Source organism: Paenibacillus sp. 1SOY10, assembly GCF_056836745.1.
The window spans coordinates 57,672-113,883 of the sequence record NZ_JBXENK010000008.1 but is presented as its reverse complement, the minus strand read 5'-3'; the positions used below and the strand labels follow the sequence as shown (position 1 = coordinate 113,883).

62 protein-coding genes and 2 tRNA genes (2 of these 64 only partly in view) are annotated in these 56,212 nt (G+C 46.8%); 19 read left to right on the top strand and 45 right to left on the bottom strand.

Annotated elements, in window-relative coordinates; translation table 11 throughout:
* The 4 genes in view from AC1VOR_RS17670 to AC1VOR_RS17655 are tightly spaced (at most 17 nt apart) and all read left to right on the top strand, a layout consistent with a single transcriptional unit that may run on beyond the window.
* Positions 1–773 carry the 3' portion of a tyrosine-type recombinase/integrase gene (locus AC1VOR_RS17670; protein WP_482619699.1) on the top strand. The gene continues 148 nt to the left of window position 1, outside the view, so 773 of the gene's 921 nt are visible here — the last part of the coding sequence; its start codon lies off the left edge, out of view; its stop codon occupies positions 771–773.
* Between the two features lie 14 nt (positions 774–787).
* The gene (locus tag AC1VOR_RS17665; protein ID WP_482619697.1) at positions 788–1,012 is read left to right on the top strand and encodes a hypothetical protein; all 225 of its coding nucleotides are present in this window, start codon (positions 788–790) and stop codon (positions 1,010–1,012) included.
* Positions 1,013–1,028: 16 nt separating this feature from the next.
* Complete coding sequence (locus AC1VOR_RS17660) at positions 1,029–1,265, top strand: hypothetical protein (protein ID WP_482619695.1); 237 nt, start codon at positions 1,029–1,031, stop codon at positions 1,263–1,265.
* Between the two features lie 17 nt (positions 1,266–1,282).
* A complete protein-coding gene (locus AC1VOR_RS17655; protein WP_482619693.1) occupies positions 1,283–1,507 on the top strand; it encodes a hypothetical protein in 225 nt (74 codons plus the stop codon).
* Positions 1,508–1,664: 157 nt separating this feature from the next.
* Here AC1VOR_RS17655 and AC1VOR_RS17650 read toward each other — a convergent pair whose 3' ends face one another.
* The 6 genes from AC1VOR_RS17650 to AC1VOR_RS17625 all read right to left on the bottom strand — a co-directional run bounded on the left by AC1VOR_RS17650 (position 1,665) and on the right by AC1VOR_RS17625 (position 6,443).
* Positions 1,665–2,804 carry an Ig-like domain-containing protein gene (locus AC1VOR_RS17650; protein ID WP_482619691.1) on the bottom strand — a complete coding sequence of 380 codons (1,140 nt, stop codon included), beginning with the start codon at positions 2,802–2,804 and terminating at the stop codon, positions 1,665–1,667.
* Positions 2,805–2,936: 132 nt separating this feature from the next.
* Positions 2,937–3,281, bottom strand: coding sequence for a hypothetical protein (locus AC1VOR_RS17645; protein WP_482619689.1), 345 nt, complete (start codon positions 3,279–3,281; stop codon positions 2,937–2,939).
* Positions 3,282–3,336: 55 nt separating this feature from the next.
* On the bottom strand, positions 3,337–3,639 hold the full coding sequence (locus AC1VOR_RS17640; RefSeq protein ID WP_482619688.1) for a hypothetical protein: 303 nt from the start codon (positions 3,637–3,639) through the stop codon (positions 3,337–3,339).
* 616 nt (positions 3,640–4,255) lie between these two features.
* Positions 4,256–5,551, bottom strand: a complete 1,296-nt coding sequence (locus AC1VOR_RS17635) for a phage portal protein (RefSeq protein ID WP_482619686.1) — start codon at positions 5,549–5,551, stop codon at positions 4,256–4,258.
* Positions 5,552–5,689: 138 nt separating this feature from the next.
* Positions 5,690–5,863 carry a hypothetical protein gene (locus AC1VOR_RS17630; protein ID WP_482619684.1) on the bottom strand — a complete coding sequence of 58 codons (174 nt, stop codon included), beginning with the start codon at positions 5,861–5,863 and terminating at the stop codon, positions 5,690–5,692.
* Complete coding sequence (locus tag AC1VOR_RS17625) at positions 5,853–6,443, bottom strand: recombinase family protein (protein WP_482619682.1); 591 nt, start codon at positions 6,441–6,443, stop codon at positions 5,853–5,855. The genes AC1VOR_RS17630 and AC1VOR_RS17625 overlap by 11 nt, the downstream gene beginning before the upstream one ends.
* A gap of 241 nt (positions 6,444–6,684) precedes the next feature.
* Between AC1VOR_RS17625 and AC1VOR_RS17620 the strand changes: the two genes are divergently transcribed.
* Positions 6,685–6,795 carry a putative holin-like toxin gene (locus AC1VOR_RS17620; RefSeq protein ID WP_197070091.1) on the top strand — a complete coding sequence of 37 codons (111 nt, stop codon included), beginning with the start codon at positions 6,685–6,687 and terminating at the stop codon, positions 6,793–6,795.
* 203 nt (positions 6,796–6,998) lie between these two features.
* Here the strand turns inward: AC1VOR_RS17620 and AC1VOR_RS17615 are convergent, their stop codons facing one another.
* The 8 genes from AC1VOR_RS17615 to AC1VOR_RS17580 form a co-directional block, all read right to left on the bottom strand.
* Positions 6,999–8,633 carry a terminase large subunit gene (locus AC1VOR_RS17615; RefSeq protein ID WP_482619680.1) on the bottom strand — a complete coding sequence of 545 codons (1,635 nt, stop codon included), beginning with the start codon at positions 8,631–8,633 and terminating at the stop codon, positions 6,999–7,001.
* A 54-nt stretch (positions 8,634–8,687) separates the two neighbouring features.
* Positions 8,688–9,059, bottom strand: a complete 372-nt coding sequence (locus AC1VOR_RS17610) for a hypothetical protein (RefSeq protein WP_482619678.1) — start codon at positions 9,057–9,059, stop codon at positions 8,688–8,690.
* A 168-nt stretch (positions 9,060–9,227) separates the two neighbouring features.
* Positions 9,228–10,694 carry a TOTE conflict system archaeo-eukaryotic primase domain-containing protein gene (locus tag AC1VOR_RS17605; protein ID WP_482619676.1) on the bottom strand — a complete coding sequence of 489 codons (1,467 nt, stop codon included), beginning with the start codon at positions 10,692–10,694 and terminating at the stop codon, positions 9,228–9,230.
* Positions 10,695–10,709: 15 nt separating this feature from the next.
* Complete coding sequence (locus AC1VOR_RS17600; RefSeq protein WP_482619674.1) at positions 10,710–10,883, bottom strand: hypothetical protein; 174 nt, start codon at positions 10,881–10,883, stop codon at positions 10,710–10,712.
* An 89-nt stretch (positions 10,884–10,972) separates the two neighbouring features.
* Positions 10,973–12,304, bottom strand: a complete 1,332-nt coding sequence (locus tag AC1VOR_RS17595) for a hypothetical protein (protein WP_482619672.1) — start codon at positions 12,302–12,304, stop codon at positions 10,973–10,975.
* Positions 12,305–12,493 carry a hypothetical protein gene (locus AC1VOR_RS17590; RefSeq protein WP_482619670.1) on the bottom strand — a complete coding sequence of 63 codons (189 nt, stop codon included), beginning with the start codon at positions 12,491–12,493 and terminating at the stop codon, positions 12,305–12,307.
* Between the two features lie 297 nt (positions 12,494–12,790).
* Entirely contained in the window at positions 12,791–13,675 is an 885-nt protein-coding gene (locus AC1VOR_RS17585) for an SU10 major capsid protein (RefSeq protein ID WP_482619668.1), read from the bottom strand.
* A 38-nt stretch (positions 13,676–13,713) separates the two neighbouring features.
* Positions 13,714–14,142: a hypothetical protein gene (locus tag AC1VOR_RS17580; protein ID WP_482619666.1), complete on the bottom strand. Its 429-nt coding sequence runs from the start codon at positions 14,140–14,142 to the stop codon at positions 13,714–13,716.
* A gap of 1,088 nt (positions 14,143–15,230) precedes the next feature.
* Between AC1VOR_RS17580 and AC1VOR_RS17575 the strand changes: the two genes are divergently transcribed.
* From AC1VOR_RS17575 to AC1VOR_RS17560, 4 genes are all read left to right on the top strand, one after another.
* Positions 15,231–15,300: transfer RNA gene (locus AC1VOR_RS17575), tRNA-Gly, on the top strand.
* 277 nt (positions 15,301–15,577) lie between these two features.
* Entirely contained in the window at positions 15,578–15,688 is a 111-nt protein-coding gene (locus tag AC1VOR_RS17570) for a putative holin-like toxin (protein ID WP_187377740.1), read from the top strand.
* 337 nt (positions 15,689–16,025) lie between these two features.
* Positions 16,026–17,378: a hypothetical protein gene (locus AC1VOR_RS17565; protein ID WP_482619664.1), complete on the top strand. Its 1,353-nt coding sequence runs from the start codon at positions 16,026–16,028 to the stop codon at positions 17,376–17,378.
* Positions 17,379–17,527: 149 nt separating this feature from the next.
* Entirely contained in the window at positions 17,528–17,797 is a 270-nt protein-coding gene (locus AC1VOR_RS17560; RefSeq protein ID WP_482619662.1) for an SDR family NAD(P)-dependent oxidoreductase, read from the top strand.
* Positions 17,798–17,849: 52 nt separating this feature from the next.
* Here AC1VOR_RS17560 and AC1VOR_RS17555 read toward each other — a convergent pair whose 3' ends face one another.
* From AC1VOR_RS17555 to AC1VOR_RS17535, 5 genes are all read right to left on the bottom strand, one after another.
* A complete protein-coding gene (locus AC1VOR_RS17555) occupies positions 17,850–18,638 on the bottom strand; it encodes an SDR family NAD(P)-dependent oxidoreductase (protein WP_482619660.1) in 789 nt (262 codons plus the stop codon).
* 92 nt (positions 18,639–18,730) lie between these two features.
* Positions 18,731–19,093, bottom strand: coding sequence for an ArsR/SmtB family transcription factor (locus AC1VOR_RS17550; RefSeq protein WP_232436763.1), 363 nt, complete (start codon positions 19,091–19,093; stop codon positions 18,731–18,733).
* Positions 19,094–19,244: 151 nt separating this feature from the next.
* Positions 19,245–19,318: transfer RNA gene (locus AC1VOR_RS17545), tRNA-Arg, on the bottom strand.
* Positions 19,319–19,425: 107 nt separating this feature from the next.
* Complete coding sequence (locus AC1VOR_RS17540) at positions 19,426–19,776, bottom strand: hypothetical protein (RefSeq protein WP_482619658.1); 351 nt, start codon at positions 19,774–19,776, stop codon at positions 19,426–19,428.
* Positions 19,763–20,125: a hypothetical protein gene (locus AC1VOR_RS17535; protein ID WP_482619656.1), complete on the bottom strand. Its 363-nt coding sequence runs from the start codon at positions 20,123–20,125 to the stop codon at positions 19,763–19,765. Before AC1VOR_RS17535 ends, AC1VOR_RS17540 begins: the two co-directional genes overlap by 14 nt.
* Positions 20,126–20,273: 148 nt before the next feature.
* Here AC1VOR_RS17535 and asnB point away from each other — a divergent pair, with 148 nt between their 5' ends.
* Both asnB and AC1VOR_RS17525 read left to right on the top strand, forming a co-directional pair.
* A complete protein-coding gene (gene asnB, locus AC1VOR_RS17530) occupies positions 20,274–22,118 on the top strand; it encodes an asparagine synthase (glutamine-hydrolyzing) (protein WP_482619654.1) in 1,845 nt (614 codons plus the stop codon).
* A 138-nt stretch (positions 22,119–22,256) separates the two neighbouring features.
* Positions 22,257–23,162, top strand: coding sequence for a serine hydrolase domain-containing protein (locus AC1VOR_RS17525; protein WP_482619652.1), 906 nt, complete (start codon positions 22,257–22,259; stop codon positions 23,160–23,162).
* Positions 23,163–23,261: 99 nt separating this feature from the next.
* Here the strand turns inward: AC1VOR_RS17525 and AC1VOR_RS17520 are convergent, their stop codons facing one another.
* The 3 genes from AC1VOR_RS17520 to AC1VOR_RS17510 form a co-directional block, all read right to left on the bottom strand.
* Entirely contained in the window at positions 23,262–23,882 is a 621-nt protein-coding gene (locus tag AC1VOR_RS17520; protein WP_482619650.1) for an XTP/dITP diphosphatase, read from the bottom strand.
* A 1-nt stretch (position 23,883) separates the two neighbouring features.
* Positions 23,884–24,642, bottom strand: coding sequence for a ribonuclease PH (rph, locus tag AC1VOR_RS17515; RefSeq protein WP_482619648.1), 759 nt, complete (start codon positions 24,640–24,642; stop codon positions 23,884–23,886).
* 234 nt (positions 24,643–24,876) lie between these two features.
* Positions 24,877–25,941, bottom strand: a complete 1,065-nt coding sequence (locus tag AC1VOR_RS17510) for a GerMN domain-containing protein (RefSeq protein ID WP_482619646.1) — start codon at positions 25,939–25,941, stop codon at positions 24,877–24,879.
* Between the two features lie 156 nt (positions 25,942–26,097).
* Here AC1VOR_RS17510 and AC1VOR_RS17505 point away from each other — a divergent pair, with 156 nt between their 5' ends.
* Positions 26,098–26,664 carry a phosphatidylglycerophosphatase A family protein gene (locus AC1VOR_RS17505; protein ID WP_482619644.1) on the top strand — a complete coding sequence of 189 codons (567 nt, stop codon included), beginning with the start codon at positions 26,098–26,100 and terminating at the stop codon, positions 26,662–26,664.
* An 88-nt stretch (positions 26,665–26,752) separates the two neighbouring features.
* Here the strand turns inward: AC1VOR_RS17505 and AC1VOR_RS17500 are convergent, their stop codons facing one another.
* The 3 genes from AC1VOR_RS17500 to AC1VOR_RS17490 form a co-directional block, all read right to left on the bottom strand.
* Positions 26,753–27,754 (bottom strand): MBL fold metallo-hydrolase, encoded by a 1,002-nt coding sequence (locus tag AC1VOR_RS17500; protein WP_482619642.1) that lies wholly within the window; start codon positions 27,752–27,754, stop codon positions 26,753–26,755.
* The gene (locus AC1VOR_RS17495; protein WP_482619640.1) at positions 27,751–28,509 is read right to left on the bottom strand and encodes a class I SAM-dependent methyltransferase; all 759 of its coding nucleotides are present in this window, start codon (positions 28,507–28,509) and stop codon (positions 27,751–27,753) included. The genes AC1VOR_RS17500 and AC1VOR_RS17495 overlap by 4 nt, the downstream gene beginning before the upstream one ends.
* 186 nt (positions 28,510–28,695) lie before the next feature.
* Positions 28,696–29,940: a peptidylprolyl isomerase gene (locus tag AC1VOR_RS17490; RefSeq protein ID WP_482619638.1), complete on the bottom strand. Its 1,245-nt coding sequence runs from the start codon at positions 29,938–29,940 to the stop codon at positions 28,696–28,698.
* Between the two features lie 263 nt (positions 29,941–30,203).
* Between AC1VOR_RS17490 and AC1VOR_RS17485 the strand changes: the two genes are divergently transcribed.
* Positions 30,204–31,559 (top strand): dipeptidase, encoded by a 1,356-nt coding sequence (locus tag AC1VOR_RS17485; protein WP_482619637.1) that lies wholly within the window; start codon positions 30,204–30,206, stop codon positions 31,557–31,559.
* 119 nt (positions 31,560–31,678) lie between these two features.
* Here the strand turns inward: AC1VOR_RS17485 and ribD are convergent, their stop codons facing one another.
* The 3 genes from ribD to AC1VOR_RS17470 are packed head-to-tail and all read right to left on the bottom strand — an operon-like array spanning position 31,679 to position 34,660.
* Positions 31,679–32,770: a bifunctional diaminohydroxyphosphoribosylaminopyrimidine deaminase/5-amino-6-(5-phosphoribosylamino)uracil reductase RibD gene (gene ribD / locus AC1VOR_RS17480; protein ID WP_482619813.1), complete on the bottom strand. Its 1,092-nt coding sequence runs from the start codon at positions 32,768–32,770 to the stop codon at positions 31,679–31,681.
* Positions 32,763–33,542 carry a GTP cyclohydrolase II gene (locus tag AC1VOR_RS17475; protein ID WP_482619635.1) on the bottom strand — a complete coding sequence of 260 codons (780 nt, stop codon included), beginning with the start codon at positions 33,540–33,542 and terminating at the stop codon, positions 32,763–32,765. Before AC1VOR_RS17475 ends, ribD begins: the two co-directional genes overlap by 8 nt.
* A 23-nt stretch (positions 33,543–33,565) precedes the next feature.
* A complete protein-coding gene (locus tag AC1VOR_RS17470; RefSeq protein WP_482619634.1) occupies positions 33,566–34,660 on the bottom strand; it encodes an FAD-dependent monooxygenase in 1,095 nt (364 codons plus the stop codon).
* Positions 34,661–34,871: 211 nt separating this feature from the next.
* On the opposite strand from AC1VOR_RS17470, the gene AC1VOR_RS17465 reads away from it, so the two are divergent.
* Positions 34,872–35,204 (top strand): winged helix-turn-helix transcriptional regulator, encoded by a 333-nt coding sequence (locus AC1VOR_RS17465; RefSeq protein ID WP_482619633.1) that lies wholly within the window; start codon positions 34,872–34,874, stop codon positions 35,202–35,204.
* Positions 35,205–35,319: 115 nt separating this feature from the next.
* Positions 35,320–35,544 carry a helix-turn-helix domain-containing protein gene (locus AC1VOR_RS17460; RefSeq protein ID WP_009225122.1) on the top strand — a complete coding sequence of 75 codons (225 nt, stop codon included), beginning with the start codon at positions 35,320–35,322 and terminating at the stop codon, positions 35,542–35,544.
* Positions 35,545–35,735: 191 nt separating this feature from the next.
* Here the strand turns inward: AC1VOR_RS17460 and AC1VOR_RS17455 are convergent, their stop codons facing one another.
* The 3 genes from AC1VOR_RS17455 to AC1VOR_RS17445 all read right to left on the bottom strand — a co-directional run bounded on the left by AC1VOR_RS17455 (position 35,736) and on the right by AC1VOR_RS17445 (position 38,296).
* A complete protein-coding gene (locus AC1VOR_RS17455) occupies positions 35,736–36,128 on the bottom strand; it encodes a hypothetical protein (RefSeq protein ID WP_482619631.1) in 393 nt (130 codons plus the stop codon).
* Between the two features lie 106 nt (positions 36,129–36,234).
* Positions 36,235–37,725 carry a glycerol kinase GlpK gene (gene glpK / locus AC1VOR_RS17450; RefSeq protein WP_482619811.1) on the bottom strand — a complete coding sequence of 497 codons (1,491 nt, stop codon included), beginning with the start codon at positions 37,723–37,725 and terminating at the stop codon, positions 36,235–36,237.
* Between the two features lie 136 nt (positions 37,726–37,861).
* Positions 37,862–38,296: a MarR family transcriptional regulator gene (locus AC1VOR_RS17445; RefSeq protein ID WP_059049584.1), complete on the bottom strand. Its 435-nt coding sequence runs from the start codon at positions 38,294–38,296 to the stop codon at positions 37,862–37,864.
* Positions 38,297–38,549: 253 nt separating this feature from the next.
* On the opposite strand from AC1VOR_RS17445, the gene AC1VOR_RS17440 reads away from it, so the two are divergent.
* The 3 genes from AC1VOR_RS17440 to nagA are packed head-to-tail and all read left to right on the top strand — an operon-like array spanning position 38,550 to position 41,342.
* Complete coding sequence (locus tag AC1VOR_RS17440) at positions 38,550–39,452, top strand: MurR/RpiR family transcriptional regulator (protein ID WP_482619630.1); 903 nt, start codon at positions 38,550–38,552, stop codon at positions 39,450–39,452.
* Positions 39,424–40,152, top strand: a complete 729-nt coding sequence (gene nagB / locus AC1VOR_RS17435) for a glucosamine-6-phosphate deaminase (protein ID WP_482619628.1) — start codon at positions 39,424–39,426, stop codon at positions 40,150–40,152. The genes AC1VOR_RS17440 and nagB overlap by 29 nt, the downstream gene beginning before the upstream one ends.
* On the top strand, positions 40,152–41,342 hold the full coding sequence (nagA, locus tag AC1VOR_RS17430) for an N-acetylglucosamine-6-phosphate deacetylase (RefSeq protein WP_482619626.1): 1,191 nt from the start codon (positions 40,152–40,154) through the stop codon (positions 41,340–41,342). Before nagB ends, nagA begins: the two co-directional genes overlap by 1 nt.
* A 79-nt stretch (positions 41,343–41,421) precedes the next feature.
* Here the strand turns inward: nagA and AC1VOR_RS17425 are convergent, their stop codons facing one another.
* Positions 41,422–42,264, bottom strand: a complete 843-nt coding sequence (locus AC1VOR_RS17425) for a YhcN/YlaJ family sporulation lipoprotein (RefSeq protein ID WP_482619624.1) — start codon at positions 42,262–42,264, stop codon at positions 41,422–41,424.
* A gap of 163 nt (positions 42,265–42,427) precedes the next feature.
* Between AC1VOR_RS17425 and AC1VOR_RS17420 the strand changes: the two genes are divergently transcribed.
* Positions 42,428–43,498 carry a glycosyltransferase family 4 protein gene (locus tag AC1VOR_RS17420; RefSeq protein ID WP_482619622.1) on the top strand — a complete coding sequence of 357 codons (1,071 nt, stop codon included), beginning with the start codon at positions 42,428–42,430 and terminating at the stop codon, positions 43,496–43,498.
* Positions 43,499–43,630: 132 nt separating this feature from the next.
* Here the strand turns inward: AC1VOR_RS17420 and AC1VOR_RS17415 are convergent, their stop codons facing one another.
* The 13 genes from AC1VOR_RS17415 to AC1VOR_RS17355 form a co-directional block, all read right to left on the bottom strand.
* A complete protein-coding gene (locus tag AC1VOR_RS17415) occupies positions 43,631–44,704 on the bottom strand; it encodes a glycosyltransferase family 2 protein (protein ID WP_482619620.1) in 1,074 nt (357 codons plus the stop codon).
* Between the two features lie 17 nt (positions 44,705–44,721).
* Complete coding sequence (locus AC1VOR_RS17410) at positions 44,722–45,708, bottom strand: polysaccharide biosynthesis protein (protein WP_482619618.1); 987 nt, start codon at positions 45,706–45,708, stop codon at positions 44,722–44,724.
* A 37-nt stretch (positions 45,709–45,745) separates the two neighbouring features.
* Positions 45,746–47,047: a nucleotide sugar dehydrogenase gene (locus AC1VOR_RS17405; protein ID WP_482619616.1), complete on the bottom strand. Its 1,302-nt coding sequence runs from the start codon at positions 47,045–47,047 to the stop codon at positions 45,746–45,748.
* 50 nt (positions 47,048–47,097) lie between these two features.
* Positions 47,098–48,042 carry a glycosyltransferase family protein gene (locus tag AC1VOR_RS17400; RefSeq protein WP_482619614.1) on the bottom strand — a complete coding sequence of 315 codons (945 nt, stop codon included), beginning with the start codon at positions 48,040–48,042 and terminating at the stop codon, positions 47,098–47,100.
* A gap of 181 nt (positions 48,043–48,223) precedes the next feature.
* Positions 48,224–48,631, bottom strand: a complete 408-nt coding sequence (locus AC1VOR_RS17395; protein ID WP_059049574.1) for a hypothetical protein — start codon at positions 48,629–48,631, stop codon at positions 48,224–48,226.
* 129 nt (positions 48,632–48,760) lie between these two features.
* On the bottom strand, positions 48,761–49,471 hold the full coding sequence (locus AC1VOR_RS17390; protein ID WP_482619612.1) for a glycosyltransferase: 711 nt from the start codon (positions 49,469–49,471) through the stop codon (positions 48,761–48,763).
* Entirely contained in the window at positions 49,468–50,406 is a 939-nt protein-coding gene (locus AC1VOR_RS17385; RefSeq protein WP_482619610.1) for an NAD-dependent epimerase/dehydratase family protein, read from the bottom strand. Before AC1VOR_RS17385 ends, AC1VOR_RS17390 begins: the two co-directional genes overlap by 4 nt.
* Positions 50,399–51,229, bottom strand: coding sequence for a dTDP-4-dehydrorhamnose reductase family protein (locus AC1VOR_RS17380; RefSeq protein WP_482619608.1), 831 nt, complete (start codon positions 51,227–51,229; stop codon positions 50,399–50,401). The genes AC1VOR_RS17385 and AC1VOR_RS17380 overlap by 8 nt, the downstream gene beginning before the upstream one ends.
* A complete protein-coding gene (locus AC1VOR_RS17375; RefSeq protein WP_482619606.1) occupies positions 51,226–52,212 on the bottom strand; it encodes a polysaccharide biosynthesis protein in 987 nt (328 codons plus the stop codon). The genes AC1VOR_RS17380 and AC1VOR_RS17375 overlap by 4 nt, the downstream gene beginning before the upstream one ends.
* Positions 52,205–53,296: a non-hydrolyzing UDP-N-acetylglucosamine 2-epimerase gene (gene wecB / locus AC1VOR_RS17370; protein ID WP_482619605.1), complete on the bottom strand. Its 1,092-nt coding sequence runs from the start codon at positions 53,294–53,296 to the stop codon at positions 52,205–52,207. Before wecB ends, AC1VOR_RS17375 begins: the two co-directional genes overlap by 8 nt.
* A gap of 4 nt (positions 53,297–53,300) precedes the next feature.
* Positions 53,301–54,800 (bottom strand): glycosyltransferase family 4 protein, encoded by a 1,500-nt coding sequence (locus AC1VOR_RS17365; protein WP_482619603.1) that lies wholly within the window; start codon positions 54,798–54,800, stop codon positions 53,301–53,303.
* A gap of 91 nt (positions 54,801–54,891) precedes the next feature.
* Positions 54,892–56,013: a CgeB family protein gene (locus AC1VOR_RS17360; RefSeq protein WP_482619602.1), complete on the bottom strand. Its 1,122-nt coding sequence runs from the start codon at positions 56,011–56,013 to the stop codon at positions 54,892–54,894.
* Between the two features lie 29 nt (positions 56,014–56,042).
* A protein-coding gene (locus AC1VOR_RS17355; protein ID WP_482619601.1) for a CgeB family protein crosses the window boundary here: on the bottom strand, positions 56,043–56,212 show its 3' end. The gene runs 913 nt beyond the window's last position; only the last 170 of its 1,083 coding nucleotides appear in the window; the start codon falls outside the window, past its right edge; it ends in the stop codon at positions 56,043–56,045.

The following is a 56,212-nucleotide window of genomic DNA, read 5'->3' as shown; positions in this document are numbered from 1 at the left end:
AGCCAATGACAATCAAACATTTTCTTGTTTACTTGCAGACAGACCACAACAACAATGCAACCAGCAGGAACAATAAACTGAGGATTGTTAAAAACTTTATGTCGTGGTGTCAAGAAAATGAGTTAATTGAAGACAAGCAAAACGTTGCCAAGAAGGTGAATTATGCGCATGAAGAAATCATTCTAAAACCGTTCTCGGATGCGCAAATAAATCAGATGCTTTCATATTTGCGAAGCAATAAGCAACGTGACAGGACATTCTTGTCTTATCGTAATTACATCATTATTGTTTTTCTGCTTGGCACAGGCGTTAGACTTGGCGAACTTATCTCTATAAAATGGGATGATTTGGATTTTAAAAATGGAACTGCTTCAATTCTGGGTAAAAAGCGCGAATTATCTTCTGTCCCATTAACCGATAAACTAGTCCGAGAAATGGCAGAGTATAAAGTTTACTGTGAGCAGCATTTTACAGATTTATGTTCTTATGTATTTTGTACTGACAAAGGAACGAAATTACAAGAAGAGTCGGTAAAAACAATGTTCAAAAAGCTAAAACAGATTATGAATTTTAAAGATGTAAGATTATCCTGCCACACCTTTAGAATTACATTTGCTGTCAAGTGTATTCAGAATGGGATTGATGCATTTACGTTAATGCGTTTACTCCGTCACAGTGATATAGCAATGACTAACAGGTATGTGCGAATGTTTGGTACAGCGCTCAAATCACAGAATGATAAATTCAATCCGTTGAATGACATCAATCTATAAGGTGGTGAATCGCTATGGCAACCGAACTGTTGGACAAGGATATCAGTACAAAGCACCTAATCTGGCTTATGGATGATGAGACATATGCAGAATTGTATGCTCTGACAGTCCAGCATATAAAATTGGCAAAGGAGTATAATAACCAAAAATTGGATGTTTATAAAAAAAGAGAAATAAGGAATAATATAGTATTAATAAGAGAGAAAAGAGATTTTATCGTTAGTAACTATAAAATGTAACAGGGAGAGATTTACAATGACGAAAGAAAACACAGATTACTTATACAATTGGGGAGATAGTGTAGACAACTTCTTTTATTGGGTTGCCAATGCCTGTGGGCATGAAGAGGATAGTGGGGTATATAGCACCTTGCATAAACTGATTAAAACACAAAAAGATTTAGATGGATTCATTGAAGTCTTTGATGGGAATTTGGATTTGAATGCTTCTACTAGAAGATTTGCAATAGATAGAACACAACCATTAGTATAGAGGGGAATTGTATACCAATGACCAAGTTGACAACCAAACAAGCGCTTTGCGATTATGTCTGTCAGTTTGCTGGTGAGGAAGCTGCGGCATCATATGATTACTATATTACAGACGATCAAGTAGCACAGGATTTTGTTAATGCGATAGGTGACGGAGATATAAATGATTTTATGGGTAACATTCAACAGTATTTTTTTGATGAGGATTATCAACAAGAGCTTAAAGCACTTATGGGGAATTAATTCCTCATTGATTCGACTACCTAACATGATGTATATTGTGTGTAAGGGATTGTAGGACGCTTTGTAAGCCATCCCACAATCATACGATGCTTTACCGCTTAGAGTGCTTTTCCTTTCGTGGAGGAAATGCGCTCTTTTCTTTTTAGATTCTTTTTGCTTACACAAACCCTCTAATCCTTACACGTTGCCATGTGTATACGCTTGGATCATTGTCCAATGTCGCCTTAATCTGCAAGTAATAAGCACTGTTCTTGGCTGTGATTTTAATCGTATTCCCATTCACAACTTGCGTGAATTTGTTTGTATCAGCAGTAGATGTTTTATTGTCTGCATACACTTCAAACGTCACAGCCTCATCCATAGGCAGAACATTTGCCGTAAACGTCCCAGAATCGCCATAATAAATATAATAATAATCTCCGCTTTGTTGGTCTGGATTGCTATACGTAATGTTAATTGTCTTGGTGTCAGGCATATCAACCACGCTAACGCGCACAGTATCGAATATGTAGCCATTGCTTGCACTGGTTACTGTAATCGTTACCTCGCCTACTTCAAGCCCTGTCACAAGCCCCTGAGCGTCCACTGTAGCAATTGTATTATTTGAGGAGACAAATACCACAGGTGCATCATATGTACTTGTCCAATCAATTTGAAGCGTTTCAGACACATTAACCATTAGTGGCTCAGGATTGATTACATTAATAGGACATGCCGAGCCGTTAGCAATGTTGTGTTCAATGTCGTCCGTTGCTGGGTTGATCTGTTCACGCTCACAGGTAAGAATGCTAATGCCTGGCTGACTGTATGTATCGTTTGCGATGATTTTAAATTTGTTTCCATTTATCATAAACGTATCACCTGTTGTTAGTTGGAGGCTTATAGAGCGAGATGGGATATAAACCGTTATTTTATCCTGTATTAAAGTCAGAACATTCCCCCCAACTAATGAAGGATTTCCGTTTTCTATGTACGTGCTAACCGCTTCAAACTGACATTTGTGATTGAATACAATTTCATGCGGCAGATGCCTCATAATCCCCTTGTAATGGCTGTATCGCTTATCGTTCACCTCTGAGATTACCATATATCTATTGCCCTTGTATTCAACCATATCGCCACGGTTCAGCGGTTCAAGTGAAGAAATTTTTCTATCATCATAGCTGGTGTTAAGGTTGGTATTCGTTATAATTCCTTTACTCTCTGTTGGGTTGTAATTGACAGTTATTGATCTCCCCACAGACTCAAGCATGTATTTAAAATTCGAATCATCATCGACATTGAATAAGTTTATCATTTTATTTTCCTTTCATATTTAAATAGAAAAGAAGGCATACCCTTATACCCGATGGATTAGGCCAGCGTTAGGGAATACCTTCTTTTCCTTTATGTATTCATTTAATTTTTGACTTAGAATTGAAGCCTATCGTTACCGGTTGAACAGCATAAATGTATTGCTCTTGGCTCCCACATCATCAGAAGAAGGGAGTTGTCTGATTTTCCGTTCCAGTTGGTCAATGCGGTTCTGAAGTGAATCGGCAAAATCATCAACAGATTGATCATCGAATTTTCGATTAGCCATAAGCTGCGGATTGTTGGCAATTGCCTCTAAACAGGATAAAGCGGTATGGTATATTGCTTTCTTGTTCTCGTTTGATGAAGGATTGTAAGCCTCTGATGGAGATAAAGAGGACTCTTCGATAAATACGGAAAGTTCTGTTTCCGTGAATCCTGATTGCTGCACTTCCATTTGTAGGCGTTCTAAATTTGTCATATGGTTGCTCCTTTAATGTAAAATCGGAAAATAAAAAACCTACTCGAAAGTAGGCTTAAAAGTTAGGACGTAGAGCTTCAAAAGGAGATTCCATTTCTCTTTTTTGCTCCCCACCCTGTAACAAATAACTTTCATATGTATAATACCGCGTTTCATGCAGAATACTTATAATCTCTGCAAATCCTATAATCATAATCCCTGAAATAAATCCACCTAGCCACCATGTCAATGCAATTCCCCATCGAAAGCTAAAGTAACTACTTTCTGGCTGTCCTGAACTTATCCCAATAATAAATGCTGCAATAATCTCAACAATTCCAATCCAAAGTATAAACCTTGAAATTTTATTAGATCTCATTCCTTAACGACCTCCAACCTAATATTTTCCACCATTCTATCATTTCAGACAAATTAGGTCTATTGTTTCAAGAAAAATTTAGGTTAGTGGTCTATAAGTCCTTATTCTCCCAATTTTATTTTTTTCGATTATGCGTAAATGGGTATGCTAACAGCCCCCTTTTTCGCTTTGGGGTAACGGGTTTCCCTCTGTCTGGCTCCCTATGCTTCACACTAAAATTATGTAGAATAGTGCAAATCAGCACCATTTATACACCAAATACTGTAAATTTACATGCTTTTGGTCGATAATTAGAACCCAAACTACAGTAGATAGTGGTCTACATAGCCTGTAAACCCTTGATATTCTTGCATTTTCGTCTATATGGAATCAGTATCCAGAAAGGAACCATAAGTAATATTATAGCCCGATTATGGATACTGATTCCAATTAGAAACAATAGATAAAATTTAAATAATTGTATGGGAATCAGCATTTTTGCGCCTATATATAAAAAATGCGCTATAGTCGGCACAAGTCATAAGAAACTTTGACATAACATAGGCGCGAGGCTGCATACTTCCCTAACATTTATCCTCAATCTTTCAAACTCTTTTATTCTCTTGAAATCTCTTATTTATTCCTTTTTACTCACATTTCCTTCGCTCTGAATCTTATCCATCTCGGTAGCGACGTCACTTACATATGGATTATGCTTAAGCACACTCTCCAAGCTGATACCGCCAATCTCTCTAAGTGTCTTCAGGTTAACAATAATATCGCTTTCGCTCGTTGGCATACCGTAGGAGAATGTAATAGTAATGCTATCCCATTGCTCATCACTAAATTTCTTGCCCTGCAATTCAAGCAAAATTCTAAACTTTCCCAATCGTTCATTCAATCCCTCGCGGATGAATCTTTCCGTTTGGTTTGCCTTCATATTTGCCGTGCTAAAGAGCAACTTTAAGCTAATCTCAGACAGGTTACTCACATCAACCTTACCCATGCTCACCGATGGTGTACCAGACACATCCATTAGGCTCATCATTAGATGGCTATATATGGTTTTGAACGCATCGTGCGAGAATTCGTTATTTTCAAACTTGAAATCAGCATCAGAATCCAGACTAAGACCACCGCCAACAATCTCACTCGGCAATGCATCCTCACTGGTCAATCGTTGTCCTTTGACTACTGGAATCCCTACAATATGTTTGTAGAAACCGTCTGTACTCTTGCTTATTAGGTCTTCTAAGTTGTCAATTATGCCCACGTAATCATCTAAGTCAGAGCGACCAAACACATTGTCAATAGGGTTATCATTTCTATAGATCACTGGCAAGCCAGATGCATTGTTATATGTATTTCTAAGCCTTACATATCCACCGTTATTGAAATACTTCTCGACTCGATCAGGATAATAGATATTCCAGTAAGTAATGTTATTGATGCAAAAGGACTCTACAAAAGCTATGTATTCTCCCTCATCATCAACCACAGGAAACGAATCAGCAGGGTCTATAAGTTTGCTTCGTATTGTTCCATCCTTAATATATGTATACTCATAAGCGTTGCCATAGGCATAGACATTCTTGACAACATCATAATCCAGATTCGCATAGCCGTTCTTGTAAACCTTCTGGATGGCTGCTACTACATCAGGATCACCGCTGTATGTAATCTGATTGCCTACGAGATACGAGGTAGCATATTCAATCAATCTACTTCCATAGTTCAGCACAATTCTTCTGGGGTCAAAAGGCTTCCCGTTGAACATTTCAGGAGGTCTATTGTTAATTTTATGCTGTCCTGTTAGGTACTCTTTCTTGTTTATAATATCGTACACCCTCATCTGATGCCGTGTATCGTCTACATAATCTACAAACCAGTGTTCACTATATCCATTGTCATTAATAAATTCTTCTATGCTCAAATTATCTTCTCCTTTAAAATTGTACAAAATCACTATTAATAGATTTATTTTTATTATGAATGCAAAGAGAAGGTACTCTATACCGATAAAATGTATACCAGCTAAAGTACCTTCTTTACTTAAATTAATAAATTAAGCTCACTTTCCGAACATCAGTAAAATCCTGATCATTACAAAAAACTCAATTAAAATAAAAATTCTCTTTACTCCTGCCGCCAATCCTGGAAATATCGCTGTTAAAATCATTGCAGCCAACGCAATCAAGATTACGTGAATGGGTGTAATTTTGATATCTTCTTTATTATCCTCCACTGCTTTTAGCTCCCTCTTCATATTCTTTGACTCTACGATAAAAAGTATTAGGCTTCATATCCACTCGTTTCATTGCTTCAACCGCAGTAATATTGCCCTTCTTCCAATCTTTATAAGCCTCTATGAAGTCTTCATCTATCCGCTGCTTTGGTCTTCCAAAGACCGTACCCTTTTTCTTTGCTTCTTCTATTCCTTCTGCCTGTCGAACGTTTATCTTCTCTTTTTCTTTTTCAGCCATGTATGAGAGCAATTCAAGGACTATACTAGAAATGACCTTTTCTAATCCATTTCCGTATTGTCTTATGTCAAGAATAGGCATGTCCACAATTACTATGTGCGCACCGATCCCTTGTGTTATTTCTTGCCATTCGTTTTCTATCTCTCGTGCATTTTTGCCTAGGCTATCTAGTCCCTTGACAAAGAGAATATCATCTTTTCTTAAAACGTTCTTTAAAGCTTGTTGATCAGTAAAAAAATCATGTTTCATTATGCCTAAGCCCTTCAACGCTTCATATTGTTGCGCTTCATCCTCTCCTTTGGTAGAACCTCTTATATACCCGTATTTCCTAATATCACCCAACGACAAATCACCTCCCATATCCCTAAAAATATTATATCACTTATATTTCAAAATGTATAATTTGTTTTTGAAATATTTCATAAATAGAAGGACGTATTTCGACATACATTCGATGTTTGAATTCAAAGCAAAAAGAAGCAGCAGTTAGCTACTTCCTAGCGACATAATATGATATAATATTCCAAGCAATAGAATAGGCTATATGGGCGGTCGGCTAACCTCTCGGAAGGGAGGTGATGCTATGGAAGTTAAAGACGCTTTAACAATTATGATCGGTTTCAGTTCGCTAATTATCGCGCTACTGACGCTAGTAGTTACAATTGTTTTGGCGATCCTTAACCAAAAGAAATAGACCGCCCCTCTGGAAAAGGTTTCGGTCTTATTTCTTATTAAACAATATCTTTTCTTAATGCCGAACCGCCCTTAAAAGCGGCTATTGCTGTAGAGTCGTGTGTCGAGCACGGCTCTTTACTAATTTCATTTTACCATTGAGCTGCAAATGTATCAACAAGTTGATACATTTTATTTGATAAGTGATACATTTTATTCACTTACTCAAACATACCATTTACCTGATTTCCTTGCTTGAATAGCCAGCCCCAAACTAATCACTAAATCATCATGGTTACTACGTCCTGCCTTGTTACCCATTTTCCCGTTTTTATCTTCAACGAACATTTGCATTTGCTGAAGCGTTTCTTTGTCGTTGACCAGAATCAACGATTTTTCAAAGTGTTCCTTCAGGTCGCTTATCATGATACTTTTCGTGACTTCTGTTGTTAAGAATCCTAGTTCCAGCTTCTTGTTTCCCCTTTTATCGAATGTCCTATGTTTATACAAATTCATATACCTGTAATTTTCCCTCAACCTCTGGATCACTGGAAGACCGTAGCTGTTCCGTTCAATCGCCAAATAAGCATATCCATAATATCTACCTATGTAATTTAAAAATTCTGCAAACTCATACACACTTATCTTATTGTTGTGAAAGCTGGCAACCTCAACGCCATCCCTATTCATCAGCGTCAAACTGGATGAATCTCCACCGCCTCCGCTGGCAACGTCAGAACCCCCATAATACCTAACTCCGTGCCTTGGCAAATGGTAGACACTCAAACCTTTGCCAATCCATTGATGGAGCGTATCAGGCAGTTCTTTTCTTAATGTTTCACTGTCAATGGGTTCAGGAATATTATTCAAGCGTTCCAGGAGTTTACCTTGATCAAATACATTCCGTCCACTTGTTTTAAAGGCTTCTGTATACGTAGAAGGGAACTCAGTTTGGAAGTCCTCCGTACTCATACTACTAAGCTTCCAGAGCCTCCAACACATCATAGGAAGCGTTGCACCAGCCTTGTATAGCCGTTTTTCCTCTGCTGTATATAAATCCTTGGTGGTCATTTTGCAACCTCTGTTAATGGATTTGTACCATTCTACGGCTTGTTCTATCTCAGATTTAAAATTTTGTTTATGAGCATCGCTTATCCAAGAATAGAAATAGGCTTTGTAATTCGTGATCTTCTTGAATGATTTATCAAACAACTCATAATAATAATTACCTGTGCCGTTCGCTGTTGACTCAATCACAATTTTACTATCGGGATTTTTTGCCAATGCCTGAGTCAATGAAGTTAGCAGCTTACTTTGGTCAACCTCATAAAATGCAAGTTCGGACAACAATATGTATTGATACGTACCACCACGGCCAATATTTTGTTGTGGAGGGGAAACCTGTATTCTTGAACCGTTGGATAGAAGCAATTCATCCTTGTTGTCACGTACCGTTTCAGGAAAATCATGTTTATCTCTTGGTAAATGATCAGCCATTAGCTTCAAGCGTTCAAATAAGTATGAAACCTGTTTCCTGTCTAACGAAACGATCATGTATGATGAGTTAGGGCGCTTAATTGCATTCCACAAACAAATTGCCAGAGAGACGGTACTAAATCCTATTTGCCGTGACTTCAGAATGATATTAAACTTTTCCATTGTGTTCACAAAGTCGCTTTGTTCCTTGTTCAAATTAAAGGGAATCAGTTCGCCGTGATTGTCCACAATTTTTATGAACTCTGAGCAGAATAGTACAAAGTCATCCATGATCTCGTTGTATCGTTCAAGCTTAGTGTCTTTTGCAGATTTGACTATTTTACGCTTGTTTTTAATCTCATTCTGCTTGATTTTTAATGCCATTTATTTCTATCCTTTCTATCTGAAACAAAGAAAAAGAGGACTTGCAATAAGCCCTCATTCCTCACCTTTGAAATACCGTTGAGCATCCTTGTAATGCTCTGCAATCTCCTTCTGCAACTTGAGCATAATTTCTATATCTTTAGCGTTTGGCTCGTTCAAGGCACGTTCCTTGACCTTGTTGTATAGTTCCTCTAAATCTCGTCCCTGATTGCTCTGCAACACCAGAGAGGTTATATGCCGAAACTCGTCTGTTTTCTCCCATTCTTGATAGGGCAGGAGACTCTTGACGTGCATACGTTCAATTAGTTCGCTCTCATCTGCTGGAACCTCGTCTTTAGCTCTCCAGAGATTAAATCGCCATTTGACATATAGCTTACGGCGAGATGTAAGGGAGCGTAGCACATCCCAGATTGTTATGTTGTCCATGTTTATCTTCTCCTTTAAATTAGAAACTTGTACGAAATCACTCTTAATACATTATTTATTATCCATAAGGATTGAACTGTGGTACTAATCCCCTGATTTATAGGGTAGAAGTAAGTACAAAACGTAAAGTTTCTGTATAATTGGATTAATATGTAAAACTATATTTGACTACTTATTTATTACTAAACTCTCGAACTGTCTTCTAGGTAGTATCTTCTTCAGTTCTTTATCCGTGAAATAAAACTTCATGCATGATTCAATTGATGCTAAACTTTCTGTAGTAAATATAGGCTCATTATTCTCCAAGGTTCCAGCTCGTTCCAAGTTAAAGTTCATTCTATATCTATTTGGTAACTTCTTTGCCAAGCCTGTACCTTTCGGAATTCTGTTTCTTTCTATTATTTCTACAACCCCAAGTTTTTCTAGTTTATTGACCTGCTGCTTTACAGCTTGATCATATAAACCTGTAGCATCCATGATAAAGTCATACTTCATATGAAAAATACCCTTTGCATCGGCGTGACGCTTACTATGTATGAGCATTGCATATGTAATCAGTTTTTGATTTTTTTCTGGGCAATTCTCGATGATCCACTTCATTTCCTCATATGTAACTGTCAAATCTCTCTGACTAGCAGCTAGATTGTAATTTTTCTCGTACATATTTTTAACTGTTGAGTCAATTTCTTTGTAACATTGCTTTAATGGTGTATTGTACAAACTCGTATCCTGCCAATCCATCCATTGACATAATTCACTTTTGCATTGTTCTTGGTCGAGTCCTTGATATTTTAAGTACAATCCAACCAAAAACAATGAATTATTTCTACTTCCTTGTGTTTTCAAACCGTTCAAAAATATGTCCTTTGCCCGATCAATTGAATAATCCTCTGACTGCTCATAGCTCTTCAATGGTTTATGAGAACTAATAGCATTTTCAGCCTTGGGGATTTCTTTTATTGCATTTCTAATTCCAACTTCAGCCGTTCCAAGTATGTTCATGATTAGTTCTTTTTCGGTTTTCTGAGTCCCGAATATGTATTCTTCTGATTGTTCTTGATCCATTACCTTTAAACCTGATTCGATGGTGCAGAATCCACAATAATTTCCCGTCTTCTGATGTATCCCAAGCGGGATTTTTACCCCTTGGGAATCTGTAGGTCTAAATTCAACTTTCCCATTGTTAAAATGCTGCTTTGCATCAGCCTCAAGCAATATGTAATCAAACAATTTCTTTGCGTGCGAGATTTGAATAGGCTCATCAAAAAACAAGTCAATATGATATCCTTTGCCGCCGCTATAGCTTATGTAGTGATAGGGGAGATTGAAATGAAATAATGTATCAGATAATTTATATGTCATCCACTTTGCGAACTCTTGATCATTATCAAAATCCACGTCAAACGTAATGAATTTAGTAGTGATCTTTCCTCCAAATGTCCCGATAGTAAAATCGCCTTCTAAGTGCTTAAAGAATTGCCAATCCATAATACATTTTGTCTTCTTGCCGTTCCTGACCTCGCCTCTGGTGTATGTCCTGTATCCGATAGGCTCAGGATGCTGAATTAAGTAATGTCCGAATTGGATAAAATACAGTTCAGCGAGTCTATCCTTAATATTTTGTTTATCATTCAAAAAAGTTTATCCTCTCTAAATAGTTCGCTTGCCGTATTCCTTAATGGCTTCCGCTAATGTTTCACTTTGCAAAAATAGGTAAAATACTCGATCTGTTTTGTAATGCTTTGCCTTTAGAATGGACGGAATACCCTTCGTAAAACGCAAGAATTTTGCCAAATTGCTGTTGTAGCAAAAGAAATAATCCATATATTTTCCTCCTCTGTTTCCAGTTTAAGTTTCTGGGATACAATTTGTCAGGCACACGCAAGAAAAAGGAACAGTCAGTGACTGCCCCCTCATGAGTAGTTATAGCTTTGTCCTTCAACATTAATATCCCCGCTAGCTTTGATATTAATGTTCTTCCCTTCAATTAAAATGTCGCCGTTAGTGTCAGCCTTGATTGTGATGCCGTGATCAGTAAGAGTAATAGCTCTAACCTCACCTGTGTTACTTTTATGGTATTTAATATTGAGGTTATTAGGTTCTTTAGCGATGAACGCTTTTGCACTATCTGCCGTTACACCATCGCCCCGACCCAGTTCCATCACAGGGTAAGAATCTACCCCAGACCCATACAAATACAGTTTGAATTTGTCAACTGGATCATATGTAAGATTGTAAAAGGGAAAGGCTGTTGCATCGGTTGTAAGCATACTTTTATTACTATCCGTCCAATAGAGTGGATTGCCGTTGTTGTCTTTAGCTTGATCTCTTGCGGTTATCGTCCCTGTGGTCAGTTTTAGATAATTGTCTCTGATATGTACATAGTCAACGCTATCCCCGATTGAATCCGATTTATCCAATGTCTTAAGGGCATTAACTGTAAGATTGTTGATATATCCATCTTCGGCGGTCAATGTTCCCGCCTGGATTAATTTTGCATCCAGTGAGCCGATACCCTCAATATCCCAGTTGTTCATGAAAAATTTTCGGTTCTCAGAATCGAGAAGGGCGGTACTGTTTCCGTCTGTAAGCTTCAACTTTTTAAGTCTTGCTATACCATCCATTGACCCATGTTCTTTTAATCTGCGCAGGGGCTTTTTGTCTGGGATATTATAGGTGTATCGGTCAATTTTAAAACTGAGCGGATTTGTTACATCTACTTGATGCAGAATACACTCGCCGCCCACTTTCTCATCTTGAACATGTTTATAGGCTCCTAGTATCAATTCATGCGGTTTAGCATTGCCTTTGTTGATATTTTTGTATATGTAGTTTAATGCTGCTTCACTGTTTGCCCCAGCCGCACCTAAATCATAGTCTTTGATGATATCCGTTTCCATTTTAAAATCAAGAAGGTTGCTTATGGTATGTATCAAGTATCTGCCTTGAAAATCAGCCTCTAAGACGTATATTCCGATCTCATGCCCAAAATCGTTATAGACTTCTTTTGTTACCTCGGTGATTTTTTCAAGGGATATGTAACTTTCAATTTCGTCTAATTCTGCAAACACTTCCTGAACCGCCTGAAAATGCCCCATTCCAAATAATATCTTTTGACCAAATACCTTTACCTTCTGCGCTCCGTCACGAATATAGTAGGATTTACCGTTTCGCTCCGTGCTTACTCTTGTGTCAGAATACAGCCACGCCTTGCCCTCGTATCCCATGTATACTAACATACTCATCTACAAGACCACCCCGACAAAAAGAATGTCATCAGCCTTAAAGCAAATAGGTTCTTTATCGTTAAAATTAAAATTTAGATCATACCCTTTGCCTAAACCATCAATGATTTGCTGTACCTCTTCAGACGTGTAATTGTTCCACATTCCTTGTGCTGTTTTTCCGTCTTTAAATTTGAAAATTAGTTTCATTTTCTATCTCTCCTTTTTTGTCCTCTGAACTGTTTTTTTATCTATTATCGTGTGTCAGAATATAATTACAATAATTTTGGTAATGCTCTGGGATTAGCGTGTTTCTTCCGTTCTCATGGGCGCAAATATATGAAATTGATCTATCAATGTGTTTTGCAATCTCCGTTAAGGTTATCTTTTTGGAGATACGTTCTAGTCTCCACTTTTGACGGTCAGTGTCATTAATCATTATTCTTTCCTCCTGCTTATTCAAATTTGAAATAAAAAAAGGAAGGGGACGAATCCCCAACCTATGTATTAGATAGTCAATTGTGCAATCTTTTTTGGAGACGCTACGTATAGGGTAGCTTCTGCAACTACAAAGCCTTCAACCGCATCTCCTGACTTGCCAAGCGCCTCGAATTGTGGCTGACGGAGATATTCAATTTTAAGATCGTTAATGTCGAAAATTGTCATCTTATCAGCATCAGCGAACGGAGACAGAAGCACATCAATGTTTCCGAAACTCGTTTGAATAAGATTTACCACAATGCCGAATGTGTTTGTTTGTGCCACGTAATGGTATGCATCCTTATAGAGATTATCCAGTTGTGTCTTGATATCTGCATTGACAAGAGCAATGTAAGAGCCTGAGCCATTGTTATTCCACAGCTTTTTAATCGTGGCTACAATGTCAGCTTCAGATACTTTGCTAGGTGTAGCTGCTGTTACAATGTTATTAGCATCTACCCAATTTTCCAGACCTTGCATACGGCGAATAAAGTTTGGAGCAGTAGAACCATCATTTTTAGTACCTGACACCAACTTTTTCTCCAGATTAATTTTGAGTTCCAACAGACGGTCATTCGTCTCCTGTGCAAATTGGTTGCTAATTCTATTGCCAGACATAGCTTGTGCTGTCCCTGACACGCTTACACCCTTTTGGAAGATCTCAGCCACGTTATTTAATTGAGCACGGCCAGTTTGATAGAATTGGATGTCCTTATTACCTTCTACGGCTCCGATATCGTCAGCCTGGTCTAGCGTTACTTCTCGCCATGTATGTACGGGAGCATTGATTTTCCCTACTTTCCCCATCGCCATCAGGATAGAAGCGAGTGGAGTCTGTTGGACACCTAATTTTGTGATTTCCTTATCAAGCGAAATTACCTCTGTTGCTAAAAAGTTATTTGACTTAAACATGTTATGTATTCATCCTTTTCTAAAATTATGTATTGTGATTATCCAAACAGCTTAGATAGCTTGGATTGCAACATGCCTACGGTATCGCCTTTGGCGGCTGATTGGTCATAAGCCGTTGTCGGACGCTTGTTATCTGGTTCATAAGAGTTGTTAAGCTTTCGTTGCTCTAGCAGATTGCTAAGCTTATCAATCTGTTTTTGTGTCTCAGTCTCGTCTTCGGTAAAATTGACCAAGTCAATAAAGTCATCCAAATTGCTTTCCTTTAAACGACTCACTAACGTTTGATGATTGAGTTCAGCCTTGAGGCGTGCAATCTCCTTCTGTTCGTCCGTTTCCTGCTTTGGCTTGTACTGAAGCAAGCTATCACGTTCTGCGGCTACTGGAGCCAATACATTTGTTTCCCATTCGTTTTTTGCGTTGGCTATAAGCTGATCTACATGCGCTTGTTGCTCAGGTGTTAATTCCATTTTGTTCATCCTTTCGTTTGCATATTTGAACTACAAATTTGAAATAAAAAAAGAGCATAAGCCTACCATGTGTACATAATGGATAAGCTTATGCTGTGTCCAGACGGACAAATAAAATATTGGAGAGAAATATTAAAAAACATTACAATGAATAAAGCTAGAGAGTTTGGGTATTACTCTCTGTAGATCACACTTCAGTCAATTCATTCAGAAATGAAGTCTACAGAAAATAATAATCTGGGTGTCTCCTTTAAAGGCTATTAACTTTTTCGTGAGAACTTGCTTTAAATGATGAGAAATTCCTTGTGTATCAAGGCTTCAGCATGTTCCCCTCATATTAACAGAAAAACATAAAAATCCTGTTTTTCGTTGGTATATCAAGGTTTTTGGAGGATTTCTAAAGCGTTACATTTTTCTTTTGTCTAAATTTTTTAACTCTTTCTTTTCTAAGTTCTCTTTCTCTTTCCTTCCAACACTCATCACAGTACTTGGTTCTGTTTGATTTTCCCCTATGCCACTTACCACAATCACATAGTTAAGAGGATATTTTTCATCATGTTCCCCTCATATTAACAGAAAAACATGAAATTCCTGTTCTACGTTGGTATATCAAGGTTTTTGGGGGAATTCTAAATGCTAACAAGTCTTGTTTTTTCTCTTGTTTCTCATTAATTGCTTTTGATATTCATTTCTATGTTCCTTCCAACACCCATCACAGTACTTGGTTCTGTTTGATTTTCCCCTATGCCACTTACCACAATCACATAGTTAAGAGAATATTTTTCAGCATGTTCCCCTCATATTAACAGAAAAACACGAAAATCCTGTTTTACGTTGGTACATCAAGGTTTTTGGGGAATTTCTAAACTGTCTTAAATTCTATTTCTTCTTAACTTTTTCATGCTTTCTCTTTGCCATCTTTTTTGTTGTTCCAACTGAAATTAAGAACACTAACTATGAATCAATTTCAAAACACTAGACAGATGGCTTACAATACTATACAATGGATCACAAGTAAGACATTTAGTTAGCTGTTTCGGTTCTTAAATAGTGTTAAAAACGTTGATATACCAACAAAAAGCATAGATCGGGTGTAGTTCAATGGTAGAATGCCAGCTTCCCAAGCTTGAGGCGAGGGTTCGATTCCCTTCACCCGCTTTCCAAGACTTTTCAGCTATCGAACACACCTCCTAATTGTTTTATAAACTTTTAGGAGGTGTGTTTCTTGTTGTGTTAATTAAATTTGCAGTACAGGACTGTCTTCAGGACAAAAAATGCAAGAATACGAAATCACTATAAATAGTTTTATATTTATACAAAGCAAAAAGAAGCAGCAGTTAGCTACTTCCCAACGACATAATATGCTATAATATTCCAAGCAATAGAATAGGCTTTAAAGGGCGGTCGGCTAGTCTCCCGGAAGGGAGGTGATGCCATGGAAGTTAAAGACGCTTTAACAATTATGATCGGTTTCAGTTCGCTAATTATCGCGCTACTGACGCTGGTAGTTACAATTGTTTTAGCGATCCTTAGCCAAAAGAAATAGACCGCCCTATGGGAAAGGTTTCGGTCTATTTCTAAATCATCCCTATTAAGTCTACCGCCCTTAAAAGCGGCTATTGCTATGGAGTCATGTTCGCGCATGGCTCCTTTTGTATTATCTATACTTAGTTTAAACGTTTGTTTAAATGATTTCAATCTGTTTTGGCTCATTTATTATTTTTACACTTAAAGCTTAAGAATTAAACATACAATGTTCCCACTCTTAGCAGTCTGTACTGCCAATCTCCCTCAACTTATCGTCAGCGAAGTCAAAGTCAATAACTAGCAACTTTTTCTCCTGTTTTTCGTTGTTATGGTAAGAAGAAAAGAAGGAGAGACGAATGGATATGGATGTGATCAACAAGCCAACCAAGCCTTTGCTTCTTTCCGCCACCGCTCTTGCTGTAGTGGTGATTGCAGGTTGCTCTTGGGCAGACAACTCGGAGCCACCATCCGTTGCCCTTTCTGAGCATCCTCAGCAAGAGGCTTCCGTCGAACATTCTGCTAATGCTAAGCCCCTGAACGAACCATTCACCAACGGCTTGACCTTCCTCACCAAGCGGAACGAGCACGGAGAATTGGTGGCCGTGCCTCTAGGCCTGGCCAAGGATCAATACAGTATCGTCTCGGGTCCTGTCATTGAACTGCAAGGCACCACCTATCTCAACGTGCATCTGTTCTATGGGGACCACAATGCCATGAACGCACTGATCGCTCATGATCTGGACACGGACAACGTGGAAACCCTCTGGAGCGAAACGCTAAGCAGCTCTGATAATCGCTGGAATAATGCCTTTATGGACAGTTATCGGCTTCTGCTTCCCCTGGATAATCAACGCCTGCTCTTTTTGGAACCGGACCTAACGGAGGAAGGGGGACAATATCACTTATCCGCCTATGATGTCCGTACAGACCATGTAGAGCGGTTGCGGTCCGACTTCTGGCCGCTTGGGGATGATTATGATTATATCTATGACTTCAAGTGGAACGCGAGTGAACAGCAACTATTCATGCAGAGCTATTTGGGAAATGTATGGTTCTTTGACCTGCAAGCAGGGGACGACCAGGTCCATTCCTGGAAATACCGGGTTATCCCCCATTCGACCACCGGGATGCCCTCCCTGTTCCTGTCTCCAACCTTCGAACGTTTTGTATTCGACGACGAAAGCGGGAAGCTTAGTGTCTATAATAAACAAGGCGTCTTGCTCAATACCATAGCCCTCCCGGCCAACCGTTACGTTCCATCCGAGAAAATGAAGTGGAATCCTGCCGGTACAATTGCCTGGATGGAAGAGGCAGAGGTGGAAAACTATCGTGTGCTAGGGATTGACATCGACTTCTTACAAATTGCGCCACAGCAGGTAAGTTTCTATGACCAGGACGGACGCCCATTGGGATTTATCCAGGCTGAGCAAGGCAAAAAGAACTCTGCGATAGAAATCGTCGGCTGGATCGACGACAAAGTGGCCGTAATCAAGGCCTACAGCGTCGTTGCGGGAGCCTTGGATGGCTCCACACCGAAGGTGCAGGATGAAGCTTATTATCTGTACGATGTAGATAGCAAGAAGAAGGGCGCTACAACCGCCACCGTTCCCGATGGGACCATACGGGTTGCAGGGTCTCAAGCCTTGCCTGTCGAGGAAGAGAGACCTATCACAGTCACTCACGACGAAATAATTTTCAAGAAAAAATGATAGCTTGCCCAGGGGTACTCGCGCTTCCACACGGGGCCCCTTTCACCATTCTTGAGAGCTACTATAGGTAGGCTACTCCCTCAAATAAGCTCCATTCATTTTACAATCCTCAATGTACTCCCTTCCCCAATCCGTTAGCCCATTAATCGTTGGGTAAAGCCCTTTTCCCAGCCTTGGCTCCACATTTTGCTTCAAGAGGTATTACCGTTAATGCGGTACGGCCTGGAACTACAGATACGGAAATGAACAAGGATTGGCTGGTAATTCCAGAAGCTTATGCTCAAGCTGCTTCCGTTTCTGCTTTTGGAAGAATTGGCACGACGGAAGAGGTTGCTGATGTAGTTGTGTTTTTAGCATCTGAGGAAGCGCGCTGGGTTACAGGGCAATACATTGATGCCACCGGAGGCAGCCAGTTGTAATCGTGATAAAAACAAAGGACTGGCATCCATCGCCAGTCCTTTTTATTGCTAGTTACTTATTGGTTAAAGCTGATTGAAACACACCCTTAGCAAATTGTACAACAGTGCTCCGGGGCAATAAGCGTGGCAGTTGAGCCATCATATAATTTTTTCTTCCAACGATGATATGGCTACGTTTTTTCCCTAGTCCTGCAAAGGCTGCATTCACAACATCAATTGGCTGCATACGTTTACTTGTCAAGCTATCCGTACCGGATACAGCATGGAATGAACTCTGCGTTTCTCCCGGGCACAGTGCAATGACTTGAACGCCCGTGTCATTATACTCAGCCCATAACGCTTCTGTAAATGAGAGGACATAAGCTTTGGTGGCACCATATACAGCCATATAAGGAGTTGGTTGAAATGCGGTCATGGAAGCCACATTAATAATGATCCCTTCTTTTCTCTTGGCCATGGGACTAATGAATACATGCGTTAATTCAGTTAAGGAGGTTACATTGAGATGAATCTCTTGCTGAATACGAGCCGGAGAGATGGAATGGAATTCCCCCATAGTTCCAAATCCCGCGTTATTTACAAGTATATCTACTGTTAAACCACGCATTTCAATTTCCTTGGCTAAATTCTCAGCAGCGCTAATTGTAGATAAATCGATGGCGAGAGGAACCGTCTGTATAGAGTAGGTAATGTGCAGTTCCTCTGCCAGTTGCTCAAGTTTGTCCTTGGAGCGGGCAACCAATATTAAATTGCATCCTTTTTTGGCGAGTTCGGTAGCAAACACTTTTCCTATTCCTGACGAGGCACCTGTTACCAATGCTGTTTTATTTGCAAAATTCATATACAACCTCCTATGATTATTTAATAGATTAAATGATTAATTATTTGATTATTATATGCAAAAGAAAACTTCCTCCACTCGATGCAAGAAAGTTATAACTGGTCTTCAAAGGCTTTAGCTGGGTCACTTGATATGCTCTCAACAGCATGAATAATAGCTTTAAGCTGGTCTATTACCGAGTTCTCAAGAGTCAAGCTGTAATAGACCTCGGTCTTCTCTTTTGAAGAGTCCAAGATGCCCGCTTGTTTAAGTATTTTCAAGTGATGAGATATGGCCGGCCTGGACAAATGAGACTGCTCGACAACTTGCGCAACGTTCATTCGTTTAGCTATCATAAACATCATTAGAATATCCTGCCTTACGGGATCAGCAAGAGCTTTAAAGATATCGGTAGACTGGCGAATCTCATGAAGAAGAGCTTGTTTCTTCTCTAATAGTACATCTTGTTTTGACACGTTAATGAACCACTCTTTCAGATTAAATGTTTAAATGTTTGATCATTTGTATCAATGTAACATATTGTTTTAAGAAGAGCAAGTTGTTTTAAGGGGTTCTCATCCCGCTGGAACGACAAAAGGCTCCTCAAAAAGGAGCCTTTATACTTTACGTCCCAGAAGGGATTCGAACCCCTGACCGACGGCTTAGAAGGCCGTTGCTCTATCCAGCTGAGCTACTGGGACATGACAATTAATTATGTATGTGTATTGCAGCGCAAAAAGGGATGCGTTAATCATTATAGCGCATCCCCTTTACTTTTACAAAGCACTTTTTAGCAAAAATTCCACAGTTATTCAGAAGGGAGCTCCTCCAGCTTGGAGATGAGTTCTTCTTTGCTAAGCAGATTGTCCAGAAATTGCTGACGCTGAACGGCCGGCTCCGGCCACCCCCGGTCTCCAAATTGCTCTTCTTCAAGTTCAGAGAAGGCTTGATGGAGATTGTTATCAAACCAGTCGATCTCAAGTGCCGCTTCACTTCGAACCATACGTATAATCTCATATCCAGGCGCCTCGGTGGAACGACTCACATAAACATACAGTTCCGGATCGCCCACCGCGCCGGGATACACCCGCAGCACCGCGCAAGGCTTGCCTTCATGCTCGTCAGTTCGCAAATATTGTGCGTCCTTAATGTAGTACATCCTCTTCGCCCCTTGTATTAGAATCGTTCCCTTCATGGAGGGCCTGAATCAGCCCTGAGTGTTCCATTTGAGCACGAGTTCCTTCGGTGCGCAGAGAGTAGATTTCCTCGTATACCTGACTCAAGTGGTTGTGATAGCTTTGGTTCACTTCAGCCTCTGGGGAATCCGGCCATGGATAGGTAAAACCAAGGAAGCTATTCTCTTCCTTCTCCCCGATCTGCTTCAGCCAACGTCTGAGCTGTTCTGCCTCCTCCCACGTTGCGCTCACGACCCATTCGTAAGCGGATGCCGCAGGGTTCTCTTGCAGCCAACGCCCTTGCACCGATACATAATAGAGCCTTCTTTCCATATGCCTCTCCTCCTTGTCCTCTAAGCCTTTAGCCTCTAGTTTTCCATAATGGACAGACATTTTATGCCGATGTTCGGCATAATTTGTTAATACTTTTCACCCGGTCGGCCAAGGTGAATGCAAGCAGTGGAGAGAGGAGATTAGAGAAATGTGCGGAATAACTGGATTTATTGAATGGAACCGGGATTTGACCGGACAGTCCGATCTATTGTTGAACATGACCTGTCAATTGGAGAAGCGGGGGCCGGACGCGCAGGGAACCTGGATTTCCGGGCCCTGCGCTTTTGGCCATCAACGTCTTAGCGTTATGGACCCGGCTAACGGAGCTCAGCCGATGGTTGCTTATGATGAGGAGGCGGTATTTACTATTGTATATAACGGGGAGATTTACAACGCTCTCGAATTGAAGGCAGAATTGCAACGTAGAGGGCGGGTCTTCCGGACCCAATGTGATACTGAGGTGCTGCTGCAATCATATATTGAGTGGGGACCGGATTGTGTATACCGATTGAACGGCATTTTTGCCTTTGCCATCTGGGACAGTGTTCGGCAGCATGTATTTTTTGCTCGGGATCGGCTAGGGGTGAAACCGTTGTTCTACAGTGAAGTGGATGGAACGTTTATCTTCGGCTCGGAGCCCAAATCGATTTTGTGCCATCCAAAAGTAGAGCCTGCTGTCGGACCGGAGGGACTTGCCGAAATCTTCGTGATGGGTCCGGCCCGAACCCCTGGGCATGGCGTATACAAGGATCTGAAGGAGCTCCGCCCCGGCCATGTCATGATTTACAGCCACAACGGTTTGCGCAAATATGCCTTCTGGAAGCTGGAGGCAGAGCCTCATGCGGATAATACCGACGAGACAGCCGCCAACATTCGTCGGTTGCTGCAAGATACCATGGACCGGCAATTGATTTCGGACGTGCCGGTATGTACTCTGTTATCCGGGGGCCTGGATTCCAGTGCCTTGACTGCGCTCGCGGTTGATTACTATAAGCGTACGGGGCAAGGTCAGGTCCACACCTATTCCGTCGATTACGTAGATAATGACAAACACTTCCATGCACACAGCTATCAACCTGGTGCCGATGGGCCCTGGATCAAGCGCATGGTGGAGGAGTTAAACACCTCCCATCATGCCATTAGCTTTGACACACCTGAACTGGTATCTGCGCTGCCGGATTCTACTATTGCTCGCGATCTGCCCGGCATGGCCGACGTAGATGCTTCCCTGCTGCTCTTCTGTCGGGAGATCAAGAAGAATGCAACAGTAGCTATCTCCGGAGAGGCGGCAGATGAGGTCTTTGGCGGCTATCCATGGTTCCATCGTGAAGAATTGCTGAACTCCGGCACCTTCCCGTGGTCCATAGCAACCAACCTGCGAGCCGACCTGCTGTCGCCGGAGATTCGGGCATGGATTAAGCCAAAGCAATATATCCAGGACCGCTATCAGGAAGCGGTAGGGGAGACGCCAGCGCTGGAAGGGGAGACCCCGGAGGAGGCGCGCATGCGGGTCATGTCTTACCTGAACATCACGCGCTTCATGCCAACATTGCTGGATCGCAAGGATCGGATGAGCATGGCTGCAGGCCTGGAGGTCCGGGTACCTTACTGCGATCATCGACTCGTGCAATATGTCTGGAATATTCCGTGGTCCATCAAGATGACCGGCAACCGGGAGAAAGGTATTTTGCGCAAGGCGCTTGAAGGTGTCTTACCAGAGGATGTGCTCTACCGCAAGAAAAGCCCCTACCCTAAAACTCATAACCCCAACTATCTTGCCGCCGTCCGCGATCAAATGCTGGCTATTCTGGACGACCCAACCTCTCCGATTCTCCCGCTGATTAATGCTGATAAAATTCGTGAGATCGCTGCCTCCAAGGAATCCTCGTCCAACTTGCCCTGGTTCGGCCAGCTCATGTCAGGACCGCAGCTATTCGCCTACCTGTCACAGGTTAATTTATGGCTTACCCAATATAATGTTTCAATTCGTTAGGTCCAATTGAACAGAAGGCTGAATGGAGCCATCCCCACTCCATTCAGTCCTTTTCATTTCATCGCCAATTTCAAATTGACAGAAGATCAGGAGGTGTAATATGTTCAAGAAAGAACAACAAAAGAGAGGATAACCTTTATGACGTTTCAAATGGCTGGCTTCGTCAACAGCATAATCAGCCGGAAGCTGAATGTCTTATCTGTCCGCGTACTGCAAGGAGGACAACCCCTGGCACAATGGGACTTAGATCACGACACACGCAGGCTACAACATTCAATTAGCAAATCTTTTACCTGCATGGCCGCTGGACTTGCCATTGCCGACGGCAAACTGAGTCTGGATTCGCAACTACATGACTTTTTTCCTCATTACGGGAAGACTGCAATAAATTCGCCCTATCCTCCAGAAGAGTTAACGCTCAATCATTTGTTGCAAATGGCCTCTGGCCACGACTCCCCGCCCCTTTGGGCTGAAGAGCGCGATAGGCTACAAGATAAGGACTGGGTAAAATATTACATGTCCCTTCCTCTGGATCGGATGCCTGGACAAACCTTCACTTATAGCAGTGGCGATACGTTTATGATTTCATCCATGGTACAAGCGGCGGTCGGGGAAACCGTCCTGAGCTATTTAACCCCCAGGTTATTTGAACCGCTGGGCATTATGGACGTACAATGGGATGCGTCACCATCTGGCACCACACTTGGCTGTACGGGATTGTGGATCAGTTGTGAGGAACTAAGTCGCTTTGGACAACTACTGCTCCAGAAAGGTCGTTGGCAAGGAAACTCTTGCATTCCCGAAGACTGGATTAACGATGTAACAAGAGCGCAGATTGATACCCCTGGATCAGGCGACTGGGCACTAGGATATGGCAAGCAATTTTGGATATGTACAAACAATGCTTACCGGGCTGACGGTATGTATGGACAGTTCTGCATTGTCCTTCTGGAACGAGAGGCTGTCATAGCTATTCAAAGCCAAGAGGAAGATATGCAAGGCATTCTGGATGCCGTCTGGACTGAAATTTTGCCTTGTCTTTAGACAAGTCCTTCTTATTTCATATCATGAGAAAAGGCTGTTATCCTGAGATACTCCCGGGATAACAGCCTTTATTTTTTGATTCTTGTACCCGTAAGATGACTACATAGTCAGCTTGTCGATCAGCTTGCGCAAGGCAGCGCCCCGATGACTGACCGCCTGCTTCTCCTCCAGCGTCAGCTCGGCAAACGTCTTCTCATAGGCTGGCAGATAGAAGAGCGGGTCATAACCGAACCCGCCACCGCCCGCCGGATCTGAGGTAATCCAGCCTTCCGCCTCACCAGTCGCCTCAATAAACTGGCCGCTGGCGGGATCATATAGCGCCAGATGGCAGACAAAGCGAGCCGGACTTAGCAGCGGCTGTTCCGTATCCTCGCCCAGCCGATGCTTCTCAAGCTCCGCCAGCAGCTTCTCATTGTTGTCGGCATCGCTGGCGCCTTCCCCGGCATAACGTGCGGAATATACGCCTGGGGCCCCGTCCAGTTGATCGACGCACAGGCCGGAGTCATCGGCCAGAACCGGCTTACCCAGTGCATCGCCTACCGTCTTCGCTTTCTTGCGAGCATTATCGGCAAAGGTGGCCCCGTCCTCCACGACCTCCGGAATGTCCGGATAATCGGCCATGCTATGCACCTGCTTGTTCAGCGCCGACAAGGCATGGGTAAATTCACGTACCTTGCCTGCATTACCCGTGGCAACAATGACGATTTGTCCTTCAATCATGCTACACCGCCGATCCAGGCTGTCCGCTGCCGATTTGCAGCGCAATCGCCCCCAGAGCTTCGCGCTGCTGCCCGATCATTTCCTGAATGCCCTTCTCGGCCAGCGCCAGCATCGCATCGAGCTCGGTCCGGGAGAAGGGATTCTCCTCCCCGGTTCCTTGAATCTCCACAAATTGACCGGTTCCTGTCATCACGACGTTCATATCCACCTTGGCTTTGGAATCCTCCTCATAGTTGAGGTCGAGCAGCGTATGATCACCAACGATTCCCACACTGACGGAAGCCAAATAATCTGTAATTGGAAAAACAGGCAAGGCGTGCTTCTGCGAAATTTTGTGCATAGCCAGTGCCATCGCGATAAAAGCACCGGTAATTGAAGTTGTTCGCGTGCCGCCATCCGCCTGCAACACATCGCAGTCAATAGTCACTGAGCGTTCACCAAGCGCATGCAGGTTGACCACAGATCGCAGCGACCGGCCGATCAAGCGCTGAATTTCCATCGTCCGCCCAGTTTGCTTGCCGCGGGCGGATTCACGCTGATTGCGGGTTTGCGTGGCGCGGGGCAACATTGAATATTCGGCTGTCACCCAGCCTTTACCTTGTCCCTTCATAAACATTGGGACCTTCTCTTCTACGGTCGCGGTACACATGACCTTGGTATCCCCTACTTCGATATAGACGGACCCCTCCGCATATTTATTGATGTTAATGGTCAAATTCATCGGCCTACGTTCATTCGCCTCGCGTCCTTGACTTCTCATGTATACTGCCCCCTACGTTTTCTGGCTGTCCATTTGCTGTTCTTATTCTACCAAAGTGTGGTCATAAAAGCATCTTCTCATTCCGCAAAAAAAGCCCTGCATCCGCAGGGCCAAGCGCGATGACAAGCAACTTTACAGACCGGGAACGTCCTCATAAGCTCAAGCAGGTCGATACCTTAAGGTTCTACTCCTCGAACTGCTTCGTCCTGGAAAGACGACTTTTTGAACTACCTCTTAAAGCGGAATTTCATTGATGATTTCTGGACGCATGACAGGCTCACCATAGGCTTGATTATCCATGCCAAGCACTTCCTTGTCACCATTCAGCCAGATGCGCACCTTGCTGTCATCTTTATTTTCGGTGACGGTCAGCACTAACGATTGCATCATCTGGGCTGGCAGCTTCTCGCCTGCCTCGAACATGTCATCGGTAAGCGATACTGTGATGACACCTTCCTGCGAGGCCTCAACGCGCTCAAGCTTCGTATTATCCGTGACCACCCGCTCCAGGCCATCCTTATTCTGCGGCCCTTTAATCAGTTCGGTCAAAGCAGCTTGCACAGGTTCACTTCCCGCCGGTACAAAGCGGGTCACCGGTACGAAATACTGAACACCATCCGGCGTAGCTGCGGAGAAATACACGATCACCGGACTGGATAACGACAAGTTGGACTTCTTGCCAAGCTCAAGATTAATGCCAAATTGCCGGCTTAACGGTCGGTCCAGCGGCGTCCCGCCAACCGGCATTTCATTTAATTTCTCCCCGTCCACCCAGAGCTGGACCTTCTCCACATCCGGGGCTCCGGTCAGTGTCCAGGTGAGGGCTTCCAGTATTTTGCGCTCATCCGCCGCTTCGTATCCGGTAAATGCCTGATTAAATTCCACGATAGCCAGCTTCTCATCCTGCTTCACCGTTACCGCCTTGACCTCACTACCTTCCGGAAGAACTCCGGCAAATCCGGATGGAAGGAGTCCGGCGTATTCGCCATCTTGCACCAGCATGGTCAGCAACCGGTTCAGCTTCAAGGAAGCTTCTCCATCTGGCAGACGCAAGGCCACAGGAGCCAGCTTGCCATGCTCATTCTCCAGATAGACCGTCGACAAGTCCTCCTCCTGGGCATAGCTTGTCTGCTGCGCGGCTTGATCCAGCCCTTCCAGCATCTGCGCTTCTATATCCGCAGGCGGAGGATCGACGGGGGCGGAGGACTTGCCTCCAAACATGCCGCAGCCGGACAACAACAGCGGAAGAGATAGCACACTAACCACTGCGGTATTACGCATCTGTCGGTTCCATTTCATCGTCTAATCGTTCCTCCCTAACATTTTTCTATGGTTTGTATTACTATATATACGAGCCCTGTCCCGAAAAATAACTATATTTTCCCGAGAAATGGACAGACTGCTTCATATCTATGCGGACACGACTAAACTAAACGAAGACAAGGGGTAGATGTAATGGGGAAGGAACAACCTAAAGCCAAATTGCCTTATAGCCTGAATAGTAAAAAAGTCGCGGACGCCACTAGAGAGTGGCTGCATAAGCGCGGAGTCACTACCGGGCAAATTGCCGAATTGGTCATGTTTTTGCAGCAGAAATATTATCCCAACCTGACGATGGAAGAGTGCGTTCACAACGTCGAGCAGGTGCTTACCAAGCGTGAGGTGCAAAATGCCGTGCTAACGGGGATTCAACTGGACATTATGGCCGAGCAAGGATTGCTCATTCCCGAGCTTCAGGATATGATTGCCCATGATGAAGGATTATACGGGGTAGATGAAATTCTGGCCTTTTCCATTGTGAATGTATATGGCAGTATCGGCTTTACCAACTATGGATACGTGGACAAGCTTAAACCGGGCATTCTGGAGCAATTGAACGATAAAGAGCTAGGACCATGCAACACATTCCTGGATGACATTGTTGGCGCTATTGCCGCTTCCGCCAGCAGCCGAATCGCTCACCGCAAGCAAGCGGAGCGGGAGATAGAACGTGGCGAGGAGACCGCAGACAACGACCGTTAGAGCACCAAGCGAACATTTGAGATTCTGATGTAAGATGATAAAAGCAGAAGCCCCATGCCTGTAACTACACAGGTCCAGAGGCTTCTGCTTATTTTAGTTCATAGAGAATGGTTGTATTCCGGCTGCTGCCAGTTGTTAGCTCCCTAGCTCGTCCCTGGCGGACCAGCTCAACCAAATGAGCCAATGTCTCCGACATGGCAAACCGCATCTGGTGAATACCCAGGTCTGTCCCAAAGAGCGAGGCACACACCTCGAAGCCACTGTATGGACGCTCCCGCAACAACATCTCTATCCGCAATAACCGCTCTTCGTGATGCTGCAAGAGCTGGCTGATTCGCTCGGCAAAATAGTCGAACGGGTGGCGGTGCCCCGGGTAAGCCCACTTCACCTCATAGGCTCGCAATTTAACGAGTGAGCCCAGGAAGGAATGAAGCGGCTGCGGATCGCTCCCCGGCAGAAATCCAATGTTAGGAGAAATCTGCGGTAGTACGGCATCGCCGCAAATAAGCCGCTTGTCTAGGGCGTCATAGAAAGAAAGATGCCCCGGAGCATGGCCCGCAGTTTCAATGACATGCCAGACTCGTCCACCCATCGTAATGGATTCACCTTCCTGAATAAAGGTCACCTCCTCGGGAGGAGGTGTGACCTGACTTCGAAACCCATACAGATGGCCCGGTAATTGCTCGCACCACGACTCTGGCATGCCATGTTGCCCGAACCATTCGGGCAAGGCCGCTTCCACCTGGCTGTCCATCCCCCACATCAGTTCGACTTCAGCGAATGCACGCCGAGACATCAGCACAGTCGCACCGGTGAGCTCCTGTAGCCAGCCGGCCAGTCCATAGTGGTCAGGATGATGGTGGGTGACTACAATCCGGGTCACTTCGCGGGGCGAGAGATGATGCTGGCCCCAGACCTGCTGCCACTGTTCTTCCGATTCAGGGGTCCGTGGCCCGGGATCAATGATTGTAATTCCCTCATCTCCGCGCAAAATGTAGCTGTTCACACTACGCAGCGGGGGCGCCATCGGGATAGGGACACGGAGGATAAGTTCCTGTTCCCTGAGCTTAGCTTCTGTCATTTGCGTCATCGTCGTCCTCCAATCAGAATCATTCGCCGCGAGTTCAGTGGATGATAGTCTTCTTCATCATAATCTCCGTGCACCTTCTGCAGGACCAGTCCCGCTTCATTCAGCATCTGCTTGAAATTATCCAGGGAATACAGCTTGATTCGCTCCATATATTCCCTAGGTTCACTTTCTTGCTTCTTCTCCAGCCCAGATGTTCTGTTCTCCGTAATGGTAATCGTCTTAATAACATAACCGTTCTCAATTCGTCGTTGTTCTATGATTTTCCAGCCTTCATCCACCCGTTCCGAGTAAGGGACCAGATGAGCCAAGGTATAGGCCGGATTCAAGTAATCGATAATGAATTTCGCCTCTGGTTTCAGCAAACGGCGCACTTCTTGCAAGACCTTAACTTGCTCCTCATCATGCTTGAAATAACCGAAGGAAGTAAACAAATTGACCACTGCATCAAATGGGCCGGTCAGGGGAAGCTCGCGCATATCGGCTCGGTACCAATCTACCTTGCCCTCCGGATCGCCAAGCCTTGCTTCGCGCAGAAGCACCTCGGACAGATCCACACCGGTCACTGCATATCCCGCTTCCGTCAAAGCCATGGAATGTCTCCCCATGCCACAGCATAAATCAAGCACGCTGGCCCCGGCGGGAAGTTCAAGCCAACGGACCATCCGCTGAACTTCATGCTTGGCCCCCTGTGCGTCACGGTGCTTGTATACCAGCAAATAGTCTTCACCGAAACTAAGCTCATACCACTTAGGCATCTTACTTCCTCCTAACCCGTCCGCACCCGAAAATGTCAGCCTTTATCTTATTGCTTACCATTGTACCTCCTGATCTCCATAATCTCCAATAAACATTGTATGAATTAAGGTAGTCACGGCTATATGTACATAAAACCGCCGGAGCATGCTCCGGCGGCGTAACCTCATAGGTCTGTAGCTTATCTGTTATTGTCCGACTCCGGCTTCAGTTTCATCCGTATCCGTAAACACATTGGTAATTTCCGCCCCGCTGCGCGCATCCTGCAGCCAGGTACCTGACAAACCGGAAACCTGCTGAGCAACGAGCGCTTTGCGGATTTCCTCCTGCTTCTCCTCCAGTGTAGCCGTATGTGCTTCCTTACGATCTGTCACCTTAATGACTTGATAACCCTCGGTGGTTTTTACCGGCTCACTGACCTCGCCCTTGGCAAGCTTGAACGAAGCTTCCTCAACCGCTTCCTCCCGTTCTCCCCGGGCAAAGAAATCCGTATCCCCGCCTTGCTCCTTCGTCATCACATCCAGCGACTTGTTCTTGGCCAATTCAGCAAAGTCCGCTCCGCCGTCCAATTCCTTGACGATTTCCTTCGCTTCTTCTTCCGTAGCTACCAGAATGACCGAAGCACGAACCTGTTCAGGTGTATTAAATGACTCCTGATTCTGCTCAAAAATTTGCTTGACCTGCTCATCCGTCACTTCCACCTGAGGCTCCAGCAACTTCGTTAATTTCAATTGCTGTACTATTTGCTCCTCCAGTTGATCCCGGGTCATTCCGAATTGGGTCAAGGCCTCGTTCAGCTTCTCATCAGATCCGAATTGCGTACGGTACATCTCCAGTTCACCTTCAATATCTGCATCGGAAATCGTAATATTCTGCTTGGCAGCCTCTTGATTGATCAGTTCTTCGTTAATCAGCGTGTCGAGAGTTTGAGCGCCTCCGCCGGCGATCATCGAGTCATAAAGACGATCCTTGGTAATTTCCACCCCGTTAACCGTCGCAACGGCTTCGGCTTTGTTCGTGGCAAATGGCGGCTTGATCAATACAACGATCAACAGGACAGCCAGCACGAGTGATACGATCGGCCACAGCTTGCTGGATTTGGCACCCTCCGCAGCTTCGGGAATGGCCTGTCCGTCTTGAGCGACCATCAAAGGCACCCCTTCACCGTCCTGAAGGTTGTTCCACAATGGACTCGTTTCAAGTGCTGGTTCAGTAGGTTTAGGCGCTTCTACTTCTTCTGCTACGACCACTTCCTCTGGCGATGTGGCACTTGCCTCCTCCGTTGATACTTGGGGCAATTCCTCCAAGCTCTGTTCAAGTTGCTCTTCCACAGGTGGCTCCGGTTGTTTCTTTACCTGTCCTTGCTCTTGTTCCAACCCGGTATCCCCTTGACTACCGGCGGCTTCCTGCTCTTTTTTGTCCTTCTCTTCCATAACAACGACGACTCCCTTCTTTTTCTCCAGCAATTTGTTCAATGTCTACATGAAATAATTCTCTTTTTCCAACGTACTTCCTTGACTTTACCAGAAATAACATCATCTCACCTTAAATAATTCTAAAAAATACGGATGGATTTTTAAGATTAATTTAAGGAAAGGGCGGTGCTTGGCTTACCTGGGAGATTTCATGATTCGTGTTCTTGACCAAAAAGGTGTAGAATATACTGGTAAATTCAGTTCGGGAGGAACTAACGACCATGGATTATCAAGCTTATTTTGCGAATCACCGTGAAGAACATTTGAAGGAACTTGACGAATTGCTGCGGATTCCTAGCATCTCCGCGCTATCCGAGCATAAGGGTGACATTCTGCAAGCCGCCGAGTGGATGGCCGAAGCCTTGCGCCGTGCGGGAATGGAAGAAGTGGCAGTCCATCCCACAGCCGGACATCCGGTTGTATATGGCGAATATATTCATGCCCCGGGCAAGCCAACCGTTTTGGTATATGGACACTACGATGTCCAGCCGGTAGACCCGCTGGAGCTTTGGGAGACCCCTCCCTTTGAACCATCCATCCGCAATGGCAAGCTGTATGCCCGCGGAGCTACCGACGATAAAGGTCAGGTCTTTATGCATATCAAGGCTGTGGAAGCCTTGTTGAAGCAAGAGAAGGAATTGCCTGTGAACATCAAATTCTGTATTGAAGGCGAAGAAGAGGTGACCAGTCCTAATCTTCCTGCGTTCCTGAAGGCACATCAAGACAAGCTGGCCGCCGACCTTGTGTTGATCTCTGATACATCCTTGCTTGGTCCAGGCAAGCCGGCCATCTGTATCGGTCTGCGTGGCCTGTGTGCACTGGAAGTAGCCGTCTATACCGCAAATACAGATTTGCATTCCGGCACCTTTGGCGGCGGCGTGCCCAATGCTTTGCATGCCCTGGTAGCCTTGCTGGCCTCCTTGCATGATGAGCAAGGAAGAGTCACGGTGGAAGGCTTCTATGAAGGTGTGGCAGAACTGACGCCCGAAGTGCATGAGGAATTTGCCAAGCAGCAATTTGATGAAGAGAAGCTTAAACGCGACCTGGGCTTGGACGCCCTGTTTGGCGAAGCAGGCTACAGCTTCGTAGAACGGACTGGCGCACGGCCAACCCTGGAGTTGAACGGCATTTACGGCGGCTTCCAGGGTGAAGGCACCAAGACTGTGCTCCCTAAGGAAGCTCATGCCAAAATTACGTGCCGTCTGGTTGGTGACCAGGACCCGCAAGCAACCATTGACCGGATCGAACGCCACCTGCATCAGCATCTGCAACCTGGAGCCAAGCTGAAGGTGACTGCAACCGAGAAGGCCCATGCATTTACGAGCAGTCCGGACCATCCATATCTGCAAAAAGCGGCTGACGCTTATGAGGCCGTCTATGGAACACGTGCTTTGTTCACCAAGGATGGGGGTTCGATTCCAATCGTGGAAACTTTGTCCCGCGTGCTGTCGGCTCCGGCTGTCATGATGGGCTTTGGCCTGCCGGACGAGAACTTGCATGCTCCTAACGAGCATTTCAACCTCGAGAACTTCGACAAAGGTCTGCTGACCCTGGTTCACTATCTGAAGTCGCTATAAGAGTTGTTCACAAAGAGGGCGTTCCCCAGTCATGATTAATGACTGGGGAACGCCCTCTTATGATTTAATATGCGGCTGATAACATCAGGCTAAATTGGCTTCCTTGTCATGGAGAACCCTCAAAAATACCCTTCGATTTTAAAGTCAACATCCAACTGAGAGAAGCTAACATTATGCAAAGATTGCGCTTCACTCATCAGCCCTACGCCAAGTCCCTCCAGAAAGGTAGGAGCCTCCTGGCCGCCTACAACCTTGGGAGCTATGTACAGCACAAGCTTGTCAGCAAGCCCATGTTCTACAAAGGATGCGTTGACTTGCCCGCCACCCTCCACCAGCAAAGAGGATAGCTCATGCGCCCCTAGTACATCCAGCAACTCAGCCAAATTGACCTGCGTTGTCGCTGTTCTGAATACCTTGATTCCAAGCTGCTCTAATCTTGCTTGCTTAGCTGCATCAGGAGAATGCCCTGTGAAAATCCAGGTTGGAGCCTCACCATCGGTAATGACCCTTGCCCGCTCAGGAATACGCAGTGAACTGTCCAGGATCACACGAAGCGGATGACGTCCCCCAGGCAACCTTGTTGTAAGCTGAGGATCGTCATGAACAATGGTACCCACGCCCACTAATATTGCAGCCGACTCATGACGCAGTCGATGGACATCTTCTCTGGCCGCTTGCGAAGTAATCCATTTGCTGCTTGCTTGTCTAGTTGCAATTTTTCCATCTAATGTCATGGCCGACTTCAACGTGACAAAAGGGCGTTTTGTCACAATATACTTATTAAATACTTCATTCAGCTTAGCTGCTTCCTCTGCTAACACACCTTGAACAACTTCAATTCCTGCCTCTTGCAATAGGGCAATTCCTCTACCTGCGACAAGCGGATTAGGATCTAGCGCCGCAACGACAACCCTGGAAATCCCCGCCTGTACAATGGCTTCAGCACAAGGTCCTGTACGTCCATGATGCGAGCAAGGCTCTAATGTAACATAAATCGTTGCTCCTTTGGCCGCGTCACCAGCCATTCGCAGAGCATGGACTTCAGCATGGGGTTCCCCTGGCTTCAAATGCGAGCCAATTCCAACAATTCTGCCCTCATTTACGATGACGGCCCCAACCATTGGATTTGGCGCCGTTTGTCCGCTCATGGCTTTAGCATTTTCCAGCGCTAATCTCATATAGCTCTCATGTGAATTGACCGACTCATGCATATTCATTGAGTATCCCTTCATTTTGAGCAAAATGACCAGAGCGGTTCACCTTGGTTTGTAAATATTTTACATTATATTCGGGAACATCTCCCCACAGTGGTACTCGACCCGATATATTCATTCCCGAAGCACGTAATGCCTCCATCTTCCGAGGATTATTAGTGATTAGAGTAACGGGCTTCTGTCTCAAATATTGCAAAATACTAATAGCATCTGTATACTGACGAGCATCATCAGCAAATCCCAGTACAAGGTTAGCTTCTACGGTATCAAGACCCTCTTCTTGCAGGATGTAAGCCATGGATTTGCTAAGCAAGCCAATGCCTCTGCCTTCGTGATTGGCCAGATAGAATATGGCACCTGTTCCGTGCTCAACAATAAGCTTCATGGATTGATGCAATTGGTATCCACAGTCACAACGTTTACTGCCAAAGATATCGCCTGTATGACAAATGCTATGCATCCGAATCAGGGCATACGGATCTTGTTCAAAATCACCATATACGAGCACGCTTGATTGTTGACCCTCGGCAAGTTGCAGCGACGGCATCAAGGCAATGATTTCTTCGGAAGTATACGAGGCATATCTCTCTCTTTCTGCCTTGTCATGAACTGAGAGCCAGGTGTACCATTGAAATTCTCTGGTCTCCCCATCCAAATTGACAGGTAGCTTAATCGGACCCACCATCACACTTGTGGCATCCGGCGATGTAACGGTATAAATTTTATTTTTAAGCACATTTAGTGCATGTTGATTATCAAGTGGTAGCATGTTAACACACCTTTCTTATCTGCTTATTCTATATAAAAGTTCTGTTTATAGGTTCGTTCCATCACGAATTGCTCTTGCTGTAATTCCTCTACCGTCTGACGACGCACTTGCTCTAACTGTTTGAGGCAGTCTACATTAAGGAAATTCCCCTGCAAGCCCTCCGTCAGGTGATCCGCAAGCCAATCCGCATCACGCAAGGCCTCATTTAATCCAAATGCCCCTGTTGGAGTCATGGTATGTGCCGCATCCCCAATCAGTACAAGCCCTTCCATGGTCCAAGTATCTACTTGACTGCTGAAAATATCGAGCAACACAAAATCACTCCATGATTTGATATATTGTCTTACCTGGTGCTCCAGATCAGGAAAGGCCTCGATTAGCGTCGTAATAAAAGGTTCGAATGATTGCTTACGCAGCTTCGGATAGGCATCCTGTTCAATATTCCATCCAATTTGAATGTACCCTCTTGCTTGTGTGAACAAATGCAATTGCTGATTGTCAACAATAGCAGAGCGAATGACCGGCTTCCAGCCTGACGGAGCAGGTATACGCGCCCACAATAGATCATAACCGTGATTGCGATTTATGGCAGGTATATTCGCTTGCCTGCGCACGGTAGAGTATCTGCCATCGGCACCCACAATCACCCGGCTATGCAGCAATACCTCGTCTCCATTTCCATCAGTCGCAAAGATTCCATGGTAATAACCATGCTCATCCTGTACCAAGTGACTTACCGTCACCCCAGTATGCAATGTGAAATTGGAATACTGACCTGCCTCTCTAATTAACGCATCCAGTAAATCTGCTTGAGGCACATGAATGCCGACATTACCCTCAGATATACCCGGCAGCAACCTCTTTACCATCTTGCCGTTCAGCCAATACTCAATATGCTCTAATGGCAAGATCGCTCCATCGGCAAGTCGAGACATCACCTCATGCTTGTTCAACACCGCAACGCCATCGCTATTGAGAATCTCTCCCCGGAATGCCCTGCCCAACATCGTTTGCTTCTCTAGCAAGGCAACAGAAACCCCTGACTTAGCTAATAAATAGGATAATAACGCTCCACCAGGCCCTGCACCAATCACACACACATCCACATTCTTGTTCATAATAGCTGTCCCTCCCGGGCAAACAGAAACTCCATATCAAACTTGCCCAAAGCATGGCTCATAAGCACGCTGGTTCTTTCCATTCAATGACGTACTACAAATCAGTTAGTTACTTTATGTAACTTAGTTTATTTTACATTGTATATTCCGTCAAGTAATTATATAATTTTTATAAAGTGTAGATTTAATTCTATAAAGAGAGGTGAACAGAATGAACACTTCGCCCATGTGTCCCCGGTTTGAAAAAGCAGTTGAACTGCTTAGCAAACGCTGGACTACATTTATTGTATACAAATTGCTGGATGGCCCTAAACGATTTGTTGAAATTGAAAATTCACTATCCAACTTGAGTGGGAAGATGTTGTCCGAAAGATTGAAGGAGTTAGAAGAGGAAGGAGTCATTCAGCGAGTGGTCTATCCTGAGAAGCCTGTCCGTATCGAATATTCATTGACGAGAAGGGGGATGGCGCTCGCCCCTGTATGTGCCGAAATTCAGGGCTGGGCGACGGAATGGATTGAACTTGCTGCCCTACCAAGACCCTGATGCCTATTTTTATATAGTCATCGCACCAATGTCGCTGACTTTTCATACTATGTCTTGACTGTATCCCTTAACCTTGTTAAAACCACAAAACCCGAGCAAGGAGGGGTGACGCATTTTGAAGAGCAGCGATCGTAACAGCAAATTTCTGTTAACTCATCGTGAGCGAGAGGTCTTCGAACTTCTCGTACAGGATAAAACGACGCGCGACATTGCCGGGCAATTATTTATCAGCGAGAAAACCGTTCGAAATCATATTTCTAATGTGATGCAAAAATTGAACGTCAAAGGTCGTGCACAGGCGGTTGTCGAGCTAATCAAGCTTGGGGAGCTGAAAATCTGACGGGTGCTCCAGCACTCATGCTGGGGAACCGCAAGCCTTCTTTTTCATCCCGTTTAACGGGGGAAAGAGAAGGTTTTTTGTTTTGCCTGCATATATGGGGCCACGGGTGGACCTAACAAACAAGCGGCTGATGGAATGCACCATCAGCCGCTGCTTATCATTGACTCTACACGATGATTTAGAAGGAAGTGCTACTCCTTTAACTTATACCCGCAGCTTAGCTGCTTGCCATCTAACTCATAATTCAGTCCCAGTTCCTGACCATTGCGATCTAACTTCATATCAAAAGGGGGCTTGACGGGATTAGTCAGGCTAAGCACCAGGTTATCCCCCACTTTATCATAAGTGCCAAAGGACATCTGAACAAAGTTGCCTTCCTCTTCCCGAGTGGCAGCGCCTCCGCTCTTCGGAGTAACCCCCCGTTTGAAGTACACCTCGGTGTAACAACCTTCCGGGCCTGAAGTCAGTTCCCAGCGTCCCTCGACATCAATATCTCCAGGTGGATTGATAAATACGAGATAGACGCCCAATATGGCAATCAGAACAGCCGCTCCAGCAATCAATACAATCCATTTGCGTTTCATGGATGTCTCCCTCCTTACATGCTCTTATCTTACATTTTCTCATTATATTAAAGCATTCTGGCCCTTATTCAAACCAACTATGGACCTAAAATGTTGAACTCGTTTTTTACTTGAACGCCATCGCAGCATGAACAGCCTTCATCCAGCCTTGAATGAGCCCTTCACGGGTAGCCTCGTCCATTTTGGGCAGGAATTGATGCTCTACCTGCTTACAGCGCTTAATCTCGTCCAGGCTGCCCCAATATCCTACGGCAAGCCCGGCCAGAAACGCGGCCCCCAGCGCAGTAGTCTCTCCAACGACCGGACGCTCAACGGGAATCCCCAGAATATCGCTCTGGAACTGCATGAGAAAGCCATTCGATATCGCTCCACCATCAACCTGCATAGAATCAACCTTATATCCCGAATCCTGCTCCATCGCCTGCAACACATCACGAGTCTGATAAGCCAGCGCCTCCAGCGTGGCGCGAATAAAGTGCTCCTTCGTTGTTCCCCGGGTCAAGCCGAATACCGCACCACGCACATCGCTGTCCCAATAAGGGCTACCAAGTCCAACGAAGGCAGGAACCACGTACACTCCTTCGGTTGAGGCCACACGGGCAGCATACATCTCGCTATCCCGGGAATCGCGGAATAACCGTAGTCCGTCTCGTAACCACTGGATGGCCGAACCGGAGACGAAAATGCTGCCTTCCAGCGCATATTCGACTTGACCATTCAGCCCCCAGGCCAGAGAAGTGATAAGCCCATGGTCCGAAGCGACCGGCTTACTTCCTGTATTCATCAGCATGAAGCAGCCTGTTCCGTAGGTCGTCTTGACCATGCCCTCCCTGAAGCACGCTTGCCCAAACAATGCAGCTTGCTGATCCCCGGCCGCCCCGGCAATAAGGACCTCCTCCCCGAAGAAATGGTAAGGTACCGTCGTCCCGTACACCTCGGAAGAAGACTTGACCTCAGGCAACAACTCTTTGGGCACGTCCAGCAGCTCCAGCAATTCTTCATCCCATGCCAGTTCATGAATGTTGTACATCAGTGTTCGGGACGCATTGGAATAATCCGTGACATGCAGACGGCCACCGGAAAGCTTCCAGATCAGCCAGGTATCTACCGTGCCAAACAGCAATTCTCCCTTCCGGGCGCGTTCCCGCGAGCCGGATACGTGATCCAGAATCCATTTTACTTTGGTTCCCGAAAAATAAGGGTCCAGCAGCAGCCCGGTCTTGGCACGAAATAAAGTATCATGCCCCGCCGCCTTTAAAGCCTCGCAAACAGGTGCCGTCTGGCGCGATTGCCACACAATGGCCGGATAAATCGAATTTCCCGTATCCTTATCCCAGACTATGGTCGTTTCCCGCTGATTCGTAATGCCAATCCCCGCAACTTGCCTAGGCTTCACGCCAGACTCGGATAGACAGGTGGCAATAACCGAGAGAATCGAACCCCAAATCTCGTTGGGATTCTGCTCCACCCAGCCTGGCTTGGGGAAATATTGCGGCAGCTCCCGTTGTGCTGAATGTACGATGGCTCCCGCCTGATCAAACAGAATAGCCCGGGAACTCGTCGTACCTTGATCCAATGCCAACATATATTTTTCCATCATTTATCCCTCATTCCCAGGTCCCATTTTCAAGTACAGCGCTTACAAACAATAACACCCTACTCTTTTATATAAAGCAAAGAACCGTCAGTTAACCTCGAAAACCCTGAACGGCCCTGAATATGTATCTAGTAACCTAGAGCTTATCTGCATTCGAAAATTTCTCCAAAATGGTAATCATCGCTTCGAGCTCTTGCTCGGTCAATACAGACAGGTGTCGCTTCAGCGCTTCCCGCGACTTTTTCTTCGCTTCCTCCAGCACCTCGGAACCCCGCTCTGTGACCGATAACAGTACAGCCCGCCGATCCTGCTCATCATGCCGTCGGTTCACGTAGCCGTTCTGAACCAAACGGTCAATCATAACCGTAATCGCGCTGGGTTTGACCTCGAGCTTATCCGCCAAATAGCTGACATTGCAAACCTTCTTCCTTGCAATCAGTGCCAGCATCTGGAATTGAGGGCCGGTGAGGCCAAGCTCCTGATGATGCAGCAATTCACTTTTCATTTTGCGAAATGAATTGGTCCATGCCACCTCTATCCTTTCAATATATGTATCGAGATCAACCGTCAACGCAATCCTTCCTCTCTCCCGCAGGAATCAGCTTGTTTAAGTTTAGTATGCAAAGTTCAAAAATTCAAGGAAACGTTAGACATTCTTCGGGCAAAATAGGAGATGCCCCCTTGAAAAGGGGCCTTACATCTATTATGATGAAGGCGAGATATAAAAATAATTTTCATGAATAATCCGTTTCATAAGGAAAAAAATTTTCATAAGTTGATTTAGTTTAACATTTGTATAAGTGCTACTACCTCTATTAGGAGGAATGATTATTTCCACACCTATTTTACATGCGGTGTCCAGCCATCTGGATTCCTTGTCCCCACAGGAACGCAAGCTGGGGGAATACCTCTTGCAATCGCCCGCCTCCGTCCTTCGTCTGGGAATTACGGAGCTGGCTGGTACATGTGGCATCAGTCCATCAACCATTACGCGCTTCTGCAAGACGTTTCATTTCAAAGGATTTCCTGACTTCAAGATGAAGCTGGCCGGGGAATTGGCCCATAAGCCGGGCGACAATCATTATCAGGACATCATCGCGGGCAACGATCTGCCAAGGATTGTTGAGGCCATGGAGGCAAATCATCTGGCTTCCATTACCGACACCACGCGCCTGCTGGACATGAGCCAACTAACCCGAGCCGTAGAGGCCTTATGCCATGCCCGTCGTATTGATTTGTACGGGGTGGCTACCTCCTCCATCGTGGCTCAGGACTTCTCACAGAAGCTGGTCCGGATCGGGAAGCACTGCACCGCCTTCGCCGATTCACATATGCAGATTACCTCGGCATCTTCGCTCTCCGAGGGGGATGTCGCCCTGGCCGTCTCCTATTCGGGGGAGACTCCGGAGACGATTGATGCTCTGCGCTGCGCCAAGGATAGCGGTGCACTAACCTTATCGCTGACTCAATACAGCAATAACCGCTTGGCAACTCTTGCGGATATTTCCTTATTCTCCTCGTCGCTTGAGGAAGGAATGCGACGTGGTGACATGGCCTCGCGGATCGCTCAACTCCATGTCATTGATATTTTGTTTACCGGCATGGTGAGCCTTGAATTCCAGGATTATATTCCAAAGCTCGAACAATCGTATCAAAATATTCAAAAATATATCGCTAAACCCAAGGAGGACAAAAGTAATGCTGAACATCATCAAAACAAACAGTGAGCAACAATTTAATGAAACCGGGGCAGGCATCATCGCCAGTCTTCTCCAAACCAATCCCCGGGCGATTCTTGGCCTGGCTACGGGCAGTACCCCGGTGGGTGTCTACCAGAAGCTGATTGAACTTTATCGTGCAGGTATCGTCAGCTTTAAACAAGCTAGCAGCTATAATCTCGATGAATATATCGGACTGCCAACAGATCATCCGGAAAGCTATCGCCGCTTCATGGATGAGAAGCTGTTCAACCAGGTCGATATTGACCTTAACAATACGCATGTGCCCCTTGGTAACACCGCCGATCCTGAGCAAACAGCCAGAGATTACGCGCGCCTGCTGGATGAAGCTGGGCAAGTTGACTTGCAGTTGCTTGGTGTTGGACATAACGGCCATATCGGCTTCAACGAACCTGGAGAAGAGCTTCAAGGGCCTCCGCATGTTGTCAAGCTGGAAGAACAGACACGGGTGGCTAATGCACGCTTCTTCAATTCTATTGACGAGGTTCCGACTCATGCATTGACCATGGGAATCGGGTCCATCCTGAAGGCCAAGCAAATCCTGCTGATGGCCAAGGGTGAGGACAAAGCCGAAATCATCGCCCAAGCCTTGAAAGGACCGATTACAACGCAATGTCCAGCTTCGCTGCTGCAAACTCACTCCAACGTTGTAGTCGTTGTAGACCCGGCTGCGGGGAGACTTCTGTAATGGAAGAACGAACTTTTCAGATTATTCATGCCAAGGTCGTAACTCCGCAAGGTACCATCGATGATGGCGCCGTTGCGGTTGAACATGGCGTGATTACCTACGTAGGCTCCACATCCGGCTTATCCGTAAGCGGATTGAGCCTACGCGATGCCAAGGTAATTGATGCCGCCGGCAACTATGTGTTGCCAGGCTTCATCGATGTACATGTACACGGCGGGATGCTGGAGGATTTCTCGAAGCCAAGCAAGCAAGGGTTAGATGCCATCACGCAGCTTCACTGTAGTCAAGGCACCACCTCGATGTTAGCCACAACGATGACGTTGCCTAAGGCATCCATCGACACTGTGCTGGATACTGTACATCAATATATGGCAGAGGACATGCCTTACGCCCAATTAGTAGGCGTGCATCTGGAAGGACCGTTCATCAGTCCGAAATGGCCGGGGGCGCAAAATCCCGAGCATGTGGTTCCTCCTAACCGGGAATGGGTAGAGGCGTGGGATCTTAAATATCCAGGTCTGATCAAACAAGTCACCTTCGCTCCTGAACGGGAAGGATCGCATGAGTTAATTGCTTATTTGCGCAAACAAGGTATTGTAGCCGCAGCGGGACATACCGATGCCACTTACGAAGAAATCATGTCTGCTCATGAAGTGGGACTGAACCATTCGGTGCATATGTTTAACGCCATGACACCACTGCACCATCGTAAACCCGGCACCGTTGGCGCTATACTCAGCACCCCCGGAATCAGCGCAGAGATTATTGCCGACGGCATCCATGTTCATCATGCAGCCATTCGTCTGCTGGCGAGTGTGAAGAACGAGAACAACCTCATTTTGATTACGGACGCCATGTCTGCCGCCGGTCTTGGCAATGGAGACTACATGCTGGGTGATTTGCCCGTTGTGGTTAAGGATAATGTATGTACTCTGAAAGATAGTGAAGGTACCTTGGCAGGCAGCACGCTGACGATGATTCGCGGCTTCCGTCATCTCGTGCAGGAGGTAGGATTATCGGTCGAACGTGCTTCAGAGGCAGCCAGCGGCAATCCGGCCAAATTGATTCGTATCGATCACTTGACGGGCTCCATTGAAACGGGCAAGCAAGCAGACCTGTTGTTGGTTGATGGCGATCTGGAACTGCGCCAAACCTGGGTGAAGGGACGTCTCTTCACTACAAACGAATAAGCAGCTAATTAATCGCTAACAATAAAAGCGCGAGTAGCCGGGTTTCCCCCGCTCTCGCGCTTTTTTGCATAACTACCGGTTATCGTTGATCTCCGGGGAAGACGCGATCGATGGTCGTCTCAAAATCGTTAATGTAGTGGTTTAAAGTTCGGCCACTACGACTTTGCATCCCGTAGTTACCGATTTGATTCACGAAATCGGCATTGCCGGACACATAGACATTGCGGATATGAGGAGCGGTTTGCTTAATAGCGGTTGTAATTTGTTCTTTGACGTCCTCACCGATATTATCCATTCCCATACCTACGCCCATGTCACCCATGCCGAGTCCCATGCCGTTATCATTTGTTGACCGGTTCATCATCCCTGTCCCTGCTCCATAAGCACCATACATGGATGTATCCCGATGACCATTCATGCCACTCATACCCATGCCCGGCATTCGATCTGTTGAATTGAGCGCCCGATTACGATTCATGTTCATGCCTTTGGTACCGGTACCCAACATGTCCATGCCTGTTCCTTCGTTACGGTTGGTATTCATACCATTGGTGTTCATGCCGTTGGTATTCATGCCATTAGTGTTGCTGTTACCATGCATAGTCACGCCCACATAAGCATCGTGATCGGTCACGACGACATGTGCCGCTTGGACGCTACTAAGCTGAGCCACTTTGTTACTCAATGCCTGGCTATAGCGCAGTGATTGAATGCGCTCCTGCCCGTTCCCCGTATTACGCGTATTCATACGCTGATTTCGGTCCATGGAGTCCATGGAGTTAATGTTGTAGCCCCGATTGTGGTTATTGCGCAAGCTCTGGGTTCGCATGTTATTGTCCGCGTTACCGCAGCCCGCAATACCGGCAACCCCCGCGACCATTGCTGCCGACAATGACAAATGAACGATTTTGCTTCCTCGCATGCAGTCAACCTCCATCTATAGAATGAATGTATGAGACAGGTCTTAGGATGCGCAAAATCGTCGGTTCGTCATACAGGTAAACTTACCCGCACGATTCCAACAGAGCATGCGTACAATAACTACAGAATCGCTTATTTCATCCATGAACAAGAGGAGCTTGCCCATGAAGGTGCTTTTTACGTTTTATGTTCCCAGCGGGGGCGTAGAAACTCTAAATCGCTTACGCTGCGTCGCTCTCAGAACGCAGGGGATCGAGGGGCATGTGCTGTATCTTCAGTCCGGATATGGGCTTGGTAATACACAGGCAGCCAATATTCCCGTCATGGTCGCTCCAGGGGATGACGAACTTCTTCGCCAGTTGCCACAATACGACGCGATTATCACGACTTCCGATTATTTATTGCCTGGCAGACTGCGCCGGCTGGGATATACCAAGCCAATCATCTTTGAAATACAAGGACTTGGCACCAGGGAGCAGGCAATGCAGATGCTTCAGGAGGGATCTGGAGAAATTCTGCGCCATTGCCAGGCTTCGCTCATGCCCCCAACACCACATCTGGTCGAATTGGCCTCCATATATTATCCAACGCTACCTAATTATATTTTTCCCAATCTGCTGGATACGCAGCATTTCCATTATAAATCTCAACCCAAATATCCTGTGCCAATTATTGGTTGGGTAGGTAGATTGGAGCCTAATAAAAATTGGGAACTGTTCCTTGAAATCTCCGCCAGCCTGATTCGCCGCCGTCCCAAGGCGGAAATCTGGATGTTTATGGACTACGAACTGCCTTCGGATGAAATCAAGAACGCGTTCTGGCAATATATTAATGTGCTTGGTCTGCAATCCCGCGTGAAATTATTTCCCAATACTCCAAACCGGGAGATGCCCTTCTATTTGTCCCGAATTGGCGACTCTGGCGGTCTAATGATTTCTACCTCTACGTTAGAAGGCTTCGGCTATGCCGTTGCCGAGGCTCTGGCTTGCCGCTGTCCAGTCCTAAGTACCGATTCAGAGGGAGTTCGTTTCTTTATCAAAAATAACGAAACCGGAAAGTTCTTTCAGTATCCACGCCTCAACGAGGCTGTGACAGAAGCAATGGAGCTGATGGATCATACAGCTTTGCGGGAACGCATCCGTACCCAAGGACAGCAACACATTAATCAGTGGATGTCGCCGCAACAATACGCCGGCTCCTTCAAGCAAATGTTATCCTACCTTATCCCGTCATAAAGTTTGTTCATCAAGCTTCTTATACAGCCTTAATCAGGCTGTATTTTTTCATAATTTGCCCCAAATTCAAACGAAGCTTCCCCCACAAGGCATGTTGGGAGGAAGCTTCGCTATTTGTAAGGTATACATTGATCACTCTGGCAAAGCTTTGAGTGCCTCTTCCAGCTTCTGATCGTTAGCCTTTAGCCCCGGGTCCTGGGGAAGATAACGCAAGGCCTCTTTGTTATGATCATAAGCTTGACGAAGCTGGCTCATCTGAGCGTAACACAGACATAAACGGCTGTGTGGAAGCCACGTTCGGGCAGCCGTCTGAACAATGGCATTCCATGCTGACAGCTCAGATGTTTGTAATGCCTGGCTGTACCAATAGATTGCTTGCCTCCATTGCTGACGCTCTTCGAACCACTTCCCCAAGCTACAGCAAATCTCTGGACGAGGGACATCATAATACAACGATTGAAGCATAGCTTGCAATTCTTCCTCAGTGCGTCCAAGCTTGCGGGAACAATCAGCCAGTCTTGAGCAGGCCATCACCAGATCGTCGCGCGCAGCTTCCGAATCTGTAAGGAAATTCTTCAGATGTACTACAGCTTCTTCGTGGCGCTCGGCATCAGCGAGTTCGCAAGCCAGATGGAACCTCAGTCGCCCCGTTAGCTCATGCCCGGCCGCGAGCCACCGCTCAATGATATGCAGATTGCGGTCAGAATGGCCCGGTTCAGACGTGCCCCGGTGAGTAATTGAGATATCAGACAGTAGCCGGTTTCCCTCCGCTACATCTAAATACTCATGAATGATGCCGACCCAGCGATAGTTCCGACTTCTTCTGACCAGACGATTTCGTCTTGTCATGGCCAAAGGCTCACCAGAGGCCTCATCCGTTTGGAGAACGTAATTCATGATAACAGAATCCACATTCGGTTCCAGATTCTGCTTGAGCTGCTTTAGCTTTTGGCGGTCAGACTCCGTGATTACATCATCTGCATCCAACCAAAGAATGAATTCCTGACTGGCCAAGGAGAACGCGAAGTTTCTTGCAGCTGAGAAATCATCCTCCCAAACATAGTCATGAATCCGCTCTGTGTAGGCCTGGGCAATCTTCTTCGTACCATCCAACGAACCTGTATCCACGATCACAATTTCGTCAACGAGGTCGCAGACCGACTGCAAGCATACCGGCAGCCGGGCTTCCTCATTCTTGACGATCATGCACAAGCTGATGGTAATCAGGTCAAGAATCCTCCCTCTTTAAGCATCTCGGTGATTTGGGGCTTCTTCAGCAGGGAGGCGTTGGAATGGTATTCGGAGAACACAGCCGGGTTCAGGCCGGCATAACGGGCATTCAAGTCATTTGAGCCCGGTGGTAAAATAACGAAATATTGATCACTGTACTGCAACGTGTACGGCGATTCGTATCGCGATACCAACACCTCATGCAATTTCTCCCCTGGGCGAATACCGATTTCCTTGAACGGTACACGGTGCCCGACGTAGTGCTCTGCCAGCACCTCCGCGATATCGACGATGCGGCAAGCCTTCATCTTCATTACAAACGTCTCGCCGCCGATAGCCGTGGTTGCTGCTTTCAGCAGTAGGTCAATGGCCTGGGACAACGTCAGGAAGAAGCGGGTCATTTCCCGGAAGGTCAAGGTAAGTTCCCGTCCCTCCCGCAGTTGATTAATGAACAGCGGAACCACACTACCGTTAGTGCCTAACACATTGCCTCCGCGAATACACGTAAAGCGGGTATCTTCACTCAGATCATTGGCCCGGATCATCAGCTTCTCGCCTATGGCTTTGGTCATACCATAGGTATTGGTGGGATCAACCGCTTTGTCAGTTGATACATCGATGACCTTAGCTACTTTCTGCGCAATGCTGGCGCGGATGATATTCTCAGTCCCTAGCACGTTGGTCTTCAGCGCCTCTTCCGGCTGGAATTCACACACAGGCACATGCTTGAGTGCAGCCAGATGGAACACATAATCAGCACCCTTACAAGCCGCTTCCACCGCTCCATAGTCGCGGATATCCCCGATCACGAACCGGAGTTCCTTATGTCCGTTGAACTCCCGCGCCATCAGGACCTGAGCATACTCGTTTCTGGAGAATATTCGAATTTCCTTCGGCTGCTCCAGCAGCAGCCGGCGCGTTAGTGTTTTGCCCCAGGACCCCGTTCCCCCGGTGACTAATATTGTCTTATCTTTGAACATTACCCTACCTTCCTTTCTTCCGTATCATGATCAGGATTTATCCAAGTGATTTGAAGTGACCCGAGGTACCATCCCCAAGTGCAATGACTTTGGCCTTGCCCGGACGCCCCCGCAATGCATTTCTCGTATCAAATACTAACGAAGCATGGGCGGCCACCAGGTCCAGTGGCAATCCCTTATGATGAACAGCCAGCAACACGCAATCACTAGCCTCCAAAATTTCGGTATCAAGCTCAGCCGATGTCAGTTCCAGGCCACTGTCCTTCAAATCCGTAACCAGTGGGTCATGGTATTCCACCTGAGCTTCCGCGGCCATGAGCAGCCGGATGATTTCAATGGAACTGGATTCTCGAATATCCGCGACATCCTCCTTGAAGGTGACACCAAGCACCAATATTCGTTTACCTGTAAGCACCGAGTCCTCCATGGCTTGCTTGATTCGAGATACGATATATGCCGGCATGGAACGGTTGATTCGTGTGCTAGCTTCAATGAAGGTGCTATCGACTTCAAGCTGACGGGCTTTCCATTGCAAATATAAGGGGTCCACAGGAATGCAATGCCCACCTACCCCAGGTCCAGGATAAAATGCTTTGAAGCCAAAAGGCTTGGTAGATGCCGCTTCCACAACCTCCCATACATTGATGCCCAGCCTGTCGCACAACATGGCAAACTCATTCATAAAGGAAATATTGACGAAACGAAAGGTATTCTCCAGCAATTTAGCCATCTCTGCTGTTTCTGTGGAGGATACGCGTACTACCTTGTGGAATGCCGCCTGATATAACTCTTCTGTGCGATCGGCGCAAGCCGGAGTAATTCCACTGACGATCTTGGGAATTTCTTGCAAAGTATATCGTCGACTTCCAGGATTAACCCGCTCGGGCGAAAAACCAACAAAGAGTTCCACCCCTATACGCAGTCCGCTTTGTTCCAACAGGGGCAAAATCACTTCCCGCGTGGTTCCGGGATAGGTAGAACTCTCAAGAGCGACCAGTTGGCCTGCCTGTAAGTGTCCGCTCATGTCCCTGGAGGCTTCAATCAAGTAGGCCATATCCGGTTCATGCTGCTGGTTGAGCGGTGTTGGCACGCACATAATGACCGCCTCTGCAGCGGCAATGCTGCTGTATTCGGAGCTAACCTCAAGCTGACCGCTTTGAACAAAATGCCTGATCTTGGCTTCCGGAACATCCGCGATATAGCTTCGTCCTTCACTCAGCAGCTTCAACTTGCTCTCGTCCTTATCAATGCCGATTACGCGAAAGCCTTGATCCATGTAAGTTTCAGCCAAAGGCAGTCCGACGTAACCCAAACCGACGATGGCTATAGTACGGCTCAAATCTCATCTCCCCCTTCCGTGTTGATAACTGGTCATACTGCCCGCAGACGTTATGGCATCTTCCTGTTGTCGATGATGGAACGGATCATTTGTAACAATTCACGGGTTCGAGTGGCCGTTGTGTGCTTCTCCCTGACAAATTCATAGCCTTGGTGGCTAATTTTGTTCCTTAAAGCCTCGTTGTTTGGATGAAGATAGAAATTCGCTTTGGCCAGGTAATCCCGTGGCGAAATTGCGACATAATGAACGCCAGGCCGAAAGCCCAACTGGATCAAATCCGGGTTCTCAGGTGCAAGCAGCAAGGTATGACAAGCCGGTACCTCGAAATATTTTCGTAAAGGATAACGGTATATGGAGTCGCAGGTCATGAATATTTTGGCCCTGTTCACCTCTACGGCAAAGCTGCGGGCAACCCTGGCCTGGGCATCAGAAGCAAAATCTACATAACCGGGATGATCGTGACTGACGAAGCCAGGTCTTCCAGTCAATGATGTCTTGATGGCATGTCGCAGCGGATAGACCTTCCGGTTGGTGGCTCCCATCAGCAGGATGTCGATTCGCTTGCGCTGCTGGTAGTCTCGAAATACAACCGGATCAACAAAATGCGGAAGCCAGCGCAGATTTCCCTTGAATTCGGGATAACGTACACGGAAAGCGTGCTGATAAATCGTGAATATATTCGAAGAGGGGAACCGCTGTAGAAATTCCCGGCGCTGCTCCACTTTGCTATGAAGATCATGCATGATCATGCCCCAGGGGATACCTAGCTGTGCGAGTCCTTGAACAGGTGGGCAATAAGCAGCATGGAACATATCATTTAATAGAATAAAGTCAGGCTTACTCGGCATGCGTCGAACAATTTCCCCAAGATTTCCACCTCGATGTTCTACAGTTAACAAGACTTGCTTCTGAAGCTCCATCTGCATGTAATAGAAGTTGCGTTCCAGGTATTTGCTGAAATCTCGGGTGATGAACAGTATCTTTAAGCGGTTCATGCCATCCAACCCTTTTCTAATATAGTGGTTGTTCAAAAAGTCATCTTTTGATCACGAAGTGAATCAGGTAGTACATTCGGGCTGAAAACCTGACTTTTGAACTTTCACTTTAGCCGCAGGGCTGCTTCATTTAGACGAAAACCGCCCCGGGTCAAACCCGAGGCAGGTTTTCTGTTTTGCATTAACCTTGCTGGGCAATACCAGTAAAGGCTTCTGGGCCGTTACGAATAGCGGTTGTTGCTCCGGAAATATAGGAGGTGTAAACCGTTTCCGGTGCCGCAGGAGCGAGCAGGTCGGCAGCTACGAACGACGTCACCTGTGTGGAAGTGGCGCTGGTCACGACCCCATCCAGACTAAAGATGACATTGGCGGGAGCAAACGTCGCCCCACGGACGATATCAATCGTAAATGTGTCTCCTACGTCCCCCAATATACCGATAATCCCTTGCAGAATTACGATTGGATTGGGAACGTTTTGCGTCTGCAAACCGATGATCCCGAACAGTGCAGGGGTATCGGACAGTGGAGTCCCGGGGAACCCGGGCTGGTTGGAGTTCACGGAGCTTCTGGCATCAAGAAAAACACCCATCTCTTCATTCACCACCTTCTTGTAATCTATTTCAGGTTATGGTTGAAGAGCGTGTTTCGTATAGACAACTTCCTCAAGGTAACTGCTCATTTTCTGCTATTCGGGGACAAATGACCTGCTTCATGGACTTTAGGAGGTAGCGATGAGATGGGTTAAGGCCGCTCTGTAGCGATCCTGGAGGAATTGAATTTCTGCAGAAATAGCACTCTGATGGCGCAAGGTCCCCATGCCCCCATGCCTCCGATAGAAAGTAAGCGGAATTTCCACATAGGGGAAGGCAGTACGGGAAAGCAGCACCCGGTGCCATAAATCATAATCATGGGTGTACGGCAACTGTTCGTCGAAAATCCCCACCCGCTGCACCAGACTACGATGCATCATCACCGTACAACCGTTCACGGGATTGCCGCCTAGAAATGTGTGGAGCAAGACATTCCATTCCATCGGAGGCATTCCCGCTCCGTGCTGGGTCACTTGGCTATTTTGGTCGATGTAGCTGAAGTTGGTATGAGAAATAGCCGCCCCTTTGGCTTGCATGAATTGAAGTTGAACGGCAACTTTGTCAGGATGAAACTTATCATCCGAGCTAAGCCAGGCAATATAATCGCCTGAGGCATGGCGGATGCCGTGATTCAACGCCGAGGCAGTTCCACCATTGGCTTTGCCCAGATAGTAAATATGATTCCGGTATGGAGCCAGGCGTTCTGCATGCTGGGTCGAGCCATCGTCCACAACAATGATCTCGATATTTGTATAACTCTGGTCCAGCGCACTTTGAACGGCTTGCTCGATATAAGGACAGTTATAGAACGGAATGATGATGCTTACTCTCGGATTCATGACAAGGTTCTCCCTTCCTTACGGCAATCGTTCAATATATCCATCAGGGACTGTTCCCAGGAATAAGCTGTCTCCCACCCCATGTCCCACAGGGATTGCGGAACAACTGCAGACGCTGAGCCGGAGGCAGACAAGGGACTATTCAATGCAGGCTGGGAAACGCGAAGGTCCAGCTTCGCCGTTGTCAGCTTGGCATAGACTTCAGCCAGTTCCGACAGACTGTGTTCCTGGCCGGAGCACACAGGATAAATTTTGCCCGGCTCGCCCCGCCTTAGCAAGATTTCATAGGCCTTCACCGCGTCTCGCACATCCAGAAAGTCCCGCCGTTCAACCCCTTTTGTCAGCTTGAAGGGAGGAAGCTCCTCTCCACGCTCAACTCCGGCAATGTAGCGGGCTAACAAGGAACAGACACCTGTCGAAGGACCTGTACCAATCAGGTTACCCGGCTCGGCAACCATGACGTGGAGCCCAAACAGTTCTCCCCAAGCCAGCGCCGCTGCTTCTTGCAGCGCCTTACTCAGGCCATAAGGATGTGTGGGAGCGATGTCGGGGCCTAGTCCAAATTTGAGCCGGGAGCCAGCTACCAGCACGCGGGTTCGCTCCAGTCTGGCAGCATGCAAGCCATCAAGCACATGCAGGGTAGTCATCAAATTGCTCTCCACATACAGGAGTGGGTGGTCCCAAGAAGCAGGCACTGAATTTTTTCCACCGAGATGCAGAACATATTCAGGCCGTAGCTTGTATATCATCTCCCTGACCTGCCGCTTATCGGTCAGATCGCATGGGTAATAGCTAACACCGCAGCCGCCGGGAAGCCCGGCTTCGCTTCGAACTGAGGCGAAGACCCGGTATCCCTGGGCCGCAAACCGGCGGCAAGCATGTTGCCCGGTGAATCCTGCCGCTCCGGTAATCAGAATAGTAGCTTGATCAGCCATGCTGATTCATCCAACCCGCCATATCCTCCAGCATATGGCGGAAGGAAGGGAGCGGAACGGCGGCATCGGTCCGCGTATTTACCAGTGTTCGGTCCAGGTAAGGACCGTCCTCCGGCTCAATCTCAACATTCGTTTTACCCCAGATCTCCTTGAAGAGCTGAAGCATTTCGTATTTACTCACAATCTCGGGATGAGCCAAATGAATGAGTCCGGATACCGGTCGATCCATCAATTGATCTATAGCCTTGGCCAGTTGCAGCGTGGTTACCCCGTTCCAGGAAACGCGTCGATAACCCGAGACTTTTCCCTCCTGGCTCATGAACCAATGGAACAGCCCAATCCCATGGCCCCGAATCTCCGGCCCAATGATGGACGTGCGGATGGTCAGATGTCCCTGATCATGAACTTCTCCCAGCATTTTGGTCACCGCATACATAGAGGTTCCATCAGGCGGATCGTCTTCACGATAATGTCCGCGATCTCCGCTGAACACACAATCCGTGCTGATGTGAATCAGCCTGGCTCCTGTCTTGTCGGCCAAATGACGTAATCGATGGGGCAGGAATCCATTAATATGGTAAGCTGCGATTTTATCCTGCTCAGCGAACTGATTGAGAACCCCGACGGCATTGATAATGATCTGGGGACGAACCACCTGAACGGCATAATCCACGGCTACGGTATCCGTCACATCCAGAATCAAGGATTCGGCATCTCCCGAATCTCGGGAAGTGTAGAAGACCTGATGTTTTCCTTGCTCGCGGAAATATCGAACGAGGACATGGCCGGCCATGCCGGCGCCCCCGAGGATCAGTATTTTCATGAAAGGAACCCTCCTCTGGCCAACAGGCCGCGGATCGCTTCCTTATCCATCAGATGATGCTCGGAACTTAACTCACCGAAGGTCACGCCAGGCAGGTCGCCATAACGTTCCTGCAAGCCGGCGATCTCCAACGCAGGGAGAATGACCAGGTATTCGTCATCATAGACTACGGTCGTTCGGCTTTCATATTCGCTGAGCAGCAACTCGTGAATTCTTTCTCCCGGGCGGACGCCGAACTCTACCATGGATACCCCGGATACCCCGGACTCTTCGATGATGACCTGCGCCAGATCCACAATTCGGCAGGTTGGCATCAGCATGACGAAGATTTCACCGCCGACGCTCTCTCGTGAGGCCTTGAACAACAGTTGGATCGCCTCGGGCATCGTGAAGAAGAAACGCGTCATTTCCATATCTGTAATTGAAACTTGGCGTCTTTCCCGGATCTGTTGCTTGAACAAGTGAATGACACTACCATTGGTTCCGAGAACATTGCCGCCCCGAACGCACACGAATCTCGTTTCTTCCTGAATCAGATTGGCATACACAATCAATTTCTCCCCAATGGCCTTTGTCATGCCGTAGAAGTTGGAAGGATTGGCAGCCTTGTCGGTAGAGATGTACAGAACCTTCTTCACCTTGTTCTCAATCGCAGCTTCAATGACATTTTGCGTGCCCACCACATTGGTCTTCAAGGCCTCGCCGGGCTGCTCCTCGCACACAGGGACATGCTTCAAGGCGGCAAGGTGATAGACGATATCTACATGACGGCAAGCCGCAGTCAGTGCTTCTTTATCACGAATATCCCCAATACGGAAGGTCAGCCGCTTATCGTCAAAGGCACGGCTCATTGCCACCTGGGCTGCCTCGCCGCGAGAATATACGATGATTTCCTTCGGCTGCTGAGGCAGCAATTGCCGAATGAGTTCATGGCCCCATGAGCCCGTTCCCCCGGTCACGAGAATGACTTGGTTTTTAAACATTCAGTTTCCCTCCAAGTACGAATTTGACCACCTTTTCCGAAACCTTCTTCTCCATATAGCCATCAGGATAAGGCCATGAGCGTTCCATCCCTGCCATCATTTTGGCTGTCGCTGCAATCGCTTCGGCATTCACACCGGATACGACGTTACTGCCGCAATCCACCGTCTCCGGGCGTTCCGTAGTCCGGCGGATGGTAACTGTGGGGACATGCATTATGCAGCACTCCTCCTGCACCGTGCCGCTGTCCGTCAACGCACAAAGAGCGTGCTTCTCCAGCTTCACAAAATCAAAAAATCCAAAGGGCTCATAAAATTCTACAAGGGGATGCATCTTCAGCTTCAAATCCCGTTCAATACGCGACCGGGTACGGGGATGAATACTGCAAATCATCCGTAGCGAAGAGGCCTCTGCCACCTTGTTCAGCCCTTCCATAATGGCATGCAGCGACTCTGGCCGATCCACGTTCTCTGCCCGGTGGGCAGTAACTAGATAATAGGCTCGCTCGCTCAAGCCCAGACGCGTCAAAATGTCGCTAGTCTCTACCTGAGAATCATAATGTTGCATGACTTCATAAATGGGATTGCCCGTTAGCACGATACGTCGTCCCGGCACACCCTCGGCAATTAAATGCTGTTTGCTTTGGGGGGTGTATGGCATGTTAATCGTGGACACGGCATCAATAATCTTCCGGTTCTTCTCCTCCGGAACATCGAGGTCAAAGCAGCGATTGCCCGCTTCCATATGGATGACAGGATACCCCAGCCGTTCAGCCAGAACTGCGCATAACGCGCTGTTGGTATCCCCAAGCAGTAGCACCCGGTCCGGTCGCTCCTGATTCAGAAGTTGCTCCATCTGAGCAAACATAGCTGAAAGCTGGCTGCCCAGAGTTGTTTTATGATCTTGAAACACATAGTCCGGCTGTCTCAGGCCCAATTCCTGAAAGAAGACATCGCTCAGGCTGGCCGTAAAATTCTGTCCCGTATGGACCAGGATGTGCTTGTCGGCCCACTGGTCAAGCAAAGGTATGATCAGGCTTAGCCGGATGATCTCCGGCCGAGTCCCGAGTATCGTCATGATCTTCACATTCTCATCTCCTTGCAGACTTATGACGCTTGCTTCTACGTCTCGATGTTACACTGGAAGACCTGCGCCGCCAAGCCGGGGGCCGCTGCGTCCCTTTGCGGTTTCGTTTGCGGCGGGCCGCTATCCCCCGCCGCACACCACCCTTGCCTCGGCGCTGCTTCTTCAAGGTTCTGCGTCGCTTGGAACTCCTGCTCCGCTGGCTTCCCTTGCCCCGTATGGGGCGGTTATTGCCTGCAGACTCTTTGGCTCCCGATTCAATGGCGCGAAGCGCCAGTTCATCTAACGGGGGCTCTTGCTGCTCAGGTAACGGAACAACGTTACCTTGCAGGCCATTCATTCGCTCTACTAATCCGAGCAATCTGCCTTCATAAGCCGACGGCCCAAAGGCCGCTTCGGACTGAATCCGGTTGCTCTGTCCAACCTCTTCCGCCAGCCCTGGCGAAGATAACAACTGCGCAGCTCTGGAGGCAAGCTCCTCCGAATCTCGGGTCGCTGCCAAATAGGGGGCATTGCCCGTTGCCTCCAGAATCTCCCTCAACCCTCCCGAAGCGTAGGCCACGACTGGTTTGCCGAAGAACATCCCTTCCAGTGCCGTCAGTCCAAAACCTTCCGGAGCAATCGGCGGGACGATGACCAGATCCAGTGCAGCGAATACAGCCTCAATCTGATCCTCGAAGTTCGCGAACACGAATCGGTCCCGATAAGGAGAAGCCGCAGCCATATCCTGCAAACTGCGATAAAATTCATGGTGAATCTCGGCGCCGATCATTACAAATTTTGTATCACTGAATGAATCAGCCAGTGTCAACGCCGCTCGCAGAAAATGATCGGCCCCCTTCTCCGGAATCAGATACGAGGAGATATAGCCAACCAGCCGTTCTGCCGGCTTCACCTTCCATAATCCCCGCTTATGCCGCCGTAGGGAGGGCCACGCCTCCGGATGGACATCCTCCGGGTTCCAAGAAGGGTACAGCAGCAGCATCTTAGGCTCCGCCGCACTTCCCCGGAACGGGTTCAGTACTGCTTGGGAAATACCGATAATGAGATCGCTGTACCGATCAATAATGCTAACTGCCTCGGCTGTAAAATCGTTCTGTGCGATGACCTCGGTAATCTGCCAGGCAACCGGAATGCCAAGCTGCTTGGCGGCGATTGCCGGGGAGACGTTAACGCTGGTATTTACCAGCACCAGATCCGGACGCTCTCCATTGAGCAATTCAACCGTGCGCCGAACCGGATCGCTCCAAGCCACTGCCGAGGCGAGACCTGATAATCCGGCGTGCGGGGAGCACATTCCGTAGAGCAGTCCGTTATCACAAATGATCGTGCGGATTCCATAACGCTTTGCCAGCACGGTCAGGCTCCCCTGGCGGGGAACCACGATCGTGCAATCATAGTGGGCCTGTAGCTTCCTGGCACAGAAGAGCAGCAGCTTCTCGGCCCCTGTTACGTTCCTGATATTGCAAACATGCGAGAACAACAGCAATTTTCTCTTCCCCGGCACCCTCGCCCTCTCCTTCGCTTGATTGATGTGAGCAGACGGCTCCCCCACAAGCCATCTCATGCTTCAGTCCGGCTTAAATGGGGGAATTCCGTTATCCAAAAATCACCGTCAGCATGTCATTCAAACGGTTGGCATAGGTATGGTCCCGAAGGGTCCGATCAAGTGCCCGCAGTGCAATTTCTCGTCTCTCTTTCTCATGGGTCAGATAGAACCGCACCTTATCCACTAATTCGTCCGCTGTCGAGAAGGTCTCAATCTCCACGCCCGGAGTATAGAAGGAAGCCAGATCATCCCGCGCATCCACCAATTGCAGCGTAGCGCATGCCGAAATTTCGAATGTTCTCGGGTTAGGTGATGCCGCCAGAATGCCCGCCCCGTTGTGGTTAACATCCTCCTCAAACGGAGAACGGTGAAGGTTAAGCACAATTTTAGTCCCGCTATAAACCTCAGCCGTCTCCACCGGTCCCATCCATTTGCCAAGCTCGATCCGGTCGGAATATTGAGAGAATTCCGGCAGACGATCCCACCAAATTCCGTTAATCATCAGCCCTTGCTCTGCCAAAGCAGGCATGACTGGACGCAGAAAATGAACTCTGTTCCAATACGCGGAGCCAATAAATCCTAAGTTCCGCCGGATCGGGGACTGAATCAATGTAGGCCGGTAATGGTCTGTATAGGCGGCAAAAGGCAAATAATGCACATTGGGGGAGCCGGCCGCCCGATAAGGTTCGAGGCAATTCCGTTCCAGCGTAAATACGTAATCATAGTGCGGGCTTATGGCAACCGTCATATCTGTATAGTAGGGATCATCGGTGAACCAGATGGCTGTGGGAATTCCCATTGCCCGTACTGCATCGATGTAGTCCGTCGGTAATTCCAGACCATCGAGAGCCAGCAGAAGATCGGGCGTATGCAATGCCGCTAATTGCGGGATGGAATCACTAGGCGTAGCAACAATCAGTTCGGATGTTAGGCCTCGCAACGTGGTGGTAATGGCTTCATCGATCGGAGAGTAGGGAAAGCCCTTGCCCGAACCTACGTACAACACTCGCTTCTGCCGAACCGGAAATGCGGGGCGTTCCCGATTCACGATGACATTAGCCCTGCCTCTGAGATACCCCTCATCAAATCCGGCGACGAGCCCGTCTGCTCTCCCTCTGTCTGCTGAAGTCAACACTTGATTGACATGTACTGCCGCTTGCTCTGTGAGCATAATGTCACTCCTTTTTTATAAGTCCCAAGCTAATTTCTCATCGCCGCCTCCAGAAGACGGCCGATCCGATCGGTATACGTGTGTGCCTGCCTTGTCGTCCAGAGAGAGCGCCAGGCCATAAGCCGCCGTTCATCCTCGTGCTCCAGGTAGTAGCTGATTTTCGATTCCAGTTCTTCCGCGCTATGGAAGGTCTCAATAT

Bases quoted from the DNA above. Each gene is read 5' to 3' on its own strand.
- AC1VOR_RS17665 (WP_482619697.1), top strand. From the start codon at position 788: ATGGCAACCGAACTGTTGGACAAGGATATCAGTACAAAGCACCTAATC.
- AC1VOR_RS17660 (WP_482619695.1), top strand. From the start codon at position 1,029: ATGACGAAAGAAAACACAGATTACTTATACAATTGGGGAGATAGTGTA.
- AC1VOR_RS17655 (WP_482619693.1), top strand. From the start codon at position 1,283: ATGACCAAGTTGACAACCAAACAAGCGCTTTGCGATTATGTCTGTCAG.
- AC1VOR_RS17650 (WP_482619691.1), bottom strand. From the start codon at position 2,804: ATGATAAACTTATTCAATGTCGATGATGATTCGAATTTTAAATACATG.
- AC1VOR_RS17645 (WP_482619689.1), bottom strand. From the start codon at position 3,281: ATGACAAATTTAGAACGCCTACAAATGGAAGTGCAGCAATCAGGATTC.
- AC1VOR_RS17640 (WP_482619688.1), bottom strand. From the start codon at position 3,639: ATGAGATCTAATAAAATTTCAAGGTTTATACTTTGGATTGGAATTGTT.
- AC1VOR_RS17620 (WP_197070091.1), top strand. From the start codon at position 6,685: ATGGAAGTTAAAGACGCTTTAACAATTATGATCGGTTTCAGTTCGCTA.
- AC1VOR_RS17615 (WP_482619680.1), bottom strand. From the start codon at position 8,633: ATGGCATTAAAAATCAAGCAGAATGAGATTAAAAACAAGCGTAAAATA.
- AC1VOR_RS17610 (WP_482619678.1), bottom strand. From the start codon at position 9,059: ATGGACAACATAACAATCTGGGATGTGCTACGCTCCCTTACATCTCGC.
- AC1VOR_RS17600 (WP_482619674.1), bottom strand. From the start codon at position 10,883: ATGGATTATTTCTTTTGCTACAACAGCAATTTGGCAAAATTCTTGCGT.
- AC1VOR_RS17595 (WP_482619672.1), bottom strand. From the start codon at position 12,304: ATGAGTATGTTAGTATACATGGGATACGAGGGCAAGGCGTGGCTGTAT.
- AC1VOR_RS17590 (WP_482619670.1), bottom strand. From the start codon at position 12,493: ATGAAACTAATTTTCAAATTTAAAGACGGAAAAACAGCACAAGGAATG.
- AC1VOR_RS17585 (WP_482619668.1), bottom strand. From the start codon at position 13,675: ATGTTTAAGTCAAATAACTTTTTAGCAACAGAGGTAATTTCGCTTGAT.
- AC1VOR_RS17580 (WP_482619666.1), bottom strand. From the start codon at position 14,142: ATGGAATTAACACCTGAGCAACAAGCGCATGTAGATCAGCTTATAGCC.
- AC1VOR_RS17570 (WP_187377740.1), top strand. From the start codon at position 15,578: ATGGAAGTTAAAGACGCTTTAACAATTATGATCGGTTTCAGTTCGCTA.
- AC1VOR_RS17565 (WP_482619664.1), top strand. From the start codon at position 16,026: ATGGATATGGATGTGATCAACAAGCCAACCAAGCCTTTGCTTCTTTCC.
- AC1VOR_RS17555 (WP_482619660.1), bottom strand. From the start codon at position 18,638: ATGAATTTTGCAAATAAAACAGCATTGGTAACAGGTGCCTCGTCAGGA.
- AC1VOR_RS17540 (WP_482619658.1), bottom strand. From the start codon at position 19,776: ATGTACTACATTAAGGACGCACAATATTTGCGAACTGACGAGCATGAA.
- AC1VOR_RS17535 (WP_482619656.1), bottom strand. From the start codon at position 20,125: ATGGAAAGAAGGCTCTATTATGTATCGGTGCAAGGGCGTTGGCTGCAA.
- asnB (WP_482619654.1), top strand. From the start codon at position 20,274: ATGTGCGGAATAACTGGATTTATTGAATGGAACCGGGATTTGACCGGA.
- AC1VOR_RS17525 (WP_482619652.1), top strand. From the start codon at position 22,257: ATGACGTTTCAAATGGCTGGCTTCGTCAACAGCATAATCAGCCGGAAG.
- AC1VOR_RS17520 (WP_482619650.1), bottom strand. From the start codon at position 23,882: ATGATTGAAGGACAAATCGTCATTGTTGCCACGGGTAATGCAGGCAAG.
- rph (WP_482619648.1), bottom strand. From the start codon at position 24,642: ATGAGAAGTCAAGGACGCGAGGCGAATGAACGTAGGCCGATGAATTTG.
- AC1VOR_RS17510 (WP_482619646.1), bottom strand. From the start codon at position 25,941: ATGAAATGGAACCGACAGATGCGTAATACCGCAGTGGTTAGTGTGCTA.
- AC1VOR_RS17505 (WP_482619644.1), top strand. From the start codon at position 26,098: ATGGGGAAGGAACAACCTAAAGCCAAATTGCCTTATAGCCTGAATAGT.
- AC1VOR_RS17500 (WP_482619642.1), bottom strand. From the start codon at position 27,754: ATGACGCAAATGACAGAAGCTAAGCTCAGGGAACAGGAACTTATCCTC.
- AC1VOR_RS17495 (WP_482619640.1), bottom strand. From the start codon at position 28,509: ATGCCTAAGTGGTATGAGCTTAGTTTCGGTGAAGACTATTTGCTGGTA.
- AC1VOR_RS17490 (WP_482619638.1), bottom strand. From the start codon at position 29,940: ATGGAAGAGAAGGACAAAAAAGAGCAGGAAGCCGCCGGTAGTCAAGGG.
- AC1VOR_RS17485 (WP_482619637.1), top strand. From the start codon at position 30,204: ATGGATTATCAAGCTTATTTTGCGAATCACCGTGAAGAACATTTGAAG.
- ribD (WP_482619813.1), bottom strand. From the start codon at position 32,770: ATGCATGAGTCGGTCAATTCACATGAGAGCTATATGAGATTAGCGCTG.
- AC1VOR_RS17475 (WP_482619635.1), bottom strand. From the start codon at position 33,542: ATGCTACCACTTGATAATCAACATGCACTAAATGTGCTTAAAAATAAA.
- AC1VOR_RS17470 (WP_482619634.1), bottom strand. From the start codon at position 34,660: ATGAACAAGAATGTGGATGTGTGTGTGATTGGTGCAGGGCCTGGTGGA.
- AC1VOR_RS17465 (WP_482619633.1), top strand. From the start codon at position 34,872: ATGAACACTTCGCCCATGTGTCCCCGGTTTGAAAAAGCAGTTGAACTG.
- AC1VOR_RS17455 (WP_482619631.1), bottom strand. From the start codon at position 36,128: ATGAAACGCAAATGGATTGTATTGATTGCTGGAGCGGCTGTTCTGATT.
- glpK (WP_482619811.1), bottom strand. From the start codon at position 37,725: ATGGAAAAATATATGTTGGCATTGGATCAAGGTACGACGAGTTCCCGG.
- AC1VOR_RS17440 (WP_482619630.1), top strand. From the start codon at position 38,550: ATGATTATTTCCACACCTATTTTACATGCGGTGTCCAGCCATCTGGAT.
- nagB (WP_482619628.1), top strand. From the start codon at position 39,424: ATGCTGAACATCATCAAAACAAACAGTGAGCAACAATTTAATGAAACC.
- nagA (WP_482619626.1), top strand. From the start codon at position 40,152: ATGGAAGAACGAACTTTTCAGATTATTCATGCCAAGGTCGTAACTCCG.
- AC1VOR_RS17425 (WP_482619624.1), bottom strand. From the start codon at position 42,264: ATGCGAGGAAGCAAAATCGTTCATTTGTCATTGTCGGCAGCAATGGTC.
- AC1VOR_RS17420 (WP_482619622.1), top strand. From the start codon at position 42,428: ATGAAGGTGCTTTTTACGTTTTATGTTCCCAGCGGGGGCGTAGAAACT.
- AC1VOR_RS17415 (WP_482619620.1), bottom strand. From the start codon at position 44,704: ATGATCGTCAAGAATGAGGAAGCCCGGCTGCCGGTATGCTTGCAGTCG.
- AC1VOR_RS17410 (WP_482619618.1), bottom strand. From the start codon at position 45,708: ATGTTCAAAGATAAGACAATATTAGTCACCGGGGGAACGGGGTCCTGG.
- AC1VOR_RS17400 (WP_482619614.1), bottom strand. From the start codon at position 48,042: ATGAACCGCTTAAAGATACTGTTCATCACCCGAGATTTCAGCAAATAC.
- AC1VOR_RS17395 (WP_059049574.1), bottom strand. From the start codon at position 48,631: ATGGGTGTTTTTCTTGATGCCAGAAGCTCCGTGAACTCCAACCAGCCC.
- AC1VOR_RS17390 (WP_482619612.1), bottom strand. From the start codon at position 49,471: ATGAATCCGAGAGTAAGCATCATCATTCCGTTCTATAACTGTCCTTAT.
- AC1VOR_RS17385 (WP_482619610.1), bottom strand. From the start codon at position 50,406: ATGGCTGATCAAGCTACTATTCTGATTACCGGAGCGGCAGGATTCACC.
- AC1VOR_RS17380 (WP_482619608.1), bottom strand. From the start codon at position 51,229: ATGAAAATACTGATCCTCGGGGGCGCCGGCATGGCCGGCCATGTCCTC.
- AC1VOR_RS17375 (WP_482619606.1), bottom strand. From the start codon at position 52,212: ATGTTTAAAAACCAAGTCATTCTCGTGACCGGGGGAACGGGCTCATGG.
- AC1VOR_RS17360 (WP_482619602.1), bottom strand. From the start codon at position 56,013: ATGCTCACAGAGCAAGCGGCAGTACATGTCAATCAAGTGTTGACTTCA.